Source organism: Erwinia psidii, assembly GCF_003846135.1.
In the GTDB taxonomy this organism is placed as follows: domain Bacteria; phylum Pseudomonadota; class Gammaproteobacteria; order Enterobacterales; family Enterobacteriaceae; genus Erwinia; species Erwinia psidii.
On record NZ_RHHM01000020.1, the window covers coordinates 1 to 57671 of the forward strand.

The following is a 57671-nucleotide window of genomic DNA, read 5'->3' on the forward strand; positions in this document are numbered from 1 at the left end:
AGTGCATTAACCTCCTGGTTCACTGAGCAAACTGGTAGTGACGCGATTGAATCCGCTGGGGAATAACAGGGGGGATCTAAAAAAGTGGCTGTTTGTGGTCACCATCTTTATGGCTGCCATTGGATGTTATGGGCATATCCGTTATCTTGCCGGCTGGTATGCGCATTCTGACAAAGTGAATGATGATGCTGAAAAGAAAAGGGCGCGTGCTGCAGCGACCGTGCATGTTACAGAACAAACCGCCGCAGCCGCAAACACAGAAAGCCGGATTGTTTACCGGACTGTATACAGAGACGTGGTGAAATATGTCAACAATCCGTTGCGCACTGGGTGTAAGTTCGATTCTGATGCTGTGCAGTTGCGCCAGCACGCCATTGATGCGGCCAACCATATCCCCGGATTTGATGCAGCCACCGTGCCGGATAAGTGATGCTGGCACAGACAGCGACGCAGATTTACAGGCCGATACGGCCACGGCAGAGTGTGTCCGGTAGCTGCGTACGAATATATACAGGTGGCTGTAAGCCAGTCGTTCAGTTTTTTCGTCAAGTCCTAATAGTTTAGCGGTATAAATATAGCCATTTTCTAAAAAACCAACAAAATTATCGTTCCCTGATTTTAAATTTTCCATACTTTCCTGAAAGGCATTCATTCTGTGAAGAGTTAGCATTCCAGAAAAGGCAATACCGATAACATTTCCAGATGCAATTGAAGCTGCAAGCAGACTGCCACCTACTACAACCTGAAGTCCATAGATGGCAACCCCAACACCATTAATAATATATCCCCAGACGCCATTCTCTTGACTGGTTTCGCGTCATAACCAACCTGGAGCGCGCCGGATTCACACACCAGCGCATAGCACGTCACCTTGTCGCTGCTAAATCGACGGTCATGTACGGGAAAAACGCTAGCGAGCCACGATACAGCGACGGGGAGCGACTGATTCGGCTATAGGAACTGTTCACCAAAAAAATCAGGATAAATTGCCGTTTACCCGGTGGGAGGTGGTCCGATACCGCAGGAGATGAAAAGGGAATTCGCCGGACAGGCGTCTTGTCCCAGTCTGGCCCGGTTGAGGAGAAACATGCAGATTGCTACTATGTTTCCCGTGCCAGTGATGGGCGGAAAAAACAGGGAAGGAGTTTTTATCATGTTGGAACCCAAAGAAGGACTACTGACGTTCAGGGCCGAAGGGAATAACATCACCGGGAGTGGTTATTACTCAAGAAAACTGCACTGGCCCGGAGCGGTATCGAAGTGTAATGCATATGGATCGGGAGTTACGTTGGGACGTGGTTATGACATGAAGCACAGGAGCACAGGGGAAATAATCGCTGATTTAACCCTGGCAGGCGTTTCCCTGAATGAAGCGAAAAAATTAGCCGGAGGCGCTCATAAAAGTCATTGTGCCGCCAGTGATTTTGTCAGGAATAACAAAGGATCAACGATTGAATTAACTGAGCAACAACAGCTGAGGCTGTTCGAACATGTCTATGCTATGTATGTGAAAGATTCCATCCGGTTTTATAATAAATATAAACAACAGGGTTCGGTTTCATGGAGTGAACTACATAAAGTGCTTAAGGAAGTGCTTATTGACATGAGATTTCAGGGAGCATTGAGGCATGAAATGATTTCTGTTTTTGGTAAAAACCAAAAGCAAGACGTTATAAGGCTTATAAACGGAAATGCGTTTCTTGCGAATTATGAATCTGCGAGGGGGAGAGTCAGGTATATTCAGGAGTGCATGAGATGAAAAAAACAACTTTCTTTATTATAATGTTATTATTTCTGGCTGAAACTTCGTATGCCAGTAGTAAGGATGCAGTTAACAAAACCCCATGCATGGGGTTATCACACTCTGTTGAGATTTCAGAATGCATGATTAACCTGGCCGAAAGTAAAAAGATAAATTATAAAAAAGAATACGAAACCTATCTCAGGACAGTAACAACAGAAGAAGAAAGGCCTTTCGATAAAAAGGTTATAGCAAAACTGGTGGGGGAGGCAAAAAAAAATTGGGAGGTATATATTGAAAAAGAATGTCTTGCTGAAGCATCTGTTTATGAAGAGGGTAATTCGCCTTATATTTTCAGGTATAACTATTGCCTGATAAAACATTACGAAGAACGAATAAAATACTATAGAGAAAATAAATTTTAAAAATCATGCCCCAACAAAAAAGGTTGGTGCTGGTTTATCTGTTCGAAAAGATAAATAAAATGAAAATTATTTCGTCATTACCTGTCCTGCTGCCATTTTTGCCTGTGGGCATCATGCATCATCCCCCTTTCCCTCGCGCGCGCGTTTGTCCCGCCAGATAGTCAGGATTTCGACCACACCATAAGCCACCTTTGCGGCACATTAACCGAGAGCAACACCATGGGCAGACCCCGTAGAAGTTCCCGGGCAGGAGAAAGCAGGCTGCACGCCTGCTGCTGAACCGGCTGACACCAGCACGGAAACCACCACCGCAGAAACATCAATATTCACTGCAGCGGAGCCGGAGAGCACAATCACACCTTCAGCTGAACAAACCCTTACCGGCTTTGGTATGTCCGTTGCCGGCGCTGACGAGATTTGCGTCCGATTCCAGCAATATGGTTTTACCACTCCATCCGTTGTGAAATCCGATCCGGTTGCTGAAGCTGATGCGGCAGCGGACAGCGCGGCAAAAGCGGCGAATGCTGATGTGGCGGCGCGGAAGAAACGTAAAGCACAGTCTCTGCTTGAAACCGGCGCGGGTAATTCTCTGTTGTCGGGCGCGGGCGGTAAAACCAGCTGGGGGCATAATGGACGAAATCGCAACGCGACTTAAAAAACGTCTGGATGCCCTCAAAGGCGCACGGCAGGTGCATGAAAGCGTCTGGCGCGACTGTTACGATCATACCTATCCGCAGCGTGGTTCCGGCCTGACGTCCGATCATCTGGATGCGCAGAGTGCTAAAAGTCGCGTTGCGCTACTGCTGACCAGCACGGCGACTGACAGCGCGCGCATTCTGGCAAGTGCCTTAATGTCAGGTATGACGCCGCCGCAGGTGCAGTGGATGGACCTGGGCGAGGAGGGCATGAGCGACGACGAGCGCGCCGGATTCACACACCAGCGCATAGCACGTCACCTTGTCGCTGCTAAATCGACGGTCATGTACGGGAAAAACGCTAGCGAGCCACGATACAGCGACGGTGAACGACTGATCCGGCGGCGGTTCTGGCTCTTCAGATAATTTGTGTTCCTGGTCAAGGAATTCAAAGTGAAAAGTAATTTGATACGTTGCATATCTGTTTTTTTAGGAATACTGATTGCATCATCATTATTAAGTGGTGCGAAGGCCATTTTTCTTAACAGGTATGCATTCCCTGAAGAGTTATTTAAATTTTCTGTGATGTTACTTTTTTGTGGTGTAATAAATATAGTGGAGTTGATTTTCCTCACTTTTCATAAAAAATTCGTAGCGTAAAATATTATTTATTCTTCTGACTGAACTGGAATTGATGCCGCCATGTGCGGCCTTTTTACTGCTGTTACCTTTGCCCGCCGCCAATCGCGTTGTCGCACTGATGTTTATACCGCGAACCGCAACGACACTTTTCGCTCTGGCGTACGATCCCGACAGTTATACAGTCCGGGTCAAGGTTTATTTGTCCTTTCGGAGGATATTACCGATACAGCGTCACGAATGTAGCGTATCTGCAGTTGCCAGAATCAGTAATGCAGTGGTTCCGCTGTGACAGCCAGCTTATCGTGGTGGCCGTGGACACAGCGCAGGGTGTCGTTGCGTGGTTCAGGCAGATTAAAGGTGGTGAATTTGCGTCGGTGGCGACCATTTCAGAGGGCGCTAAAGATGCCATGTAGGTGAAATGAAAACGTATGCTTAATGGTTGCCAGCTGAAAATATCCCTAACTGCTTTGCCTGTCAACGCCGCGTATACCGCTACCAATACCGGCGGTGCGGCTACCGTATGAAAACGCGGTGGAAATGTGATGCGCTGGCAACATGGGGGCATTGAATGATGCGCACAGGCCATCTGGCACCAACGCATAACACAGAGAGGGTAGATATAATGTACCCGCAGCAGAGACTGAAACGAATGACATTTGGTCAAATGACTTCATTGTCAGTGGTAGCAATGCCTCGCTGATTTTTTGTCGCTGGTCGCTTCTTACAATTCTTCCGGTGAACAGGCAAGGGCGGTTTGAAGAAAAAAGTTTGTTATGCATTCCTCCCTCCATTACAGCACTGAATAACAAATTCCTTTCTCGGTCAGAATATTAGTTGGAATGCCACACAATTACTGTTGATTATGTTTTCATACATATATTTACAGGTTGAAAATTGCGCTTGCAATTAGTCTGTGCCTCAGCATAATCCGAATCCGAATAAAAACGATTATCAATTGTATTCTTAATCAGGGAAATGCAATGGCACATTTTTCAACATCTCAACGTCGCTTCCGGCTCACCTTGCTCGCGGCATTGATTGGTTCACTGACTGCCCCGGCAATGGCGGCAGTGAATGGCAGCACAGCAACCGTTCTGGCAGCGAAAAAAGCGGCTGCATCTGACACCGCCTCCACCCATAATCAAACCATGACCGTGGTTGCCACCCCGGAAAGTCCCTTTTCTCCGGGCGGTGATCGGCTGGTTCCCGCGTATCTTGATGGGCAAATCGCCAACGGTGGTCGCCTGGGAATGCTGGGCGAACAGAATGCCCACAATGTTCCCTTTAATGTTGTCGGCTATACCAGCAAAATGATTGAGGATCAGCAGGCCAAAACAATCAAAGATGTCGTGGCAAATGACGCATCCGTGCAGAATGTTCAGGGGTATGGCAACTTTGCTGAAACCTATCGCATTCGTGGCTTCGACCTTTACGGCGATGATATGACGCTGGGCGGTTTACCTGGCGTCATGCCTCGCCAGGTGGTTTCCACGCAGATGATTGACCGGGTAGAGGTATTTAAAGGTGCGAATGCGCTGATCAACGGTGCGGCTTCAAGTGGGGTTGGTGGCATGATCAACCTGGAGCCAAAACATGCTGACGATGTTCCACTAACCCGTGTTGGCGTTGATTACAGCTCTTCTTCGCAGATTGGTACCTCGCTGGATGTAGGCCGCCGTTTTGGTGATAACAATCAGTGGGGCATACGTGCTAACGTTTTGCATCGTGAAGGCAATACCGCCGTGGATAACGAGAAACGCCGGACGACGCTGGCCTCTGTTGGCCTGGACTATCGTGGTGATAAGCTGCGTACCTCGCTGGATCTGGGCTATCAGAAACAGGCTTATGACGGCAGTCGCACGGGCGTTAACATCGGCAGCGTGGATTTTATTCCAACGGTGCCACGCACCACCAGTAACTACAGTCAGAAGTGGGTTTACAGCGATCTGGAAAGCAAGTTTGGTATGGCGCGGGCTGAATATGACTTTATTCCTGGCTGGACAGCCTATGGTGCCGTGGGTGGACAGCATTCCCACGAAACCGGTGTCTATGCCGCGCCTAAGCTGATTGACGAGGATGGTTCAGCCACTATCAGCCGCATGGACACTAATAAATATGTAGATGCGTTCAGCGGGATGGCAGGTGTTCGCGGCAAGTTTGATACAGGCGTGGTTAGCCACAATGTCAACGTTGGCTACGCTGCACAAACTAAACGTGATAAAACCGCGTACGGCATGGCGCTGACGTCAGAGGCGACCAATATCTATGATACCGTCGCCGTCGCGGAACCGGTTAATACCTATTTTGGTGGCAACCTCAGCGATCCCCGCCCAACCAGTCGTGTACGCACGGAAGGGGTTTTACTGTCAGATACCCTGGGATTCCTCAATGACAGGGTATTATTTACCGTTGGTGCGCGTCATCAGAAAGTGACGGTGCGTAATTATGCCTACGGCACGGCGGTTGAGGATACGGCTTCCCGCTTTGATCGGTCCCGCTGGACACCGGGCTATGGCCTGGTGGTGAAAGCGACGGATACGCTTTCACTGTATGCCAATCATATTGAGGCGTTGCAGCCAGGTTCAACCGCTTCCAGTACTGCTCTTAATGCGGGCCGGGTGACAGGAATTTCACTGTCAAAACAAAGTGAAGTGGGTATGAAGTTGGATTATGGCCGTCTGGGTGGAACGCTGGCCCTGTTTGAAATTAAGAAACCAATCGGGATTATCGATCCACAAACGAATATTTATGGTTTGTACGGTGAGCAGCGTAACCGTGGCGTGGAGCTGAACGTCTTTGGTGAACCTGTCTGGGGCGTGCGTCTGAACGGCAGCGCGACCTGGCTCGACCCGACGATGACCAAAACGCAGAATGGAGCGTATGACGGTAAACAGGCTATCGGCGTGGCGAATTTCTATACCGTACTCAGCGCGGAATACGATATTAAACCGATCGAGGGGCTGACTGCGTTGGCACGAATGACCCATTCTGGTTCGCAATATGCCGATCTGGCCAACAGCAAAAAGCTCGACAGCTACAGCGTCTTTGACATTGGTATGCGTTACCGGATGAAAGTGCAGCAGAGCGATGTGACCTGGCGTCTTGGTCTGGAAAACGTGACCAACAGGAAATACTGGGCCGGGGTTGAGAGTTATGGCACCTACATCACCCAGGGCGATCCGCGTCAGCTGAAATTATCAATGAATTATGATTTTTAACCTTTCAGGCTGCTACGGCAGCCTTTTCTTACTAACGTAAAATCACATCCTGTGGCCGTAATGCCGATTGTGTAAGTGAACCTGAACAGGTCTGCCGCTTTAAAATAATCCGCAAAGGCTTTCTCTTCCTGGATTGATGTTGTGTTGCAGCAAAACAGAGGGTTTATTTCTTAACTTTTTATCCTGTAGGAAAACAATCTGCTGTGGATTGAAGGAGCATTACAACGTATCCACCTGGCCAGTCTTCGCCGAAAACGATTACCCGCCGAGCAAGCTGTCTCACTGAGTCTGGCGCCGACATTATGTCAGTACATTGCCTTACAGAGCTGATAAATACGCATAGCGGTATAAAAAGGCTTAACCGAACGGCATTACCTCCTGTGATAGCGGGTTTTTTACTCTTCATCATTAAAATTTTTTTAGTGTAACGGTAAGAGAATATTTACATCGCAAACCAAATGAAAGAATAAAAAAGAGCGTTTCTGCTGAAATATTACTCTCAGGTTAGTTGTGATCAGGTTTTTCAGGGGGGCGCTGTGTTACAATCATGCGTTTCTGAAATACAGTGGCATGGAGCCAGACAAAAACGGATTGGTCAATGCATTAATGATTTTTATTTATGTGCAGGGCCAGACTGGTTTCAGACTCGTTATGCTTCGTCTGGATGAGTACGAAGTGAGTTAACCGAACGAGACTGGCATTGATTACAGGATGTTTAGCCAGCAGAAGATGGCTATCATGAGTGACCTTCCTGAAAATAAGCCTCCCGAGGAAACAGGCTATCCACTGGACGATGCACATTTTGCCATCGTGGTGCTTGCAATCACCTCTTTTACACTAATAATTTTCGTCCTGATCATTACGTTACTGATTACGTAACATGCTCTTGGGGTTTTTCAGAGCCAAATGGAGAGGAAAAAGTATGGATACTAAAGATGATCGCCTGCTGGCGCTTATTGGGCTATTAACCGGTGGGTTAATCACTATCGTGGTGCTGTTTTCCCTGACCTGGCTGTCTGATGTCCGACGGCTTCCGTCCGATTACACCAGCCCGCAGAGCTGTATGTCAGTGAGATTGCCAACTTCCTGAAACCCGTTTTTCAGCCTGATGCCCGACCTGAGGATTTCCGCCGATCGTAAGGTGCCGACCTGTCGCTGGCGTCGGGAACGCCGGAGAGGTCCTGGGGGCATCATCAGCTGGCGTAGAATAATATACTCAAACAACGAGTGGTTTTTACCGTATTACTGCAAACGTCAGGCTAATCTGTTCCACTTCGTTTCTGGCCGTCTGAAACGAGGTGGGTTTCAGAGGCGGGTTTCTGCTATCAGAACCGGCCGTTGATAAGGTGGCCACACCTCTCTTAACAGGCTTTGGGCCAAACACACTGGTGCCTGTCGCCACGGTCAGCATTGTCACAAGGGAGCTGGTTAATTTCAGATCCGCAAAGCAGCGTTGCCGTTGCGCCTTTTCAGATTCAGAGCCGCACTACTTCAGGGCGCGATAATCAGAATGTTCTGAGGAATCAAGAGCGGCAGTTGGATCGATAATCTATTCTTCAAAGACTGCCGCTCCGTGGCTCCGTTGACGGGGCAACATCAGGGTTGTACGGTGTGGCGAACGATCAAAGGAGCACGCGTGGCTGAAGCCTTTATCCCGGAAAAAGACGGAGCAGAATTTATCTCAGGACGACTGAAACGTGCCGTTTCTTCTCTGATGGCAGAGCGCGCAGCAGATCACAGCGGTATTCACTCTCTTGAGGAAGGACTGGATGCTTTTTCCGCCCGTTATCTGCTGCTCTCAATGGCGGAGTATAAACTCGATATTCAGTATTACATCTGGCAGAACGATATGTCTGGTCGTTTACTGTTCAGTGCTGTACTGGATGCAGCCGAACGAGGGGTAAAAGTCCGACTGTTGCTGGATGATAATAATACCACCGGGCTTGATCAAACGCTGAGTGCGCTTAACAGTCATCGCAATATTGAGGTCCGGCTGTTTAATCCTTTCTCTTTCCGTACTCTACGGGCGATTGGATATCTTACTGATTTTGCACGTCTTAATCGCCGTATGCACAATAAAAGTTTCACCGTGGACGGTCAGGTCACCATCGTAGGCGGCCGCAATATCGGTGATGAATATTTTGGTGCCGGCGATGAACCGCTGTTTTCCGATCTGGACGTGCTGGCAATCGGGCCGGTGGTGAAGGATGTCACCAATGATTTCGTACGCTACTGGCACAGCAAGGCGGTACAGCCGCTCAGTACTGTGGTGGATTCGGAGCCGAAGCGGGCTGCGATAACCCTGCCGGAAGCCTGGCGTCACGATCCCAAAACGGAGCGCTATCTGCATCGCGTTCAGGATTCGGTTTTTGTCAGTCAGCTTGAAAATGGAGAGCTACCGCTGGTCTGGGCTGATACCCGCCTGCTGAGTGACGATCCCCGTAAAGGTCTGGGGTTGGCGAAGGCTGGCTCGCTGCTGCCGCAACGTATGCTGGACGTCATCGGTCAACCCCGGCATCAGCTCGACATTATTTCAGCCTATTTTGTGCCTACCCGCGCGGGGGTGGCGCAGTTGCTGGCGCTGGTGAGGAAAGGTGTAAGAATAGCTATTCTGACCAACTCGCTGGCGGCAAATGACGTATCTGTGGTACATGCCGGCTATGCTAAATGGCGAAAAAAGCTGCTGCGTCACGGCATCACATTATATGAGCTGAAACCCCATTCCGATCCGCGCCAGACACCGCATGACCGGGGGCTGACGGGCAATTCCGGCGCCAGCCTGCATGCGAAAACGTTTAGCGTCGACAATGAAAAGGTGTTTATAGGGTCGTTTAACTTCGATCCACGTTCAGCCATGCTCAACACTGAAATGGGCTTTGTTATTGAGAGCGCCTCACTGGCGAGCCTTATCCATCAGCGTTTTATCAATCAGGTACGCGAGCGTGCCTGGACACTGCGGCTGGATAAGTGGGGGAGAGTCAACTGGGTGGAGTATCCGGGAGAAGAAGGCGAGAAAATACACAGGCATGAACCGCAAACCCGCTTGGTACAACGTCTGCTGGTCCGGCTGGTCTGGCGTTTGCCGATTGAATGGTTGCTGTGATGCAACAGCGCCAGTGATGCCCTGATATGGCATCACTGGCGCTGTGGAGCCAGGTTTAACGCTGCGGCTTGCCTGAAAAAAGAAAGCGCAGTAGCGGAATACGCAGGTGGATTTCATAGAGAATAAAGGCGATACCGAAGACAAACAGCAGCCCTGCCAGGAACCCCAGACTGTTGTTGCTGATAACCGGCACCACAAAAATGCCGAAGAGAATGGTCAGAGGGTGATGTACCAGATAGATAAACAGGGACGCGTTGACCAGGTAACTGACACGCGGTGAGTGGGTGTTAAGCAGGCGGTGGCCAAGGGAGAACACCACGTTGACCATCCACAACCCCATCATCATTGACACCACGCCATCAATTTCATACAGCCAGCCCTCTCCTTTATTCCAGGTCTGATTGGCGACATAAGCGACAAAAGCCACTGCCGAACCAATGAATGTCCAGGGAACGGGTTTAATAAACAACGCTTTTATGGCCGGATATTTCCATGCCATTGCGCCAAGGACAAAGAACGGCAGAAAAAAGAGTGACTGCATGACCGCATAATTGAACAGGCCGTTGCCCAAAAGCGTGGGTTCCACGACAAACAGCAGACGACGAAGCGCGCCCCAGATCAGGCTGCACAGCAGAATAATCAGGCTGAGTTTTATCCAGCCCAGGTTGGCAAAGTCATTCTCCGTGCTTTTTCGGGCGTTCAGCCACCTGAAGATCCACACCCCGTAAACGGTCAGCACGACCAGAACCAGCAAAAACCATAGATGAGAAATCAGGTCCCAGCTAAGTGCGTTTACTTTGTCGTAGAGAGATAAGTTGTGCCAGTCACCGATCTTTGTCGTCCAGGCTTTAATCATAAAAAACTGCGGTACTGTCAACAGAGGAACCGCAGCCAGCATTGGAATGCCGACCCGCTCCAGACGCACTTTTAGCCACTTCGGACGGCTGTAGCGTTGAAACAGCATATAGGAAAAATAGCCGGAAATGACAAAGAACACCTGCATACGAAAAGCATGAATAAAATCGTTTAAAATGGTAAGCCATTCGGAAGGCGCGGGGCTGTTAACCGTCCATGATTGTGTGGAATAAATCAGCGAGACGTGAAAAGGGACGCCTAAAAGCATCAGGTAAGCTCTTATCGAATCGAAAAAATACTCTCTTTGCTGTGTTTTTTTAGTCATATACATCCAATAATTAACACGTTGCAGCATTGGCTCACCCTGAGCCACGCTAAAGCTTAACGCTCACTGTAGTGGAGAAAGGATACTTATACCATCAGGGGAATCTGTATCCGCTAAACACGTGAGAACAGGGTGCTGAAAGCATTCATTATGCGGAACAAAAGTGTTCTTAAGCTGTCCGAATGCTGATTTATCCATTAAGATGAGTGGATTCAATTCAGGCACTTGAAAGGGGGGGATGTGCTGATTAAAACCAAAAATAAGCCACAACTGAAGAAATTAAGCTGGCTGGGTGTTTCCGTTATGTTATCTATGTATGCCAGTTCAGTTTGGGCTTTCGGTATTGATGACGTTGCAAAACAGGCAAAAGAGTTAGCTGCAAAAGGTTACGAAGCGCCGAAAAGCAATCTGCCTGCCCAGCTGCGAGAGATGAAGTATGCAGATTATCAGCAAATCCAGTTTAATCACGATAAAGCCTGGTGGAGTAAGCTGAAGACCCCGTTCAAGCTGGAGTTTTATCATCAGGGCATGTATTTCGACCTGCCAGTGAAAATAAACGAAGTTACCGCATCAACGTCCCGCGAGATCAAGTACTCGCCGGATTATTTTAACTTTGGCAATGTCAGGCACGACCCGGAAACGGTTAAAAACCTGGGCTTCGCCGGGTTTAAGGTGCTGTATCCGCTGAACAACAAAAACAAGAAAGACGATGAAATCACCAGCTTCCTTGGCGCAAGCTATTTCCGCGTAATCGGTGCAGGTCAGGTGTACGGTCTTTCTGCCCGTGGCCTTGCTATTGATACGGCGTTGCCTTCCGGTGAAGAGTTCCCGCGCTTTAAAGAGTTCTGGGTTGAGCGACCAAAACCGGCGGATAAACATCTGGTGATTTATGCATTGCTGGATTCACCGCGCGCATCGGGTGCCTACCGCTTCCTGATAACGCCCGGCAAAGAAACCACCGTCGACGTCCAGTCTAAAGTCTATCTGCGTGATAAAGTCGGCAAACTGGGGGTTTCCCCACTGACCAGCATGTTCCTGTTTGGTGCAAACCAACCCTCATCACAGGTTAACTTCCGCCCGGCGCTCCATGATTCCAGCGGCCTGTCAATCCATGCCGGTAATGGTGAGTGGATCTGGCGCCCGTTGAACAATCCAAAACATCTGGCGGTCAGTACGTTTACCGTTGAGAGTCCAAAAGGGTTTGGCTTGCTGCAACGTGGCAGGGATTTTGAACAATATCAGGATATTGACGATCGCTACGATCTGCGTCCAAGTGCCTGGATTGAGCCACAGGGCGACTGGGGTAAAGGCCGTGTCGAGCTGGTTGAGATCCCAACCACTGATGAAACCAATGACAATATTGTCGCCTTCTGGACGCCGGAAAGTCTGCCTGATGTGGGCAAAGAGATGAATTTCAACTATCGTCTGCATTTCACCCGTGATGAAAACCAGCTGCACTCGCCAGAAACGGCCTTTGTAAAGGATACGCTGCGTTCCACGGGGGATGTGAAACAGTCCAACCTGGTACGCCAGGCCGATGGTACCGTTGCTTTCGTTGTTGATTTCACCGGTCAGGAAATGAGTCAGCTACCTGATAATACCCCGATCACGCCACAGGTCAGCATCGGTAATAACGGTGAGCTGGTTGAAACCAGCGTACGCTACAATCCGGTCACCAAAGGCTGGCGTTTGATTATGCGTCTGCGTGTCAAGGACAGCAAACAGCCGACGGAAATGCGTGCTGCACTGCTTAGCGGTGATAAAACGCTGACAGAAACCTGGAGCTATCAGTTGCCTGCCAATGAATAAGTCTACTGCGATACCTACAGAATATATTGATGCGTTGCCGCTTTCCTCCGAGCGTAAAGAGGCGTTGAATAATGCGCTGCCAGCTGCATCGGAAAACATGTTCAGTCAGCTGCATCAGTCAATGAGTGGTGAGGAGGCGTCATTGCCACATCGTCCTGATGATGCGCCACTGTCATCAGTGAAAACACGTATTGGCATGACATGGCCAGACTCCACAGGCAAGGGCAAACAGTTTGGCGAAGATGCACTGGAACGCACCACGCTGAAAGCGATGCCACGTCATACCCGTTCATCTATGTACCCGGAGGCCTGGCGTACCAATCCGGTATCACGCGCCTGGGATTCCCTGCGTGGGCGTAAAACAAAGCCCCGCTACAGCAGCAATGCTGAAGTACAGCGTTCAGAAGAGAAGTGGCGTCATGTCGGATCCATTCGCCGCTACATTCTGTTGCTCCTGACGATTGCTCAGACCGTGGTGGCGACCTGGTATATGAAAACCATCCTGCCCTACCAGGGGTGGGCGCTAATCGATCCGGCTGAAATGATCAATCAGAACTGGCAGCAGTCGCTGATGCAGATCCTCCCTTATGTGCTGCAAACCGGCATATTGTTCCTGTTTGCGGTGCTGTTTTGCTGGGTGTCGGCGGGTTTCTGGACCGCGCTAATGGGGTTCCTGCAACTGTTGATAGGCAAGGATAAATACAGCATTTCCTACGCCTCAAATGGTGACGAGCCAATTAATCCAGCGCACCGTACCGCGTTGATTATGCCGATTTGTAACGAAGACGTGGAAAGGGTGTTTGCTGGCCTGCGGGCGACATGGGAATCGGTGGTCAGAACCGGTGAGCAGCAGCACTTCGATGTCTACATTCTCAGCGACAGCTATAATCCTGACATCGCGGTGGCAGAGCAGAAAGCCTGGATGGAGCTGGTTCGTGATGTCGGCGGAGAAGGACGGATCTTCTATCGCCGTCGCCGTCGCCGTGTGAAGCGTAAAAGCGGTAATATTGATGACTTTTGCCGCCGCTGGGGAAGCCAGTACAGCTATATGGTGGTGCTGGATGCCGACAGCGTGATGAGCGGGGAGTGTCTCACCGGCCTGGTACGGATGATGGAGGCAAATCCCAAAGCCGGGATTATCCAGTCTTCACCAAAAGCGTCCGGCATGGACACGCTCTATGCGCGCTGCCAGCAGTTTGCTACCCGCGTCTATGGTCCGCTGTTCACCGCCGGCCTGCATTTCTGGCAGTTGGGCGAATCCCATTACTGGGGGCACAATGCGATTATTCGCGTGAAGCCCTTTATTGAGCACTGTGCGCTGGCTCCTTTGCCGGGAGAAGGCTCCTTTGCCGGGTCAATTCTTTCCCATGACTTTGTGGAAGCCGCGCTGATGCGCCGTGCGGGCTGGGGAGTATGGATAGCCTACGATCTACCCGGTTCCTATGAGGAACTGCCACCAAACCTGTTGGACGAACTGAAGCGTGACCGCCGTTGGTGCCATGGTAACCTGATGAACTTCCGTCTGTTCCTGGTAAAAGGAATGCATCCGGTTCACCGTGCGGTATTTCTGACCGGCGTGATGTCCTATCTCTCCGCACCGCTGTGGTTTATGTTTCTCGCCTTGTCCACTGCGTTGCAGGTTGTGCATACGCTGATGGAACCGTCTTACTTCCTGCAACCACGGCAGCTGTTCCCCGTCTGGCCTCAGTGGCGTCCTGAACTGGCTATCGCCCTGTTCTCGACGACTCTGGTACTGCTGTTCCTGCCCAAGTTGCTCAGTGTGGTACTGGTCTGGTGCAAAGGTGCGAAACCTTACGGTGGCGCTGTCAGGGTCTTTATTTCGCTGTTTCTGGAGATGCTCTTTTCGGTGCTGCTGGCTCCGGTAAGAATGCTGTTTCACACCGTATTTGTGGTCAGTGCGTTTCTTGGCTGGGAAGTGGTCTGGAACTCCCCGCAGCGTGATGATGATGCCACCCCCTGGAGCGAGGCGTTTAAACGTCATGGCTCACAAATGCTGTTAGGCATCGTTTGGGCTGTCGGCATGGGGATGCTTGATCTGAACTTCCTGTGGTGGCTGGCACCTATCGTCTTCTCGCTGATCCTGTCACCTTTCGTGTCGGTATTCTCCAGCCGTTCCACCACGGGGACGTGCTCAAAACGGGCTAAGTTGTTCCTGATCCCCGAAGAGTATGATCCGCCAAAAGAGTTGCTGGATACAGAACGATACAATGAACTGAATCGGTCCCGTGCGTTGAAAGATGGCTTTATGCATGCGGTATTTAATCCGTCATTCAATGCGTTGGCCAGCGCGATGGCAACGTCCCGTCATCTTAACAGTGATATTCTGGAATTTGCCCGCGATCGTCGTGTCGAACAGGCCCTGAGCGAGTCACCGGCTAAACTGGATCGCGATCGCCGCCTGGCACTGATCAGCGACCCGGTCACGCTGTCACGGATGCACTATCAGCTCTGGCAACATGCGGATAAATACCATGACTGGTTTGACCATTATCAGTCACTGAAAATCAACCCTGAGGCGATTCAGACTGCGAAGTCTTAATTTTCAGGCGCTAAAAAACCGGGAATAACTTCCCGGTTTTTTTATGCAACGCGGTAATGACTTTACAGAAACTTTGCTTTTTAACATCTTGCTGTTGCAGTACAATAGCGCGTTTTTTATTCAGCTGAATGAGAAAAAATGACCACAATATTAATGCGGGGAATGCTGCTTGGCCTGTGCGTGATAACGCTGAGCGGCTGTGGCAGCATTATCAGCCGGACAATGCCTGGCCAGGGGCACGGGAATCAGTTTTATCCCGGTGTGCAGTGGGATGTCCGCGATACGCCCTGGCGCTTTCTGACAATTATTGACCTGCCGCTGTCGCTGGTGGTGGATACTCTGCTGCTGCCAGTGGACGCGCATCACGGCCCCTACAAGTAATTAATTCTCAGGCGTAGTTATCAGAGTCGGTATTGTCGTCTTCCCACTCTGATGATGCTGCTTCTCCCTCTTCACTGTCGGCAGGTGGCTCCAGCTGATATTCGCCTTCATCCCATTCGTGCAGGGTATTTTCCGGCAGCCACTGCTGGCGTAACTCTGTCTCATCAAAATCACCGTCAAAAATAGCCTGCGCTGCTTCTCCGCTGAGTAATGAGAGACATTCGCCTTCGTCACCTTCCTCAGAAAAGAATTCAGCCTGCCACATGCTGTCACCATCCTGCATGATATATTTTTGCAGGTTGAACTGGTTGACTGAACTTTCGTCTTCTTCCATTTCAGGATTGGCGGCCAGAAATTCCTCTCTGGCTGCATCAATAGCTTCTTCCAGCGTTGCGTAAAGGTTCATCAGGTTTCTCCATCACAAATGTTGCAGGTTCAGGAAAGGATAGTCGAAGAATGGCAGGAGGAAAGGCAATGGCAGAAAAAACAAAAAAGGGATTAGCATGAACTATCAACTGCTTAGCTGAAAGTGTGCTCTGAAGCAGGAGAAATTGCCCTGAAACAGCCTCAGAGCGTAATGGCAGCGCCGTGCCGCCAGAGGGAAGAGCGAATTGTCAGGGGTTTTCAGACTGGCCGATCTGCTTCATTGGTGATGCAAAGCGGGGCAGTCCGGCTGTCTGGAAACAAAACAAATGGCCGATAATTTCAGGTAAATGTTCATTGAACGGTTGATCCCAGAGGCGGTGATGGCAGCAGAACAGGATGAAAAATAAACCGGATGGCATCCTGCCATAAAGTAATAACCAGCCTGAACTCCGCGACAATGCGCCAGGGAAGCGAGCATGTTACTGAAGACCCAAAGTGGATAACAAAGCTGATGATGGAGGGGGGAAGACCGCTGTAAAGATAAGTCAGGTGGGAAAATGATACGGGAAGCCAGGCTGCTGTGAGGTTTGCTGTCGGGGATTGCTCAGCTCTGTCAGTTGAGTTGGTGCTGGAAAAGGAACTTTCCCGTCTCAGTGACCGCGCAAATAACGCCTGCAATCATATCAACAATACAGCGGGCATGATTTCATAATATTTCTTCTGTATGGCACCGCCTTCCACGTAAGCTCCCCCTCAGCTTTCGACGCTCTTTTACTGACTTCGCAAACCCAGCGTGACAATTGCGTATGGCCGCCGGGCGGGGGGAGCGTGCGGGCAGAGACAGATAACGCTGAACCTCATTGCCCGTCGCAACAAATGTACCTTTAAACGGGCCGCCGACGTTTCCGGGAGTACGAAGGACTGGCTGCAAATCAGAAAATCACCAGTAACAGGGTTACCGCCTGAAGGAAAGCGGCAGGCAAAATTTTACCTGCTGTCGGGGGACTAATAGAAAGAGGGCTCGCCGGGTGGGCGGGTTTTAAAGCGACGATGCAGCCACATATATTGTTCCGGGGCCATTAATACCCCGTGCTCAACTATTTTGTTCATCCGGGTCGCGGTGGCGGTTTCATCGGTAAGCGGCATCGACAGTTCCTCTGGCATGATAACCATCTCATAACCTCTGCCGTGCGGCAGCCGCCGGGGTACAAAGGGGATTACCGCTGGATTACCGCTGCGGATCAACAGATAGCTTCCTTTGGTTGATGCGGCTTCGTTCACGGCAAAGAAGGGAGCGAAGACGCTACTTTTCGGACCATAATCGTGATCGGGCGCATACCAGATAATATCGCCGTTTTTCAGGGCGCGGATCATCCCTTTCAGGTCCTTACGATCCAGCATACTTTTGTTGGAACGCATGCGTCCCCAGGTCTGTAGCCAGTCCAGCAGGGCGTTGTCGTTTGGACGGTAGACGCCAATCCCCGGATTGTGGATGCCAAAAATACGGGCTCCCAATTCAAGGGTCAGAAAATGCATACCGATTAGCAACACGCCTTTATTATCCTGATGTGCTTTGCTGATGTGTTCCAGCCCGCTAACCTGAAACCATTTGGTTATTCGCCAGTCTGGCCAGAACCACGCCATGCCGGTTTCCAACAGCCCCATACCGACAGATTCAAAGTTGCGCGTTACCATTGCTTCGCGTTCAGCTTCTGGCATGTCAGGGAAGCAGAGTTGAAGATTGCGGCGTGCGACCTCTACACGACGTTTCAGAAAATGCATGGAAAGACGGCCAAGGCCACAGCCCAGGTGATACAGTACCGGATAGGGCAGTAATACCAGCAGATAAAGAAAGCCAATACCCAGCCATGTGAACCAGTAACAGGGATGTAGCAATGCACGTCTGAATTGAGGCAACTGAGTCATGAGCTTCCGAATCGTAACAAAGGGGCACCATTATGCTGCCCGTGATGAATTGTTCTTATAACCTATTGTGCCATTTATTCACTGTGAACTGAAATAACACGCTGACTTTTAGCATTTTTACCACGCCTGAACAGAGAAATTGCGGCGTATTCCTCGGATTTTGTCATCGAGCGGGGCTCGTCGTCCAGGGTATTCCGCGGTTTACGCATTAACATTTTGACAAATTCGTCTTTACCTTTAGCCGCAGCTGCTTCGTCGGCGCGACCGATAACGTTCCGCGTCAACGGAGACCGGATAAGCAATTTTCAGGGCAATGGCTTTGCATCGGATAACATTCAGGTATGATAACGTCCGCAAAATTCTCTTATGAACCCAGGAAAGTACACCATGCCAGTGTTACATAACCTTGTTTCCAATGAAGAGCTGAAAGCGCGGATGCTCGCTGAAACTGAACCGCGCACGACTGTCTCTTTCTACAAATATTTCACCATCGATGATGCCAAAGCCTTCCGCGATGCACTGTATGTGCAGTTTACCCGGCTGAATGTTTTCGGCCGTGTTTACGTCGCAGGCGAAGGAATTAATGCCCAGATCAGTGTGCCTGCCAGTCACTATGAGGCGCTGAAAGAGATGCTGTACGGCTTTGATCCGGCGCTGAATAATTTGCGTATGAACATCGCGCTGGATGATGATGGCAAATCCTTCTGGGTACTGCGGCTGAAAGTACGTGAACGTATTGTGGCTGATGGCATAACCGATGAAACCTTCGATGCCAGCAATGTTGGCGGCTATCTGCAGGCTGCGGAGGTCAATACATTACTTGACGATCCTGATGCGGTGTTTGTTGATATGCGTAATCATTATGAATATGAAGTGGGACATTTTGACAACGCGCTGGAGATCCCGGCTGATACTTTCCGCGATCAGCTGCCGATGGCCGTCGATATGCTACAGGACAATAAAGACAAAAAAATTGTGATGTACTGCACCGGCGGTATCCGCTGTGAAAAAGCCAGTGCGTGGATGCGGCACAACGGTTTTGAACAGGTTTATCACATTGAGGGCGGCATCATCGAGTATGCCCGCCGTGCGCGAGAGCAGGGGCTACCCGTGCGCTTTAAAGGCAAAAATTTTGTCTTTGACGAAAGGATGGGGGAACGTATTTCAGACGATGTGATCGCACAGTGCCATCAGTGCGGTGCGACTTGCGATACGCATGTTAACTGCAAAAATGACGGCTGCCATTTACTGTTTATTCAGTGTGAGGAATGTGCCGAAAAATATCACCATTGCTGTAGCCCGGTTTGTATGGAAGAACTGGCGCTTTCCCCGGAAGAACAGCGCGCCCGTAGGGCGGGTCGTGAAAATGGCAACAAAATCTTCAATAAGTCGCGCGGGCTGCTTAACATGACGCTAAAAATCCCGACACCGGATAAGTAAGAGGGGCTGTTTTAATCATCCCCGCCAGCAGGTGGGGATGATCTTACTTGTCGCAGTCCTGCAACAGACGTTATCAACTCAGCCTTTCGCGATGGCGGATCGCAGGCGGTGATCGCATATAACCTCTCCAGCTTCCGGGCCATTTCGATGGTAAAGTCGTCCCACAGGATTGCCTGACGAACGGCTTTCGCATATCACCGCGCCGGTGAACGCTATCCCGTCACCCACCCCATAATGGCTGCCGTTCCTGGCGTTGTCTTCGCGCAATGTTTTCACCGTTTATCGTTTGTATTTGTCTGGCGTGGTGTTAAAAATATATACATTGCATCATTGTGACATGTCGTCGGAACAGGGTTTTGCTGCCCTGGCGCCTTACTTCCCCATTATCCCGAATGCCCCGGTTTCCGGGTGGTCGGTCTGGGCGTGGTGAAATAAACAGTCTGCTGATTCAGGTGATGATGTCGCTGGCATTGTCTGTGGGACCAAAACAGATCTACAGCCCGTTGCAGAAAACGGTATTCGCGTCAGCAAAGGAAAATCTTAATCAGCGGAATACGACGAAATAAGGCTCAACAGCGGCGCGCAACCGTGCTTCACTTTGCCAACCTCTGCGGCGCAAGAGGTGGTGCTCTTCAGGTAAAAAACCAGTCACCATGCGGTCTTGCGGAGCATCACTTCAGACTGCACCGCTATTGTCGAAAATCGGTAACTGTGACGGTATCAGACGCAGCTATCAAGTGTCAGATTAATTGGTAATATAAAAAAACGGATTAAATAATCTGTTAATACGGCGCAGATATGGCCGTATTTATTCAGTTAAAAACGAGACAGAGAAAAAGGTGATAAATCAAATTCCGCTGCTTTACCCTGAGCAAAATTAGCGGCAATTTCACCCAACACCGTGGCAAATTTAAAACCATGACCACTGAGTCCACTAATTAACAGACGGTTTGGTGAGTCGGGTATGGTATCAATAATAAAATCTTTGTCACCGGTATTATCATAGGTGCATGACTCTCCGTGCAGGCAAACGCCTACGCCCGGTAGAAAGTGGCGCAGGAAAGAAAAAAGTTCATTGCCATCAGCCGCCACGGTCCCAAAAGCGGTGCGTTGTTGCGGTGTCTCAACAGGCTGTCCCCCGTCATGTTTACCAATTTTAATGGCGTTATTGTCTGCCGGGAATCCGTAATAATGCCCGTCCGCTGCTTCGACGGTAAAGGCCGGGAAACGGTTATTTTCACTGTAACGGCCATCAGCCTGATGCCAGGCAAATACTTTTCGCACCGGTGTGATGGGCAACTGCGGTAACAACGTTTTCACCCAGGTTCCACAGCTCAGCAGCAGTTTACGTCCGTAAAAAGTACCCTCAGCGGTATGTACCCGTTGAAGCCCGTCCTGTTCCTCCAGAGCGTCCACCGCACAGTTAAACAGCTGGGCCGCACCGGCTTCTCTGGCAAGGCGGATCAGATGACGTACAGCCACATCAGACTTCAGATAACCAGCACGGGCTTCAAAAACCCCAATATAATCATCAGGAACCGCAAGCTGTGGCCACCGTGCGCCAATGTTTGCACTGTCCAGTATGTCAACCTGCAGGGAGAAGGTTGCTGCACTCTGACGGACACCGGCAATAAATTCAGAGGTTGCGGGTGCCAGGTTAAGTACGCCGCTCCGCTGCATAATACGTTCACCGCATTGTGCTTCCAGTTCATCCCACAGCTGTTGCGCCCTCAGCACCATCGGCACGTAGCGTGATCCTTCACCGTAAGCATGACGGATCAGACGGGATTCTCCATGGTGACTGCCCTCACGATGCGGAGGATGCGCGCGATCGATCATCAGTACCTTCAGACCAGCCCGGCTGGCATACCATCCGGCGGCAGCACCGACAGAACCACTGCCTGCCACTATTAAGTCATACACCATCTCAGCAAGGTTCCTTTCCGGTTAGGCAAAGCATGCAGAATAGCAAAATGCAGCACCATTGAAAAAGGCACTCTTCTGGAGTGCCTTGCGGGTGCTGATAACTGAATAAAATCAGTGCTTACGGTAATCACGGTCCTGGTAATCTGTTGCTTCGATCTTGGCAATGCCAGCTTCAAGGATGGAGATAAACTGTCGGGCGACATCGGTGGTTAACCAGTAGGTCTGACCAACCTCTGCTTCGTCAGTCTGCTTCTGATTAGCGGAAAGTGAATGCAAACGGATCATCATAGCATCATAGCTGTCGACGGTACTGATATCCCACCCAATGAGGGGATGTGTCTGGATAACATCTTTGTTTCTGTCCATTATAACCCCCTTTATAACTCGTATTAGTAATGACAACGAAGTGATTTATCGAGGTTCAATGCGGTCTTTTTTTACAGAGCAAAGTAATTATAACAGGGTTTTTTAGATTCGTGCAGAATGAAATTTTTATCGCGGGGAATGAACTTTTAATTGCTGCTTATTTCACTCGCTGCCGATAATTATCGCCCGGAGAAAAACAGCCGTGGGACATTTGCGGAAATATTATCTCTGCCGTGACAATTTAGCGTCTTATCATCCGGCAGCGGACCGGGCCTGGCAAAAAATAAAAAAGCCGGATGGCGAAATCCGGCAAACAACGGAAAAGAAAAGGGATGCGGAGTCAGTCGGTGATAAACCAGTCGTCGGCACTTTCCCAGGTTTCCTGTAAAATTTCAGTCACGCGATCTTTCGCTGCATGATTACCACCCATCACCGTCAGGTTGTTGGCAGCCGCATAGCGAACGGAAACGCTGTGAGCCGTTTCAGGAAACTGCTGATTAATTCGCTTGTCCAGTTCTGCGGTCAGTGCATCGATGGCACCAGCCGGTAGGGATGTGGTTTTTGCTACAGTGACTTCGATACGCATGGAAAGCCTCCGAATAAGATACTGTAAATATATACAGTTAAATGTCCGAAGGCAATCTTTTTGTTACAGGTTATGGTGCCACTTGCCAGTTAAGCGTTTCACCGGCAAGGAAAGGGACCAGCGTATCATCACCGAGTTTGACGCTCTCCGGCACGGTCCACGGCTGTCGCACCAGCCTGATGCTGCCCTCATTCAGTGGCAGATCGTAAAAGCGAGGACCGTTTTCTGAGCAGAACGCCTCAAAATGTTGCAGCGCATCCATTTCCTCAAACACCGTGGCGTAGGCTGGCAGTGACGTGGGCGCATTGAAGACCCCCGCACACCCACAGCTGGCCTCTTTCCGCTGACGCAGATGCGGCGCAGTATCGGTGCCAAGGAAGAAACGCGTATTACCGCTGGCCACGACCTTGCGCAGCGCTTGCTGGTGAACATTCCGCTTGAGAACAGGCAGGCAATACAAATGCGGACGTATCCCTCCCACCAGCATGTGATTGCGGTTAAACATTAAATGTTGTGGCGTGATGGTGGCGGCGAGGAAACGGTTGCCCTCCTGCACGTATGCGGCAGCGTCCTGTGTTGTGATGTGCTCGAATACCACTTTCAGCTCCGGGTACTGTATGCGCAGTGGTTCCATCACGGTGTCGATAAAGCGCGCTTCACGATCAAATATATCAATATGCGCATCGGTGACTTCACCGTGGACCAACAACGGCATGCCGATTTTTTGCATCCGTTCCAGCACCGGGGCAATGGCGGCGATATTAGTTACGCCATGGCTGGAATTGGTGGTGGCGTGTGCCGGATAGAGCTTGGCAGCGGTAAATACGCCGGCACTGAAGCCTTTTTCCACTTCATCTGCATCCAGTGAATCTGTCAGATAACAGGTCATTAGCGGCGTGAAGCTGTGCCCGGCAGGCAGTGCTGCCATAATACGTTCACGGTAGGCAATGGCCGCAGCCACGCTGGTGACGGGCGGAACCAGGTTTGGCATCACGATTGCCCGCCCGGAAACCTCGCTGGTAAAAGGCAGCACGGTCTGTAACATTTCATCGTCACGCAGATGAATATGCCAGTCGTCAGGGCGGCGGATCATAAGTTCCTGGGGTTTTGCAGTCATAAACAGGCTCCGGCAGAAGTGAAGGCGTTGTGGCTGATTTGGCCGGGTTCCAAGCATAAGCACAAAGCGGCGGCTTTGCACCTGGTTTGTGATTCAGTCACGGAGTAAAAATGAAAATGCCGGGAGGCGTTCTCTGTCCGGGACGAACAGAGAACGGGGAAGGGATTAGTCAGTGAACGGGATAACCAGCTTACCAGGTTGTACTTCAAGGCCCTTGGCGAATCGTTTTGCCAGCGACTCTGCTTTGCTACGGTCGGCGCTCAACAGGTAGGCGGGCTTCTGGTTGAAATAGTCTTTCAGTGACTGGTTAAGGTATGGCGTCAGGGTTTTCAGCACACCCTGCATCTTCTCAGGCTGCACCTGCACATCCACCAGCTCCAGATCATGCAAATAAATAGCCCCCTGTTCTTTATTAAACACCGGCTGTGCCTTCATGGTCAGCTTCATATCGGCGTTTTGCGGGCCAAACAGGGAACTGATATTGACTTTAGCGTTACCCGTCAACGTGACTTTGTTGGGTTCTTCGCGTCCTATCTGGCTGTTAAGGTTACTCAGAACAATATGCGCATCAACCAGTCCGGCCACGCCAATTTGTTTCTCATAATTATTGTGCTTTTCCAGCGCCTGGTTTATTTCCTGTTCGCTGATGGTGTATTGCGTCAGCTGGTTACAGCCGCTGAGTAATACTGCCAACAGCAGGGCGCTTAGCCCGGCGAAAAACGTTTTCATCATGATCCTCGTCATATTATGCCGTCTGTTACCCTCCAGACCGAAGAGAATAGCTTGCACGACATTGTGCTCAGAGTCACCAGGATTAACACGCAGAGTGGGGGTGCGCTTAATGTCGGAGACATTTTGTGGCCCTGTGGATCATTCAGCGATAAATGACGACCGCATTGCTATGCTGTTGACGCCGCTTTGCGTTGAGCGGGCGGATTATTTTACGCCCGAGAGTGGGGGTGATTATAATTTTCTGATGAAATCACAGAGTACGGCGCACGTTGCGCCGGTTTTTTTCCGAGGATGCAGGAGAGAGAATGTTTGGCTATCGTTCCGCTGTGCCGAAAGCCCGCCTGACCACTGACCGACTGGTGGTTCGTCTGGTCTGTGAACGCGACGCCTGGCGTTTAGCCGATTACTACGCTGAAAATCGTGCATTTCTGAAACCCTGGGAGCCAGTTCGCGACGACAGTCATGGTTATCCCTCTGGCTGGCAGGCCCGTCTTGGGCTGATTGGTGAAATGCACAAGCAAGGCAATGCCTACTATTTCGCGGTGCTGGACCCGAATGAAACGGAGATACGCGGCGTGGCGAATTTCAGCAATGTGGTGCGGGGATCGTTCCATGCCTGCTACCTGGGCTATTCGCTGGCTGAAAAATGGCAGGGGCAGGGGATTATGTATGAAGCATTGCAGTCAGCGATACGTTATATGCAGCGCCAGCAACGTATGCACAGAATTATGGCGAATTACATGCCACACAATCATCGCAGTGGCAATTTGCTGGCACGGCTTGGTTTTGAGAAGGAGGGCTATGCCAAAAATTACCTGATGATTGACGGACTCTGGCAGGATCATGTGCTGACCGCCCTCACCACCAACGCGTGGCAACCCGAACGACGTGGACCATTATGATGAAAACAGTGCTTTCTGCCCTTGAGGCGCGGGTGGTGGGGTGCCTGCTGGAAAAGCAGGTAACCACCCCTGAACAATATCCCATGTCGCTCAACGGAGTGCTTATCGCCTGCAATCAGAAGTCAAACCGTGAACCGGTGATGACGCTGAGCGAATCTGACGTGCAGGACACACTGGACATGTTGGTAAAAAAACATCTGGCTACCGTCCTGAGTCGTGCAGGGGATCGGGTGGTGAAATATAAACACCGGTTCTGCAATACTGAGTTTGGTCCGTTGAGGTTGACGCAGGGCGAGCTGGCGTTGGTGAGCACCTTGCTGTTACGGGGGGCGCAGACCCCCGGCGAGCTGAGGACCCGCAGTATGCGGCTGCATGAGTTTGCTGACACGACGGAAGTGGAGCAGACGCTGGAAAGCCTGACCTCGCGCGAAGATGGTCCTTTGGTGATGCGACTTTCACGCGAGCCGGGAAAACGTGAAAGCCGCTATATGCATCTGTTCAGTGGCAACGTGGAAGATGCTGGCCCGGCCGAAAACGCACAGGCGACGACAGAAAACGATCTTGTGGCCAGAGTAACCGAGCTGGAACGTGAGATGGCCGAACTGAAACAGCAGTTCGCCGGGTTGTTAGACCGGACGGACTGAGGTTGTCGCCCTGGTTCAGCAGGCTGTTGAAAAAAAGAGAACAACATGATCAGACTTAAAGTGGGCATTATTGGTCTGGGAAGTATTGCGCAGAAAGCGTGGTTGCCCGTAGTGACAAGAACTGAAGGCTGGCAGATTGTCGGTGCATTCTCGCCAAACCAGCATCGCGCTGGCAAAATCTGTGAAAGTTATCGTATCCCTCTTTTTTCTTCTGCCGCAGAGCTGGCCGCTGCCAGTGATGCAGTATTTGTTCATACCACCACCGCCAGTCATTTCAGCATCGTCAAAGCGTTGTTGATGGCGGGTGTCGATGTCTGCGTCGATAAACCCCTGGCGGGCAGCCTCGATGAAGCGGAACAGCTGGTGGATTTAGCCCATCGTAAAGGGCGCAAGCTGATGGTGGCTTTCAACCGCCGCTTCGCGCCACGTTACCTGCAACTGAAAGCCGAATTATCGTCGCTGGCCTCGTTACGGATGGATAAACACCGTTGCGACAGCGTTGGCCCGCACGATCTGTTCCATACCCTGCTGGATGATTATCTGCATGTGGTGGATACGGCGCTTTGGCTGGGCGGCGGTCAGGCAGTGCTGCAAAACGGGACTCTGCAAACCAACGGTGTGGGGGAGATGATGTATGCCGAACACCATTTTCGTCAGGGCAACCGTCTGATCACCACCAGTATGCATCGTCGGGCAGGCACGCAGCGTGAAACGGTCAGGGCGCTGACTGACGGCAGCGTCTGGCAGATTGACGACATGTGTCATTTACAGCGGGAAATGGCGGGGCAGCTGATTATCGACCCAACTCCCGCGTGGCAGAGTACCCTGGAACAGCGAGGGTTTGTGGGTGCCGTCAGGCATTTTATCGACTGTGTGCAAAATCAGACTCTGCCGCAAACCTCTGGCGAACAGGCGCTGATGGCGCAACGGGTGGTGGAAAAACTGTGGCGCGACACCGACCAGGAATAACGCTGTAACAATCCGCTATGGTTATTTGATTCATTATCAGTAGACTATAGCGCTTGCCGATCGGAACCCTGCGTCGGGCGAAAACCTGACCTGCAATCCCGTTCCCGTAATAATCAGGAAACGCATGAACCTGTTGAAATCACTGGCAGCGGTCAGCTCAATGACCCTGTTTTCTCGCGTGCTGGGATTTGCGCGCGATGCCATTGTGGCAAGAGTTTTTGGTGCCGGGATGGCGACGGATGCCTTTTTTGTGGCGTTCAAATTACCCAACTTACTGCGTCGGATCTTCGCTGAAGGGGCGTTTTCTCAGGCGTTTGTCCCCATCCTGGCCGAATACAAAAGCAAACAGGGAGAAGAAGCCACCAGAGTCTTCGTTTCCTGTGTTTCTGGTTTACTGACGCTGGTACTGGCGGTGGTGACCCTTGCAGGTATTGTCACCGCGCCCTGGGTTATCCTGGCAACCGCCCCGGGTTTTGCCGATACGGCAGACAAATTTGCGCTTACCTCATCGCTGTTGCGCGTGACTTTTCCCTATATTTTGCTGATCTCGTTGGCTTCGCTGGCCGGGGCTATCCTCAACACCTGGAACCGTTTCTCGGTCCCGGCCTTTGCCCCTACGTTACTGAATATCAGCATGATCGGTTTTGCGCTTTTTGCCGCGCCGTACTTTCATCCTCCGGTGATGGCGCTGGCATGGGCCGTGGTGGTTGGCGGCGTGCTGCAACTGCTTTATCAGTTACCGCATCTTAAGAAGATTGGCATGCTGGTGCTGCCGCGCATCAACCTGAAGGATGCCGGGGTGTGGCGGGTGATGCGGCAGATGGGACCGGCGATCCTTGGCGTATCGGTCAGCCAGATTTCACTGATCATCAACACCATTTTCGCGTCGTTTCTGGTTTCAGGCTCGGTGTCGTGGATGTACTATGCCGACCGCCTGATGGAGTTCCCTTCCGGCGTGCTGGGCGTGGCGCTGGGAACCATACTGCTTCCCGCGCTGGCCAGAAGCTTTGCCACCGGAAATCACGCGGAGTATAACCGCCTGATGGACTGGGGTCTGCGTCTCAGTTTTCTGTTGGCGTTACCCTGTGCGGTGGCGCTGGGGATCCTGTCAGGACCGCTGGTGGTGTCACTGTTTCAGTACGGCAAATTTACCGCTTTTCACGCTGCCATGACGCAGCAGGCTCTGGTGGCCTATTCGGTCGGGCTGGTGGGGCTGATTGTGGTGAAAATCCTCGCGCCGGGATTCTATTCCCGCCAGAACATTAAAACGCCGGTGAAGATCGCCCTCTTTACACTACTGATGACACAGCTGATGAACCTGGCGTTTATTGGCCCGCTGAAACACGCCGGTCTGTCGTTATCCATCGGGCTGGCAGCCTGTATCAATGCCCTGATGCTGTACTGGCAGCTGCGGAAACAGGCTATTTTCCAGCCTCAGCCCGGCTGGTTCAGTTTTCTTCTGCGTCTGACCATCGCGGTGGTGGTGATGGCGGCGGTGTTGCTGGGACTGTTATGGATAATGCCGGACTGGTCACAGGGCAATATGGTATGGCGATTGATGCGTCTGGTGGGGGTGTGTGCCGTCGGTGCGGCTACTTATTTTGGCGTGCTGGCCTTGCTGGGTTTTCGCCTGCGTGACTTCGCCCGAAGCACCACGGCGTAGTGCCTTTGCCGGGGCAGGCTGGCAGAGGGGCCATGTCCCTTTGCCGAGCGTAGCGGGAAAAACGGCGCCCGGCGGCTTACAGACAATGCATTGCGATCGGCCATCGTAGTGCGCGTGTCGGCTTTCGTTCCCGCAAACAATTTCAGGGCTGAACATTCCGGGTAGCGAGGCGTAGCTCATAACGAAAGTATGACGGTCGAATCCTGACCCGCGCTGAGCGAAAGGCCCCTGTTAACATCAGGCGCTGGCGTGTTTTTCCGGCGGCAGAAAATAGCAGCCAGACGCCGAAAAGCGGACCTGCACAGAGAATGCCACCTACCGGATAGTGTGGTTTTTCGGCTGCGATCTGTCTGATCATATCCGGGGTTAAAACCGCAACCGATATGTACCGGTTAACTGCCCGGCGTGCGGCAGGACCGAACAGAAGGTTCACTGGCACGCTCAGTGTTGCGGGCAGTGGGAGAAGCTGAACCGCAAAGACTCGCTTTCATATGCCGGAAGGCGAAAAGGCGGTTCAGACTTTGCGGTTGATAAACACGTTTGACGTCGCCTGGCCATCCGGGCCATAAAATTTCTGCGAGTGATGCGGACGAAGCACGTCCAGCGCCTTTTCGGTAAAACCAATCTGGTGATTCAGCAGCAAACCATTATGCAGATTAGTATCACGCAGCTTCATGGTCTTTTCCTGAATGTCTGACCAGCGACGCGACAGTTCAGAGTGGCGGCTGTAGGGGGCATGAATGCCGCTGTCCTGCTCGGCATCACGGCGCATTTGCTCAAGAAAGTTGAGCGTCGCCAGCAGGGAGCTTTTATCTTCAGTAATACGCTGCAGTAAGCTGCTGTTGATCTGCCCGCCTGACAGCTGTTGTTGCTCTGATGTCATCACATCGGCCAGACTTGCCAGCACTTCCAGCATCTTATCAAGCGTCGTCAGCAGCTTATTCATTTACTCAATTACCTTCTAAAGCGTCTTTTGCCTGCTGAATCAGGGCATCAGCGATTTTGCCGGTGTCCATTTTCAGTTCGCCATTACGAATGGCGGTTTTTAACTGCTCCACGCGGGCGGTGTTAATATCCTGCGAGCTGGATTTAGTCAGTTGTGACTGTGCGCCGCTCAGGACAACCTGCGAAGCGGTGGTGGTGCCGGTTGTTTTTGCCTCAGCCTGACGAGCCTTTGGTGCAGCCGTATCGGATGTATCGCGTGTCTGGACGGTGCTGGCTGAATTCAACGGTTGAGTTCTGTCAATGCTCATATCTGACTCCTGTAAGCTCAGGCAAACTGTCAGCCTGTAAAATAAGTATATTGCGTCTGTTATTTATTCTATCGGCAGAACTGAGCCCATCTTTAGTCCTTTATAGCGTTATAAGAATATTCCCATCCGCAGCCACTTTCCCGCTGACAATCTGACCTGAACTCATGCGCACACGCACCGGTTGTGTCGCTGTGGCATTGTTCATCGCCCGTCCTTCGCTTGAGACGTTGAAGCCATCACCGCTGGCGACCACCGTCACATTCTGTCCCGCCTTCACCCGCCACGGCTGGCGAACCATCATCATGGTCAGAGGCTGGCCGGGAATAATATCTCGCAGTGCCACCGCATCGGTTATCTCTGGTGCGCTCATTACCGTGCGTGCAGGCAGGGTATCCAGACGGCCGCGTACCGTTTTGATATCGGCTGCGGTGATAGCCGTGCCCCGTGGTACCACGCGCGTTGCCACGATATAGCTGCCGGTTACCTGAACTTCCACCTGGAGATAACGGCGGTTCTGGTCACAGTTTGCCGCGACACTCATGTTACCCCAGATGCGACTGTTGCCAGGCAGGGAGAAGCGCGGTGTGTCACAGGCAGGCCACTGTGACTGAGGCGTTTTTACCACCACAACCAGGGTATCGGCATTCTGGCCGGATTCCCCATAGCGCGCTTTAAAAAATTGATTGAGTTGAACCGTCAGTGAGGCGGCACCGGCTGGCAGAGTGGCCAGGCCCAGCAACCCGGCAATCAGCAAAGTAAACCCACGCATCTTCTCGTTACCCTGTTTTTCACATGGCAGCAATTCTACTCGCGGGCGCGCACGGTCAAGGCGCAAATTAGCGACGCTTTTGAGCGTTATTCCTCCGATAGCAATTTGCCTTACGCGATTATGCTGTCAGCTCTGAATACTCACCATGCGGAGGAAGCATGCTCGACAAACTCGACGCCGCACTGCGGTTCAACACCGAAGCGTTGAACCTGCGGGCCCAGCGCCAGGAGATCCTTGCGTCCAATATTGCCAACGCGGATACCCCCGGCTACCAGGCACGCGATATCGATTTCGCCAGCCAGTTAAACAAGGTAATGGAGCAGGGTCGGGCGCAGGGTTCGGGCCTGCAACTGGCGGTCACCTCCGATCGCCATATTCCTGCGGAATCTACACAGGCGGCTTCCATGGACCTGATGTACCGGGTGCCAGACCAGCCTTCTGCCGACGGTAATACCGTCGATATGGATCGCGAACGTACTCAGTTTGCGGATAACAGTTTGAAATACCAGACCGATCTGACCGTTATCACCGGACAGATCAAAAGCATGATGTCCGTGCTACAGGGGCAATAAGTTATGGCACTTATGAGTATTTTTGATATTGCCGGTTCAGCGATGACTGCCCAGTCACAGCGACTGAACGTTGCGGCCAGTAACCTGGCCAACGCCGACAGCGTGACCGGACCGGATGGTCAGCCTTACGTGGCGAAGCAGGTGGTTTTCCAGACGGCAGCGGAGTCTGGATCGGCCACCGGTGGTGTAAGGGTATCGCAGGTGGTGGACGATCCAACACCGGCAAAACTGGTTTATGAGCCGGGCAATCCGATGGCAGATGCAAAAGGCTACGTAAAAATGCCCAACGTCGATGTGGTAAGCGAAACGGTGAACACCATGTCCGCCTCGCGCAGCTACCAGGCCAACGTCGAGGTGTTGAACACCGTTAAACAAATGATGATGAAAACCCTGACGATGGGTCAATAAGGAGCAGCCACATGAGCATTGCAGTAGGCGTCAACGAATCCACAGACAACACGGCCATTACCACCACGTCGTCGACCAGCGATACCACGGCGGCCGACCTGCAAAGTAACTTCCTGACGCTGTTGGTCACGCAGTTACAAAACCAGGATCCGACCAACCCAATGGATAACAGCCAGTTAACTACCCAGTTGGCACAGATCAACACCCTTAGCGGTATTGAAAAGCTGAACACCACGCTGGGCTCGATCTCCGGTCAGATCAACAGTAGCCAGTCGTTGCAGGCGTCGGCACTGGTCGGCAAAGGCGTGATGGTTGATGGCTCACAGATTCTGGTGGGTACCAGCGGTGACACCACCTCAACAACTCCATTTGGCGTGAGTCTGGAACAGGCATCCACCGCCACTACCGCCACCATCAGCGACTCTTCTGGCAAGGTGGTACAGACTATCAATCTTGGTGCCCTCAGCGCCGGTGTTCATACCTTTTCATGGGATGGTTCTGAATCGGATGGCACCACCGCCCCGGACGGAAAATACACCCTGTCGCTCAGTGCCAGCAATGCCAGTGGCCAGCTGACGGCACAACCTCTGAATTATGCGCTGGTCAACGGCGTCACCACCGATACCGACGGTGCCATCCTGGATCTGGGCACTATGGGTACATCCACTGTCGCTAACGTTCGTCAGATTCTTTAAATAACAAAAACTTTTTCAGGAGACTACACATGGCATTCTCTCAGGCAGTCAGTGGCTTAAACGCCGCCGCCAGCAACCTTGACGTTATCGGCAACAACATCGCTAACTCCGCAACCGTAGGCTTTAAATCGGCCACCGTTTCTTTCGCGGACATGTTCGCAGACTCTAAAGTCGGTCTGGGTACCAAGGTTGCCGCGGTCACGCAGGATTTCACTGACGGTACCACCACCTCAACCAGCCGTGGTCTCGACGTGGCTATCAGCCAGTCCGGTTTCTTCCGTCTGACGGATACCAGCGGTGCGGTGTACTACAGCCGTAACGGCCAGTTCACGCTGGATTCAGACCGCAATATCGTTAACTCCGATGGCCTGAAACTGACCGGTTATCCGGCAACGGGTACACCGCCGACAGTGCAGACCGGTGCCAGCCCGGTTGCGTTGAGCATTCCAACCACGGCAATGCCGGCGAAAGCCACCACCACGGCGGCGATTACCGCCAACCTGAACTCGACTGACACCGTGCCAACCACCACGACATTCGATTCAACCAATACCGATACCTACAACAGCAAAGCGTCAATGACCACCTATGACTCGCTGGGTAACGCGCACACCATTAACCTGTATTTCATTAAAGGTGCCACCGACAGCACCACCGACGCGACTAACCCGACCACCACCTGGAACGTACAGGCAGTGGATTCGAGTACCGGTGCCAGTGCCGGAAGCTGGGATATGACCTTTAACAGCAGCGGTGAGCTGACCTCTACCGCGACGCAGACCGTCAGCATGGCGTCGTTGAACGGTTCGGCACCGAGCACCTTCTCGCTGGATCTCACCGGCAGCCAGCAGCAGAACACCGGTACTGACACCTTCGGTAACCCAACGCAGAACGGTTATAAGCCTGGCGACCTGACCAGCTATCAGATCAATGACGATGGCACCGTGGTGGGGAACTACTCCAACGAGCAGACCCAGACGCTGGGACAGATTGCGCTGGCTAACTTCGCTAACCCGGAAGGGCTGAAGTCTGAAGGTAACAACGTCTGGTCCGCGACGGCCTCTTCAGGTCAGGCGCTGGTTGGTCTGGCGGGAACCGGTAACCTCGGTACGCTGACCGCAGGCGCGGTGGAATCTTCCAACGTCGATCTGAGTAAAGAGCTGGTGAATATGATCGTGGCACAGCGCAACTATCAGTCCAACGCCCAGACCATTAAAACACAGGACCAGATCCTCAATACGCTGGTCAACCTGCGTTAACCTGGCTAACAGGGGAGTCCAATGGATCACGCGATATATACCGCAATGGGGGCTGCCAGTCAGACCCTCGATCAGCAGGCAGTGACGGCAAGCAACCTTGCCAATGCCTCAACGCCCGGCTTCCGTGCGCAGCTTAACGCGCTGCGTGCGGTGCCAGTGGAAGGGCAGTCCATGCCAACCCGCACGCTGGTGACGGCGTCCACGCCTGGGGCAGATATGACGCCCGGAGCAATGGACTACACCGAGCGCCCGCTGGATGTCGCCGTTCGTCAGGACGGCTGGCTGGCGGTGCAGGCAGCCGATGGTACTGAAGCCTATACCCGCAACGGTAACATGGAGATCAACCCGGCCGGACAGCTCACCATTCAGGGCAACCTGGTGGTAGGTGACGGCGGGCCAATCGCGGTGCCGCAAGGGGCGGAAGTGACCATCGCGGCTGACGGTTCTATTACCGCGTTGAATCCGGGTGATGCTCCCAATGCCACAGTTCAGCTGGGCCGTCTGAAACTGGTCAAAGCCACCAGTACAGAAGTAACGCGCGGTGATGACGGTCTGTTCCGTCTCACCGCCAGCGCACAGGCACAGCGCGGAGCTGTTCTGCAAAGCGATCCAACCATTCAGGTCATGCCTGGCGTGCTGGAAGGCAGCAACGTCAATTCCACACAAACCATGGTTGACATGATCGCGAACGCACGCCGCTTTGAGATGCAGATGAAAGTGATCTCCAGCGTAGATGACAATGAACAACGCGCTAACCAGCTGCTGTCGATGAGCTGAGTGCAGAGGAAAACCTTATGATCCGCTCTCTATGGATTGCCAAAACCGGTCTTGACGCCCAGCAGACCAACATGGATGTCATTTCCAACAACCTGGCAAACGTCAGCACCAACGGCTTTAAACGCCAGCGTGCGGTGTTTGAGGATCTGATGTACCAGACTATCCGCCAGCCTGGTGCGCAGTCGTCTGAGCAAACCACGCTACCTTCCGGGATGCAGCTGGGTACCGGTACACGTCCGGTCGCCACCGAACGCCTGCACACTCAGGGTAATCTTAACAAAACGGATTCGTCGAAAGACGTGGCGATCAGCGGACAGGGTTACTTTCAGGTGCAGCTGCCTGACGGCACCACCGCCTATACCCGTGACGGTTCGTTTCAGACTGACCAGAACGGCCAGCTGGTAACCAACGCCGGTTTCCCGGTACAGCCAGCTATCACCGTTCCGGCTAACGCCCTGAGCATGACCATTGGTCGTGACGGTGTGGTCAGCGTGACACAGCAGGGCCAGACGGCGGCGGTTCAGGTTGGTCAGCTGACGCTGAGCACCTTTATTAACGACGCCGGCCTTGAAAGTATGGGTGAAAACCTCTACCAGGAAACCCAGGCTTCCGGTGCACCCACCGACAGCACGCCGGGCAACAACGGCGCGGGCCTGTTGTACCAGGGCTATGTGGAAACCTCCAACGTGAACGTGGCTGAGGAACTGGTCAGCATGATCCAGACCCAGCGTGCTTACGAGATCAACAGTAAAGCGATCAGCACTTCCGATCAGATGTTGGCCAAACTGACCCAGCTGTAACAGTAAAAGCCGGGTTTACCCGGCGCTAATTACAAGAACTTTAATTAAGGTCGTGATTCCATGGCGAAGCAAATCTCCATGCCTGGACGTTTGTTGGTAGCTACATTGCTCCTGACGCTTAACGGTTGTGCTTTGGTTCCCCGTAAGCCACTGGTCGAAGGTTCGACAACGGCCGAGCCGTTGCCCGCTTCGCCCCAGGTGGTAAACGGCTCTATTTTTCAGGGCATTATGCCAATGAACTACGGCTATCAACCGTTGTTTGAGGATCGTCGCCCACGCAATATTGGCGATACGCTAACGATCACCTTGCAGGAAAACGTCAGCGCCAGTAAAAGCTCCACCGCCTCTGCCGGACGTGATGCCAGCGCGACGGCTGCTCTGGCGGCGGTTCCCAGCGCGATGGCGGGACTTTTGGGTGGTGACAAGGCTGCCGTGGATGGCAGTGGTAAGAATACCTTTGCAGGTAAAGGTGGTGCGACGGCCAATAATACCTTTACTGGCACCATTACCGTCACCGTCAATCAGGTGCTGCCTAACGGTAACCTGAAGGTCGTGGGTGAAAAACAGATTGAGATTAACCAGGGGACAGAATTTATCCGCTTCTCGGGCGTGGTTAACCCACGCACCATCAGCGGCAGCAACACCGTGGTTTCGACCCAGGTGGCAGACGCGCGCATTGAATATATCGGCAACGGTTATATCAATGAGGCACAGACGATGGGCTGGCTGCAACGGTTCTTCCTGAACCTGTCACCATTCTGAGAGGTTATCATGCACAGAATTCTTCGACTCACCCTGCTGTTACTGGCGATGGTCAGCACCTGCTCCTTTGCCGACCGTATCCGCGATCTGACCACGGTGGGCGGCGTACGGGATAACTCCCTGATTGGCTACGGTCTGGTGGTGGGGCTGGATGGTTCGGGAGACCAGACCACCCAGACGCCGTTTACCACCCAAAGTTTAAACAACATGCTGTCACAGTTGGGCATCACCGTGCCCAGCGGCACCAACATGCAGCTGAAAAACGTCGCGGCAGTTATGGTCACGGCCAAACTGCCGGCCTTTGGACGCCAGGGACAGGTGATTGACGTGGTGGTGTCTTCAATGGGTAATGCCAAGAGCCTGCGCGGCGGCACGCTGTTGATGACCCCGCTAAAAGGGGTGGATAACCAGGTCTATGCGCTGGCCCAGGGCAATATTCTGGTGGGCGGTGCGGGAGCGTCCTCCGGGGGAAGCAGCGTGACCGTTAACCAGGTGAACGGCGGACGGATCACCGGTGGGGCAACCATTGAACGTGAACTGCCGAATAATTTTGGTACGACCAATGTCATCAACCTGTTGCTGAATGAAGAAGATTTCAGCATGGCGCAACGCATTGCTGATGCGGTTAATGCCCGCTATGGCTCCGCTCAGGCGCTGGATGGCCGGACGGTGCAGGTACGTGTTTCGGCCAGCGGCACGTCGCAGGTTCGCCTGCTGGCAGATATCCAGAACATCGACGTTTCAGTTCCGCTTCAGGATGCCAAAGTGATCATCAATTCGCGCACCGGATCGGTGGTGATGAACCGCGAGGTGATGCTCAGTAGCTGTGCCATCGCCCAGGGCAATCTCTCTGTCACCGTCAATCAGTCGCAGAACGTCAGTCAGCCTGACACGCCATTTGCCGGTGGTCAGACGGTGGTAACGCCACAAACGCAGATCGATATGCGTCAGAGCGGTGGTTCGCTGAAAAGCGTCAACGCCAGTGCCAATCTGAACAGCGTGGTGCGCGCGCTTAACGCGCTGGGGGCTTCCCCTATCGATCTGATGTCCATTTTGCAGGCCATGCAGAGTGCCGGCTGCCTGCACGCCAAACTGGAAATAATCTGATGGGTGATTCTCAATCTCTGATGAGTGCGGCTTATGACAGCCGTTCACTGAACAACCTCAAACGTATGGCCAGCAGCGACCCGAAAGCACACGCAAGGGAAGTGGCAAAGCAGGTGGAGGGGATGTTTGTACAGATGATGTTGAAAAGCATGCGTGATGCGCTGCCGCAGGATGGCCTGCTCAGTACGGAGCAAACACGGATGTACACCTCAATGTACGATCAGCAGATTGGGCAGCAGATTGCGGCTAAGGGACTGGGGCTGGCGGATATGATGGTCAAACAGATGGAGCAGGCCGCCACGCCCGATGAAAAAGCGGGTACCGTGCCGATGTTGCTGGATAAAAACTTTATCAGTACCCTGCCGCCGCTGGCGATGGAGCAGCTGGTGCGCAAGGCGGTACCGCGGCTACCGTCTTCCGATATGCCGCTCAGCGGTGACAGCAGCGATTTTATTGCTCAGCTGTCGCAACCCGCTCAGCAGGCCAGTGCGGAAAGCGGCATTCCCCACCATCTGATCCTGGCGCAGGCGGCGCTGGAATCAGGCTGGGGACAGCGTCAGATCCGCACGGCAGACGGCAGGCCCAGCTACAACATTTTTGGCATTAAGGCATCTGGTGACTGGCAGGGTAAAACCACCGAGATCACCACCACCGAATATGACAACGGCGTGGCGAAAAAAGTGAAGGCGAAGTTTCGCGTCTACGACTCCTATTTCGAGGCACTGAATGACTACGTAAAACTGATCGGTAGTAATCCACGCTACGCGGCGGTCACTACGGCAGCGACGCCGGAGCAGGGGGCGAAAGCGTTGCAGGCCGCGGGCTATGCTACCGATCCCAACTATGCGCACAAGCTGGTGGGGATGATCCAACAGTTCAAATCCATGGGGGAGAAAGTGATGAAAGCCTACACCCAGGATATGGGTGATTTGTTCTGATTTTCCTTTTATCCCGACGTTTACAGCGCCGTTAGCGAAGTGCATTTACCTGAGTAAGCGCGCCTGAGGAGCTATCCGCTTTGTCTTGCTGAAACGCTAATTTATTTGGGATTTATCGCTCAAGTTTGTCCCGTATGAACCGATAACAGCTAAAGGCCGGATTTGTGTTAGTGCAGACCGGCACCGATTGTAAATGCCGGCCCGTGTTGCCAGGGTTAAAAAGGAACCGACATGTCTAACTTAATCAATACCGCGTTAAGCGGGATAAACGCCGCTTCCGCAGCGTTGAATACCACCAGTAACAACATCAGTAATTACAGCGTTGCGGGATATTCACGTCAGACCACGGTCCTTGCCCAGTCCAGCAGCACGCTGAGTGGATCCAATTACTATGGTAACGGGGTATCGGTAGCCAGCGTTAATCGCGAGTATGACGCCTTCATTACTAACCAGCTGCGTGCGGCAAGTACCAGCTCCAGCGCACTGAGCACGCAATATTCGCAGTTATCAAATATTGACGATATGTTCTCCAGCACCACCAATACGCTGTCCACCAACATGCAGGATTTCTTCTCCTCGCTACAGACGCTGGTCAGCAACGCCGATGATTCATCCTCACGTGAGGCGGTTCTGGGCAAGGCCGAAGGGTTGGTCAACCAGTTTCAGGTGACGGATACCTATCTGAAAAACCTCGACAGCAGTCTGAATACCTCAATCAGCTCGACGGTAGAACAGGTTAATGGCTATGCCAAACAGATCGCCAACATTAACCAGCAAATCACTAAACTGACCGGAGCAGGCGGCGGTACTGCGCCAAATGACCTGCTGGATCAACGCGACCAACTGGTCAGTAAACTGAACGATTTGGTGGGTGTGACCGTCAGCCAACAAGACGGCGGTAGCTACAACATCAGCATTGGTAACGGTATCAGCCTGGTACAGGGTGACAGCTATAACCAGCTGGCGGCGGTTGCTTCCAGCGCGGACTCAAGCCGTACTACCATTGCCACGGTTGATCCCTCTACCGGTGCTAAAACGGAAATTCCTGAAAAATTGATCACCACCGGATCGCTCGGTGGCCTGCTGGCTTTCCGCACCGATCTGGACAATACCCGCAACCAGCTGGGTCAGCTGGCACTGGGGCTGGCCAGCAGCTTTAATACCCAGCACGAAGCGGGCTACGACAGTAACGGCGATGCAGGTGAAGCCTTCTTTAATTACGGCAGCCCGTCGGTGACGACCAACACCAGTAATAAAGGCACTGCTTCGATGACCGCCACGATAAGCGATGCCAGTGCCGTTCAGGCTTCCAACTACAAGGTGAGTTATGACGGCACCAACTGGAATGTGACCCGTCTGTCGGATAACACCTCGGTTACCGCCACATCTGGCACCGACAGTTCCGGTAACTCAACGCTCAGTTTCGATGGATTGCAGGTCACGCTTGGCGGCACGCCAGCTGCCAAGGACAGCTTCCTTGTTAAGCCGGTTGCCGATGTGATTGGCAATATGAGCGTCAATATAACCGATGAGGCTAAAATTGCCGCCGCGGGCTCTGATGATGGCGTAAGCGATAACACCAATGCCCAGTCATTGCTGGATTTGCAGACCAAAAAGGTTATCAGCGGTGCCAGCACCCTTACCCAAGCTTATGCCAGTATGGTGGCGGATATCGGTAACAAGACTACTACGCTTGAAACCACCAGTACCACGCAGACTAACGTGGTAACGCAGCTGACCAATCAGCAGCAGTCTGTTTCCGGCGTCAACCTTGATGAAGAATATGGCAATCTGACGCGTTATCAGCAGTATTACACTGCCAACGCGCAGGTGATCCAGACCGCCAGCGCGATTTTTGATGCGTTGATCAGTGCGGTTAGCTAAAGGATAAGGAGTTAACTATGCGTCTCAGTACCGCAATGATTTACGATCAGCAGATGCGGGGTATTTCAACCTCGCAGGCCAGCTGGCTGAAAGTCGGTGAGCAACTTTCATCAGGCAAGCGTGTGGTCAACCCGTCGGACGACCCGGTTGCTGCCGCGCAGGCGGTGGTGTTGTCACAGGCCCAGGCGCAGACCAGCCAGTACAAAACTGCACGCAGCTTTGCCACTACCACCATTTCGGAAGAAGAGACCAACCTTCAGCAGGTTACCAGCGTCATTCAAAGTGCGCAGACGGTGGTGGTGGCGGCGGCCAACGGCACATTGTCCGATGATGACCGCGCTTCCTATGCTCAGCAGCTTACCGGGTTGCGTGACCAGTTGCTTAATCTCGCCAACGCGACTGATGGCAATGGACGTTATCTGTTTGCCGGCTATAAAACCGACTCCGCACCTTTTACCCAGGATTCCAGCGGTAATGTCACTTACAGCGGTGGCACGACGGCTATCAGTCAGAAGGTTGATTCCAGCCGTACAATGGTCACCAGCCACACCGGCGATCAGGTATTTATGGCGCTGACCAGCAATGCCAAAGCAGAGCCGGACGGTAGCACCAGCGAAGCGAATATCTTTACTACGCTCAATACGGCAATTAATGCTCTGAACACGCCTATCGCCAGCGCTGATGATACTGCCATACAGGCGTCCGAGGATGCACTGGACAAGACCAATCGCGGCCTGAGCAACTCGTTAAATAACGTGCTTGCGGTGCGTTCCGTGCTGGGTACGCAGTTGAGCGAGCTGAGTAATCTGGATGCGAAAGGGGATGATACGACGGTTAATCAGACCACGCAGATGAGCAACCTGGTGGATGTGGATTACACCAGTGCGATCTCTTCCTACACCATGCAGCAAACTGCACTACAGGCGTCATACAAGGTTTTCACTGACATGTCTTCCATGTCACTGTTCAAACTTAATGGCTAATCTGTTTACATTTTAGAGCGTGCTTAAACCGGGCACGTTCATTTTTTCCCGTTTTCAGCTTAACTGCTGTTGACGGGTTTTTTTTGTTTGCAATGCAGGCATTGGTTTCTGCGCTTTGAAGAGCTGATCACATTTTGTTTAGGGTGACATTTTCGGTCTGCGGCAGGGCTTGCCAGTCTCTGCCCGGCGGACTGCACTCTGTTTTAATCGGGAGGTAATGTGAACAGGTTGTCAGCATCCAGACGGTATTCAACGCGGCTGCCCGGAACTCAGGGCGCATTAAATATCAGCAGCTGTGCCGCAGGTTGAGCTGACAATGCACAGAGCGAACGGTCTTTTTTTCTGATTATTTATTGATATTTAACACCACTCTTTTTTTGTGAAAAAATCAGACAGCATTACAACTGGCATGAATAAAGATTTTTTTGCTGCCAGAGTAAAATATAATTTTATGGGTTAGGTTAATAAATTGCTGGTGGGGTTAAGTTTTTAGTTGCCATATAAAGGGTGCTGAATCTTTAATGAGAATATTTTTATTTTTGTTATTGAATGAAAAATGGACCTGTTGATAATATTTCTTTATTTATATGGGGCTTTTTATTTTATTAAAGTCTGGTATTGAATTTGTTAACTATATGGATTTGTTTGCGGGTATTAATTTCAGATTTTTGAATTCACCTTATGCAGTCAATGTCGTTGTTCTCATACTCACTCAAAATGCTACCCATTGCGGTCTTAAGATTTTTTTCACACTCTTTCAGGCAATAAATATAGGTTTTCAATTCGGGGAATGAGCGATCTATGCTGTAGTTGAGGTCTGTGTCAAAGCAGTGTTTATTTTTATAAAACAGAACCATGGATTCGCTCATCAGACCCACTGCATCACCACTTTTGATCAGAAAAAGATAGTTATCTATATCATCCACGATAATGACCTGAGCATTGGGGCAGGTGTTCAGAATCTTCATATGGGCCGTTTTGATGTAGTGCTCGTGAAAGCCATTTCTGGGAATAATGATGGGGATTTTTTTCATATCACTGACCTGGTAACGCTCAATTCCCTTTGCCAGTAAGTAACAGATCGGCTCGCTATAGAATTCCATCGTGCTGATCCCGTTCTCAGCGATCTCCCGGTGGGAAATCACTGCCTGAACCTCACCGGAGAGCAGTGATTCCAGAGACTTTGCGGCATCACTGGAACAGTATGAAACCGACTCTGTTTTCTTTCTTTTCTTTACTAATATGTTGAACAGAAAGTGATTGAGGTTTTCAACACCGATCATCAGACTCCTTTTGATATTGAGGCTGTGCGTTTTCTGTGAAAAGCTGGCTTCAATTTCTGATATCTTCATGTAGTAAGGCATTATCTTTTCATACAGTTCGAGCCCCTTTTTGGTGAGGGTGAAATCATGATCTGTGCGCGAAAAAAGCTTATATCCCAGTTCATCTTCGAAGAGCTTTATTCTTCTCGATATTGGAGATGAAGTAACAAAAAGAATTTCGGACGCTTTTTTGAGCGATTTTTCTCTCGCCAGAACAATAAAGCATTTCAAGTTAGATGAAACAAACATACTGCCTCCTGGTGGGGGTATATAGCGTCAACTTAAATCAGATGAAATATAACACACTCCAGAATCGTCTGAACTGGATTTGTCCTAAGATTTTCTGATATTTATCAGTGTTTTCATTATGATGCTATTTTTTAAATAGTATTATTAATTTTTAAACTTGCGATATTCAGGTCATCTGCATATGCTTCGCGGAGTGTTAACAGGCATGAGTGTGAGCAAGTAGTACCAACTATTAAAATAGTTTTAAATTAAAAATAAAAGTCATGGATAAATACCTTTCTTCTGCTTTTATATGGTTTTTGTATTTTTTTACGTCAATCTGCTTTAATAAAAATCTATATTACTGCACTGTGATATAAACTGAATTCATGGAAAAATTCGGCTGATGATTTAACATTTTTTTAATACAGCCAGCCTCAGATAAAATTTCGTCCCAAACAAAATAAATAGCCTTTACGCCAGTTCGATAACAACGGCCGGGGTCTGATGGCAATGATGATTATTTTTTAACAAAAAAAAGCATAAAAACGAACCACTCAAGAATACAGCGTAATGCTGTTTTACACCTTTATTGAAGACCTTATCTGATAAGGCCCTTCATCCTTCTCCGCTACAAAAAATCGGTAATTTCATCTTATGGACAGACGGGCTGTAACAATTCTGTTAATGCTTACTTAATTTTTTTGTGCCGACACTGTAAATTTTTGTCAGTACGTCCACTCTTTAATCTTCCCCATCTTTAATGGCACAATTTCAATAGTCATAAAAAATGAAGTCTAAACGGCTTTTTTTTTGTATCTGATTTTTTAAGTAATCATCGGTCAGACCATTCAGTCCTTTCAGTTTGTTAAATTTGTTAAATCATCCATTGCTATCGTAAAAAACTTCGACGCTGATTATATGTTTCTTATTGCCTTTATTATTTTTATTTAATGGTCAATCAATTCAGTCAGTTGCCAAAAAATCCGCTCATCATTTTAATTATTGAAATTGAAAGTTTTTTTGCTGTGGTTAACATTTATTGCAGTAATAAAGTGATGCAGAAAGAAATTTTCACTATACCGAGTTCGATTGATGTAAAGATCATTTGATAGTCTGCTTTAGAATTAATCCAATAAAACCTGGGGTGATTATGTCCGAGAAAAATATGTCGTTAAGAAATAGCGAAAATAAAATGGTAGTGGGATTTTGGCATAACTGGCCATCCACTGAGGGGCAGGGTTACAGAAGAGGTAAATTTGTTGAAGTAGAGTTGCCTGATATTCCTGTGCAATATAATGTGATCGCTGTGTCTTTTATGAAAGTGCTGGATCTCGCGGATCGTATTCCTGACTTCAGGCCTTATAAAGGCACCGAAGCCGAATTTCGTCAGCAGATTGACAGGGTACATGCGCAAGGCCGCAAAGTGCTGATTTCTCTTGGAGGAGCAGATGCACATATTGAACTGAAAAGCGGAGATGAAGAAGCACTGGCAAACCGTATTATTGCACTGACCAATCAATACGATTTTGACGGTCTGGATATTGACCTGGAGCAGGCTGCAATCACCGCTGCGGATAATCAGACGGTCATTCCTGCGGCACTTAAAATGGTGAAAGATCATTTTAAATCATCAGGTAAATATTTCACCATCAGTATGGCTCCTGAATTTCCATACCTGACCCAGGGAGGGAGTTACAGCCCATATATTAGCCGCCTTGAAGGCTATTACGATTATATTATGCCGCAGTTTTATAATCAGGGCGGTGATGGCCTGTGGATTGATAATGTGGGTTGGCTGGCTCAGAATAACGATGCGCAAAAAGCAGACTTTCTTTATTATCTGACCGAAAGTCTGGTAACCGGAACGCGTAATTATATCAAAATACCTCATGATAAATTTATCATCGGCTTGCCTACCAACAATGACGCGGCGGCAACTGGTTATGTCATCAATCCCGACGATGTTTATAATGCGCTGGACCGTCTGGAAGCGGCAGGTTTACCCATTCTGGGCTTGATGACCTGGTCGGTTAACTGGGATGCGGGTTCTACTGCCGACGGCGTGCCTTACAACTGGGAATTTATCAAGCGTTACGGCTATCTTGCGGGCGATGGCACCGTACCGGAACCACAGCCCGATCCCCAGCCACAGCCCGATCCTCAGCCACAGCCCGATCCCCAGCCACAGCCCGATCCTCAACCACAGCCTGATGAGTTGCCATCATGGCGAAGTGGTGTGAGATACAGTGATAATGACATGGTCAGCCTGCAGTCACAGCATTACCGCTGTGTGATGGAGCATGACTCCAATACCTTCTGGACGCCAGACTTAGCTAACTCCCTCTGGCAGGCGACTGGTGCTGCTTCCCGGACATCGCTCTTTTCTACGGATACTGCCGGACAACTCACGACACCAGCGTTACGCCACGGGCATATTGCCACGCCGGCATCACGCGCTTATTTCGCCTGGCAGAATGGTCAGCTGAATGCTGGTCAGCTTAACCAGCGTGAAGCGGGTAAATTCTTCCCACAAACCGACCGTGGATTGCAGGATCCCGTTGCACCTACCGACTCGGCTAACGCACTGCCACCGCCTGACGGCAGGATCGCCAGTGCCAATCAGGGTGATGGCCTGTTTCTGGATGAGCCTGGTTCACACTGGCAAAAACACACGGTCTCATCAGCCTCAGTACTGCAATTTATCTGGACCTACACGGCACCGCATTCGACGCGTCGTTACAACTATTTCATTACTCGCGAGGGATGGAATCCAGAGCTGCCGCTCAGCCGTGCGCAATTTGAAACTGAACCCTTCTTCAAAGTGGAGTTTACTGAACAGCCATTCTGGAGCCATGGGGCGGCCCTGCGGCCTACCAGCCCAACGGTGCATGAAGTGCCACTGCCGGTACGCAGCGGCTACCACGTACTGTTGGCGGTGTGGGAAGTTGCAGATACCGGTAATGCGTTCTATCAGGTTATTGACCTCGATTTCGTCGGCGGTGGCAATCCTGATACTGATCTGCCAGTTTCACCAGCGGGTCTGCATGCAGGTGAGGTAACCAGTACCTCGGCGACACTGAGCTGGAATGCCTCGGCGACGGCGGGAGCATCTTACCGCCTCTATCGCGACGGTCACTTGATCCACAGTGGCTCAGCGCTGTCGTTCACTGATAGCGGGCTACAGGAAAATACCCTTTATAGTTATGCAGTCAGTGCGGTTAACTCTGCTGGGGTGGAATCGTCTCAAAGTCAACCGCTGACCATCACCACCAGTACCACTGCTGAACCAGGTACTACGCCACCTACAGCACCGTATAACCTGCATTCAATGGGAGAAACTGCGAACAGCGTCAATCTGATGTGGGGCGCATCCAGCGGCAGTAACCCTCTGCAAAGTTATATTGTCTATCGTGACGGGTATGAAATCGATCGTGTGCCTGCTTCGCAGCTCAGCTACCTGGACAGCGGTCTGAAGGCTGACAGTTTCCATCGTTACTTTGTCGCGGCAGTGGATTCATCCAATCTGCTTTCCGTACCCAGTAATGTGCTGTCTGTGACCACCACCAGCGCCAGCGATGACAGCGGCGGCGGCGATGACAGCGGCGATCTCTATCCACAATGGACGCTGGGTACGTTTTACGCCACTGGCGCGCCAGTGAGCTATGTTGGCAGGAACTGGATCTGTCTGCAGGCACATACCGCTCTGGTTCAGGATTGGGCACCGGGAGAGGCACCTGCACTGTGGGCTGAAGTTCGCTAAAAACGGCAACAATAGATTGAGGGCCAAAAGGAATTGGCCATCACTGAGTCAGCCGCTGAAGGAGATTGATTGACAGGACGTGGGCGAAATATCGGGTAACAAAGCAATCCAAAGTACTTTTTCCGCAGAATTTAACCTGCTTCTTTTTATTAAAGATAATTTTGCGCGTTATTTTTAATAAAGAAGAATTGAGTGCTCGGGTGTCTCATTGTTATTTTTTGTATTTAACAGCGTGAAGTTGGTTGTTTTTTAATAAAATATTTAAAGCTTAATATAACAGAGGTACCAATGGTTTCCCTGTTTAATAACGTTGTGGAACAATGTGGGGTGTGGGTTGTAAATTATTTACCTACAATATTTTCGGCTTTATCTGCTCTGGTAATTTCCTTCTTTATGGGAATTTATGACAAAAAAAATCTGAGTGAAATTGTTGCAGGCCCTTTTGTCTGTGCCATTTTTACTCTGGCGATTTCAGGCTCACTGGAACATCTCGGTTTTCCTGATAATGCGGTCAATCTGGTTGGCGGTGTTATCGGTTTTATTGGTGTGGATAAATTACGTTATTTGGTTGAAGGGAAATTATTTAGCCGCTTTGGAGTAAAAGAAAATGAAAATCAGTGATGACGGCATTGTGTTCATTAAAAAAGAAGAGGGTGAACGGTTACATGCTTATCTCGATGTTGCCGGTATTCCTACTATTGGGGTGGGTCACACTGGTGAAGTGAATGGTATGCCGATTGCTAAAAATACCTGTATTACCGCAGAAAAATCGACGGAGCTTCTGAAGAAAGATTTAGCATCAGCAGAAAAAGCGATTGCAAAAAATATCACCGCACCGCTTTCTCAGAATCAATATGATGCCCTGTGCAGCCTTATCTTTAATATCGGTTCAGGGGCATTCGCCGGTTCATCGGTGAAACGAAAGCTTAATGCCTGGGATTATAAGGGGGCAGCAGATGCCTTCCTGATGTGGAAGCGGGCCGGCAAAGCTCTGGATATATTACTTCCCCGTCGGGAAAGAGAACGCCAGCTGTTTCTCTCCTGAACCAGGCCCGGTTAAAAAAACAAGCAGAAGAAAAAAGAAGAAGAAGAAGAAGAAGACAGTTCAGGAGCTTCAGCGCTTCTGTTGCCAGCCCCGTCACTGACGGGTTTTTTTTACCTGGTCACCGGAAAGTATAGCGTTACGGCGCAGGCTACGGCATCCTTGCCGGCAGGGATAAAATTACCTCAGCCTAATGCAATCTCCCACCACAACTTACTCAGCGGATAGCTGCGATTATTCGGGTCGGGTGCCTTCTCCCATGGCTTATTAAGAATATAGTGAATATTCTTCACCTGCGACATGTCCCAGATATTCGTATGCTGGAAGGGCAAGGTCTTCAGCGCGTTATAGATATATGGCAGCGGTTGCCAGCGCTGATGATAAAAGTCGTTGAGGAAATCCTGTTCTGCAAACAGATAGCGTGACAGGTCATCCAGCGCGGAGAGCTGATGCACCATATCGTCAAACACCTGCCGATCCGGCTTCAGTACCAGCAGTCCACCATTGAGGTAGTCCTCTACCTCGTCCGGCTGTACGGTATGTTCAACCCCCTTGCAGTAGCTGTAGAAGCAGTTTTCAGGTCGCCAGCTTTTAGGATAACTGGCAATTTTTCCCGGATTGCAGCGGCAGGCATGGCAGGCGGCAATCCAGCCATTGGGTAGTTGCAGATCAAAAAGTTCGTCCATGTTCCGGGTCACCAACATATCGGCATCCAGAAAAACCACGCGTTCAAATTCCGTCAGCTGCCAGACGGCGAGCTTGCTCCATACCTCAGCAAAACGTTCGTTGGCATAGCGGGTCTGCTTGTTAGTGTCCTTAAGCAGTGGTGTTACCTCACGCAGCAGGCAACCAGCACGCTCCAGCAAATGGCGGGCTGCTGCATCAATGTTGCTGGTCACCATAACGACCAGCGGCCAGGCTGTTTTAGCTCGCAGCAGGGACTTGTGTAACGCTTTCACCCCAACCAGATAATCCGGTTGGGTAAGCAGGGTAACCCATGCCTTCATTGGCATTCTCCTTACGTTCAGTCGAGTAATTTTGCGGTAAATACATTGGCAAACTTATGCTGTGGGTCCAGCGTTTCACGCACCCTACGAAAGGCTTGCCACTGGGGGTAAAGCGCAGGCCAGTCGTAGAGGGTGTCATCAAAATATTTTCCCCAGTGTGGCCTGCCACCTGCGGCGGCCAGTATTTTCTCCACCGACTTGAGAAAGTCCACGCCTTCCTCAGACAGCGAACCATCCTCAGCGTAATAAACCACGAAGCCAAAGAAACAGGTATCCTGTTGATAAGCAGGACTGAGCCAGCTCCTGGAGGGGCCGGTACAACGCAGAATGACAGGGTAATGCATATGGGGCTGCGTCCGGGTGTGCCACTGCCTGATCTGATCAATCACCGGTGGGACACGTTCCAGTGGAATGCCGATTTCCACATTAATTTGTGGCGTGGCAATGCCGCGACAGAACACCTGATAAACATCGCCGGTGACATCCGAAAAATCCCTGAAGCGCGTCACGGTGCGAAAAGGCTTGCCGTTATCATCGACGATTTGCGTATCGTTGCGCATGTTGTTGAGGGTTTTATCAACGGTCTCGTTCATCGCATCGCTGGTCTGCTCCTGTTTTAGCAGCCTGCCGTGATTCTGATAGTAGTCGCTGGTTTCCTGTCGGTCAGCCATGCGGGCATTCCAGACGTGTACCTGATTTTCATTGGGAAACCACCATGCTTTACTCAGCGCATAATCCTGATTCCATGCCAGCAGATCGTTGCCCAGGTTATCGGCGCTCACTGCATTTTTGAAGCAGGTATAGACCATCAAAGGCTGGATACGCAGGGTAACCTGGGTTACCACACCCAGGCAGCCCAGCCCCAGCATAACAGCGGCAAACGCCGGGTGCTGACGATCGAACAGCTCGGCGCTGCCGTCGGCCAGTACCATTCGCAGGCTGAGAACGTCGTCAGCGATTGAGCTTTGCTGTAAGCCCTGGCCGTGAGTACCGGTTGCCAGCGCGCCCGCCAGCGTCTGAACGGCAATCACCCCAGGAGACGCGGCCAGCATTCTGTCCATGTCGGTCAGCGTGTCATAGACCTCCTGCAACGGCGTACCTCCGGCAAAAGTGGCCGTGTTTTCAGTGAGGGCGATCAGGCCACGAAGATGACAGAGATCGACAAGAATGCCATCCTCAGCCGCCAGCGTAAGCATTCTGCCAGAGGACATCCGGTTACCAATTACGCGTATTTTACCCGGGCTGCCGGCGATAAGCGCCTGTAATTCATCTTCCGTGGTGGGCGTGTGTATCCTGCTTTTATCCGCCAGTAGGGTATTCTGCGCCCAGTTCCACAGGCCGGACTCATTGCCGTCCAGCCTGCATTCACGCAGGGGATAACCGTCTTTGTCGGATGTCATTGAATGCTCCTGATTCAGGGTTGGGCAGCAGTGAACTGACAGGTCAACAGGCAGAATTTTCTGAATATGACGCTTCAAGCGTAGCTGAATTGCCCTAAAAGGACAGGCATAAGGAGGTGATACTGGAAAGGGGGGAGATCCGATGATGTAAAAAAAACGCCAAGAGGATACTTCATTGTTTAAACTGGAATTTAATGGCCTCAGGTCTCCTTTCAGAATATCCTCTGGTAGTGTGAACGTATAATGCCCCAGCATATCAATATGACCGGGCATCAGTGACGAGAGTCGGGAAATATGCTCATCATCCGGCGTTCTCCCGTTGTGCGAAGGTGTGAAAGCGCCTCCCGCAGATAAAGTGAGTGCCACAGCACCACTGCGTTAGTAACCAGCCCGGTGCACCCAGTTGGTCCTCCAGGCCCTCCCGGTAAATGGTTAGTCGGATACTGCCCGCAGTGGCGCAAGCCGGGCGACAGCGTATTCCTGAGCGAACAAATGATGGCAGGATCGCGGGTGTAAAATGGGGTCGGAAAGTTCATCCCCGAACGCCGATGGTCCTGACGCTTGTCCTGCAGGGAGAAACGTTGATCACTGAGACAGACAAGTATCTTATTAGCAACATACGTTCGTTTAAAAAGTAGAACAAAAAAGCGATGTTAAAAACAGACATCTTTCTTATTTAAAAATCATGTGATATTCACAAGTGGTGGGAATTTTGGAGGGGGTGTACCGGCCCCCTATTTATCAGGAATGGATATTGAATATGTGTTAATTGTTTAATTTTGATTGTTATCAAACATGGCTTGAATATTTACCCTTTCATTTTCATCGAATGTAAATTAACCATTTACTTTTTTATTTAAGGTAATTTATCCCACCTGACAGGAAAGGCAGTATGGGGTTTATTCAATACCAGCCTCATTAACTCAGGCTCTCTGGCGAACCTTTTCTAAAATTTATAACACAGGTATAAAAATGAAGGGAAAAATCACTTCAGCTTTGGTATTGTTATTTCTGTCATTTGCCTCTCACTCTCAGGGGAATGTTAATAGTGGCAATTACACTGGCGATATTTCAGCAGTTTCACTTCGGACTAATGAATATTGGACGAAAGCAAGGATGCTCTCGGCGAAACCGATGCCAACAGTTCAAATATCGGCTGGGGAGATAGCGCTTCAGAAATTAAAAATAAGCTCAGGGAATTCGCTTGAAAAGGTCATTACTGTCGAACTATCAGTAGTAAGCCGCACAAAGCAGAGCGGTAGTCATACCAGGAAAATTAAGCATGCAAACCAGTGCGACAGGTAACCCGGGAGAAGCAAATGTACGCCAGCGCCCTTTCTGGAATGCCGGAGCGTTATTTTTTACAGATGCAAAAGGCAACAATTACAGATGTTCCGCACAATTTGTTGGGTCAAATAAGACATTATTAACAGCCGCTCATTGTCTGAGAGACAGTAAAACAGGGGAGTGGTACAAAAATTTTAAGTTTGTTCAGGCATATAAAAATGGTGGTGGCAGCACTTCTTTCACCACAACTTGCCAAACTGTTAAAAGTAATTGGGTAACGGGCAGAGAACGTATAAACTTTAGTAAAGATTATGGTTTCCTTGTCACAAAAGGCAAGAGTGACGCAGGATGGATGGGATTTAAAACAAAAATACCTTATTCAGTATTAACCGCTATTGGGTATCCAATAAACTACGGAAGCGGTCGGGTTTTGCAAAGGGTTTCAGGCACAGTAGGGGAAGTCACTTCAACGCTAGTCAGACTGGATAATAACCCTATGACGTCGGGAAGCAGTGGCGGGGCATGGATAGCAGAATCAAATCATAATAATACCAGCGGAAACTATGTGGTTGGTCTTAATTCATTTGGGCTAACAGAAACCCCGACAAAAGTGTACAGTCCTTATTTTGATTCCCATTTCTATTCTCTTTTTATTCATGCAAGAGACACATGTGGTAAATATAATTGATAAATGTACATGAGATGGTTCATGTGTATTAGTTATGACTTGATCTGAACCGGACCGGACCTTGAAAGGTTGAGAGTTATCCGTTTTGATATGGGTGTCGAATCCTTATACAAAACATAAGGTAACCCTGATTGATTGTCGTCAAAAATCCACGTCTCGGCCTCATCGACGCATGAACCAGTCTCACTGTGGAATGCAGCTAACTACCGGATGCGCATTCTGTATGCAGGAGAAGGGGATTTATAAGCCACAAGCTTCCCCCTTCTTTACCCATTTTCTGAATGAAGATATTCGGCGTAAACGATAATTAAAACAATAGACTAAGTTAATAACGTTGTTTTTTACACGATTGGACCTCACCCTCCCCGGAACGGTTTTTTCCCCGTTTTTATGACCGGGGCGGACGGAGATAACGCAAAGTTGCTTCCACCACCAGTCGGCGATTGCGATCGATGCTTTGCTGCTCGGTTTCGTTGCCACCGAACAGCGTGTTGAAGGTATAGCGATTGGCGACGTTGTGAGTGCAAATGCTGCTGATCAGACGATGGACGTCCACCGTGTCCGTTTGCGGGTTAAATACCCCTGAGGCTTTTCCGCGTGTCAGTATCCCATCCAGCACATCAAGTGCGCTCTGATTAAGCGTTTTAATTCGTGCTGAATGGCTGATATAACGGCCACGCATCAGGTTTTCACTGCACACCAGGCGCAGAAAGTCAGGGTGGGAAATATGATAATCAAAACTTGCCTCAGCGAGCCGGATCACTGCCTCTTCCGGGGGCAATTGCTCAAGGTTCAGTCCTGCCTCATGCTGTCGGATAGCCAGATAAACCTGTTCAAGAACGGCAATATAAAGGTTTTCTTTATCGCTGAAGTGGTATACCACCATACGTTTAGTTGTACTGGCCTGTTCAGCAATCTTTTCCATCCGTGCACCTTGCAGGCCAAATTCGGCAAAGTTGGACAGTGCAGCGTCGAGGATCCGACGCTTTAACCCTTGTGGGTCATTTTTCCTTTTTTCGGTCACAGGCATAGCGGGTCAGATAATCCGTGGTTTACAACGGTCAGGCAATAATAAGGCAGGTAAGAATAGCATATAAAATAATGGACATCCGCGAGTCAGCGATCAAAAAAGGGATGCGTGCCATCAATCACGCTGTCGTAATGCCGTTTGATTCGCTCATTGAGCCGTGCCCGATCCGGCAATGGTTGGCCGCGCAGTACGGCTTCACTGGCCAGGCAAAACAGCAAAATGCCCCGGCTGCACAGGTTTGCTGCTTCGCTGTAGCTCTCCAGCAAGGTGAACCAGACGGGTTCTCTGGCTGAACGCTGCCGACAGGCGTCGAGCAGGTCCATCAGCGCCCGCCAGACCTCCGTTGCTTCGCCCAGCAAAGGTATTTTGCTGATGGAAAACGCCACAATTTTCTCTGCCCGTTTAAACTGCGGACGCTGATCAGACGAGGTAAACAGCGCTTCCAACGCCTCCTGCCAGAGGGTGACAGTGATAGCGAACAGCTCATTCTGCATTAGCGCCGGGCTGGCGTGTTGCCAGGGAAACGAGGCAATCAACGCTGAAAAACCCTTCTGCCAGGCGATAAAGGCGCTTTCATCGTGTTCCTCAGCCAGCGTCAGATGCTCAGCCTGCCGCTCAAATTGTCGCAATTCGCGCTGATGTTTTCGTTCATGTCCATCGGCGTGTCGGGTTTTTCGTTGTTGCAGACCGTGCAGCACGTCCAGATCGTAGCAGGCCGCCATCGCAACTTCACTGGCCAGCAGCGCTTTATTAATGGTCTGGATAACCTCTGCCGACGTTACCGCAGAACGTTCAGCCAGCAATTCGTTTCGGCGGCTCAGGTAAGCCGCAGCAGGGCGGAGGAATTGGCTCATGCGCGTTCTCATCATCAGGAGGGAAACACCGGCGGCTGCCTGTGCGTTGAACAGGCAGTATGACATAAGATGATTGGCTGAGAGGGGGCATCCTGTGTTTTCAGCAGAATGCCTGGGCTACCCTATGCCGACCGGTCAGTCAGGTGTGCGGTACACACACAACATCGCATAGCCGTCAGCCGCCACAGCGACCGGAAGGCGCTGTCCCCACCGATGAAACAGCCCATTAACCAAAGCATTGAATGGTTTTTCGGCGGTTCAACTGGCTGAAGTGTACCAATGGGTGTTAGCCAAACCGTCCACCACCAGACGTCGCTGTTCCTGTTGCGGCAAGGTGATGCACAATTTCTGCCAGCCAGGCTGATAGTTCCCCTTACGGGTGAAAACCACGTTGATTTGCCTGGCATCGCATCGCATCTCCCAATGTAGCCACAGCGCGTTCCCCTGCCGGTAACCCCATGATTCGCCATCATCTTCAAACAACAGTCCCTGTGCCGTTCCTGTGCCTTTGAGAGGGTAGAGCTTCAGTTCGCGCTGGTTATCCTCGCCGGTATTGAGGGGACACGGATGTTGACGTAGCGGAATACCGGCCCCGGCGCGGACCAGTAACGGCAGTTTTTCCAGTGGCGCAGCCAGCGTTACCCACTGACCGCCGCCGTACCATTGTTCGCTGTAAAAGTCATACCAGCCCGTCTGGTTATCCGGTAGCCACAGGCGACGTTCGCGCTGGCCCGGTTCGACAACACTGGCTACCAGCAGGTCGCGTCCAAGCATAAAGTCATCACATTCAGCGAAGGTTTGTGCATCCTGTTCATGGTCAAGGAAGGTCGGGCGCAGCATGGGTTCATCGTCCGCATGTGCCTGCCACAACAGCGTGTATAGATACGGCATCAGATGGTAGCGTAGCGCAATCGCCTCGCGGATTGCCGGGGTGGCGGCAGGATACATCCAGGGTTCGTTTACCGTATGGTCGTCATTCCACGAATGGATGGTAAAGCGCGGATGCATCACGCCATTCTGCACCCAGCGCATAAACAGTTCTGCATCGGGTTTGTCGCCGGAGAAACCACCGACATCGTGGCCGATATTGTACAGGCCCGACAGGCTCATGCCTAAACCCATGCGTATGTTATAGCGTAGTGTCTGCCAGCTGGTGCGGTTATCGCCACTCCATGTCTGCACATAGCGCTGCATACCCGCACTGCCGGAACGGGAAATCAGGAAAGGGCGTTTATCCGGCGCAAAACGCTGCTGTGCTTCCATCGAGGCACGCATCATCAACAGGGGCATCACCGGACGAATATCCCGGATAGCCAGAGGGCGACCAAAGCCGTGGCAACGGGCTTCCCCGTCCCACACTTCATACTCGTTATTGTCATTCCAGGTGGCATCAATGCCCATCTCCAGTAGCTGGCGGGTGACGCCATCCTGCCACCAGGCGATGGTCTCCGGGTTGGTAAAATCCAGGTGAGAACCTTCGTCATCCCAGAATGAGGAGCGTTCCGGCAGGTCGCTTTCTGAGTCGCGAATAAATAATCCCCGTGCCGCCACGGCCTGATACTGTAGATGATCCTGTAGCAGGCACGGTTTGACGTTGGCCGCCAGATGCAGCCCGGCATGATGAAAGGCGGCGCTCAGCAGCGTTGGCTGCGGGACTTTGTCGTAATTCCAGTTGAATACGTAGCGCTTGTTGCCGATCGACGTGTAGCCTGAAGAAAGCTGAAACGAATCGCAGGGAATGGCATGTTTGCTGCACAGCCTGATGAAGTTCATCAGCTGATGCTGGGCATCCGGCGCATCGGTGTAATGCATGGTCGAACCGCTGTAGCCCAGGCTCCATTTGGGCGCGAACAGGGTTTTGCCGGTCAGGCGCACAAAGGCTTTGGTGATGTCCAGCACCCGGCAGCCAACAAAAAGGTAGTAATCGATATCACCACTTTCCGCCTGCCAGCGGCGATAAGGGCGATGATAGTTATCCAGCTCGTTGCCCAGGTCCAGCTGCGTATTGCTCAGATTGTCATAGTACAGTCCAAAGCTGACGCTGTTGCGGCGGGTTATGGTGAAAGAAATATGCTTATAGAGCGGGTCGGTGGAGGCCGCGTTATAGCCCATCGCGTCCAGATTCCGCATCTCAAATCGCCTGCCGTTGCGTTGCAAATCGCCGGATTTTTCACCCAGGCCGTAGTAGCGATCATCAGGCTGGCGGCACTGGTAATGGGCCACGCTCCTGCCGTGAGCATCCAGCAGATAAGCACTGGTCGGGCGGTCACTGGCAAGAAACTGCCAGTGACCGCAGCTGTCGCGGTAATGCCATTCCAGAAATAGCGGTTGATGAACCGTGACCCGCAATTTTTCCGTGGTCAGTTGCAGACATTCTTCCTGTTCGCTCAGGGTAAAGGTGGGCAGACTGAAACCCGCCATGCTCTCCCGTTGTCGCCCCTCCCACGGCACATCCTCCCCTGGTGCAATGCTCCAGCTGCGATCCAGTGCAAACTGTCCCTGACGTTTTACCGCCACGCGGATCAGATCCTGTTCCAGCACCCAGAGACAAAAAAGATGTTTACCGTCCACCGTCAGTTCAACGTGATGGTCATCGGTTTTTGTTAAAGTCCAGTGCGTTAGCGTTTTCATTATCAACCTCGATCTCAGGCGCGTTTGACGCGACGTTCAGCAATAAAGGAAATCAGGAACAGGGCACCAATCAGGTCGAAGAAGCCCATCGCGATAAACAGCGGATTAAAGCCGATGGTGTCGGCGGTGACGCCGATAATCAGTGAGAACAAAAAGCTGGAAATCCACGCGAAAGAGCCACGCATACCGTTTACGGTCGCCATCTGGCCTTTTTCAAAGGACTCCACCACCAGGGCGCTCAACATGCATGAGATGATTTGGTGACCAAAGCCGCCGACAGAAATCAGCGCGATCGCCACGTAAGGATTATGAGTGGCGGCAACCAGTGCCAGCGAGAGCATCAGGAATGCGCCAGTGACTGAACTGGCGATAATGGCGTTAATCCGGGTGCAGGCAAAAAAGCGCAGATAAATTTTCGTCAGGTAACCACTGGCGACGCTGCCCAAATCCGCTGCCAGAAACGGCAGCCAGGCAAACATGGCAATCTGTTTCAGATCCATCCCCATTTCACTGGCGAGATAGAGCGGCACCCAAAAACTCAGTACGCCCCAGGCCGGTTCGGCCATAAATGCCGGAATGGCGATGCCATAAAATCGCTTATTTTTTGCCACGACCCTGAGCGCCCTGAAAAAAGGCAGTGTGACCGGCGGCGGCTCGTTATCCTGCTTAATGTACGCCAGTTCTTCCGTACTCAGGTTTGGGTGTTTTTCCGGCGAGTGATAGAACAGCATCCATGCCGCGACCCAGCACAGTCCGATCATCCCGGTAAACAGAAAGGCGCCCTGCCAGCCGAACGAGCCGTGAGCAAAATAGATAATCGGTGGCGCAAGCATTGCCCCCATCGAGAAACCGACCCCGGCCCAGCCAGCGGAAACGGGGCGCTCTTTTTTCGGGAACCATTCTCCCAACGTTTTGGCGTTGGCGGGCGTGGCGGCTGCCTCCGCGCCGCCCATAACAAACCGCAGCAACAGTAAATGCACCCAGCTTCCCGCTCCCGCATGGCACAGGCAGGCCAGTGCCCAGACAGAGGCGCAGATCAGAAAGCCCACCTTGAGGCCCACCACATCGATCAGCCAGCCAGTAAGCGGCTGGAAAAAGGTATACGCCAGCTGGAAAGCACCAACAATCCATGAGTATTGCTCGGTGGTTATCCCCAGACTGATTTTCAGTTCCGGCGCGAGTATTCCCAGTGAGTTGCGGGTGATGTAGTTAACGGTAACCCCTGTCAGAAACAGCACCAGCATCCACCAGCGAAGATGACGGATGATACGTTGGCTTTTCACCGCACTCCCTGTCATTACACTGCGGTTCATATTGTGTTCCTCCGTTGACATAACGAAGAGGAGTGAAGCACAGCTTATTTACCGGGTCGTCATTTTGGTGGCGTATTTGTGATTTGGTTAACCAATTTAATTATTATTGGTTGATAAGTGCCAGGGTAACCGCGAGATTGTTATTTGTCGGGAACATAATATCACGAGTCGATCTGCGGTCTTATGTTGGTTAACCAATTTAAGTTTCCGGCAACAGGCTGGACTTCTCTTTGATTATGGAGGCAAAAAATGGAACAAACCTGGCGCTGGTATGGCCCTGATGATCCGGTGACGCTGGCGGACGCGAGACAGGCGGGGGCAACCGGCATTGTCACCGCGCTGCATCATATTCCTAATGGCGAGGTGTGGAGCCTGGCGGAAATCCGGCAAAGGAAGGCCATTGTCGAAGCGGCCGGTATGGTATGGTCTGTCGTCGAAAGCGTGCCCGTGCACGAAGAGATCAAAACCCGCAGCGGAGAGGTTGAACACTGGATTGCCAACTACTGTCAGACGCTGCGTAATCTTGCAGAGTGTGGCATTGGTACGGTGTGCTACAACTTTATGCCGG

Annotated in this window: 54 protein-coding genes and 2 pseudogenes (1 of these 56 running past the window's edge); 35 read left to right on the forward strand and 21 right to left on the reverse strand. The window is 51.3% G+C overall.

Features of this window, described 5'->3' with window-relative positions:
- Nucleotides 1-37 precede the first annotated feature (37 nt).
- On the forward strand, nt 38-430 hold the full coding sequence (locus EB241_RS21670) for a hypothetical protein (protein ID WP_233592654.1): 393 nt from the start codon (nt 38-40) through the stop codon (nt 428-430).
- Nucleotides 431-520: 90 nt separating this feature from the next.
- Here the strand turns inward: EB241_RS21670 and EB241_RS22025 are convergent.
- Nucleotides 521-796: pseudogene (locus EB241_RS22025) on the reverse strand (DUF4225 domain-containing protein); the annotation flags it as partial.
- Nucleotides 797-1087: 291 nt separating this feature from the next.
- Here EB241_RS22025 and EB241_RS19180 point away from each other — a divergent pair.
- The 5 genes from EB241_RS19180 to EB241_RS20975 all read left to right on the forward strand — a co-directional run bounded on the left by EB241_RS19180 (nt 1088) and on the right by EB241_RS20975 (nt 3856).
- The gene (locus tag EB241_RS19180) at nt 1088-1759 is read left to right on the forward strand and encodes a pesticin C-terminus-like muramidase (protein ID WP_233592655.1); all 672 of its coding nucleotides are present in this window, start codon (nt 1088-1090) and stop codon (nt 1757-1759) included.
- Complete coding sequence (locus tag EB241_RS19185; protein ID WP_124234688.1) at nt 1756-2166, forward strand: lysozyme inhibitor LprI family protein; 411 nt, start codon at nt 1756-1758, stop codon at nt 2164-2166. Before EB241_RS19180 ends, EB241_RS19185 begins: the two co-directional genes overlap by 4 nt.
- A gap of 391 nt (nt 2167-2557) precedes the next feature.
- The gene (locus EB241_RS19190; RefSeq protein WP_124234689.1) at nt 2558-2821 is read left to right on the forward strand and encodes a hypothetical protein; all 264 of its coding nucleotides are present in this window, start codon (nt 2558-2560) and stop codon (nt 2819-2821) included.
- Nucleotides 2796-3227, forward strand: coding sequence for a portal protein (locus EB241_RS19195; protein WP_124234690.1), 432 nt, complete (start codon nt 2796-2798; stop codon nt 3225-3227). The genes EB241_RS19190 and EB241_RS19195 overlap by 26 nt, the downstream gene beginning before the upstream one ends.
- Before the next feature lie 485 nt (nt 3228-3712).
- The gene (locus EB241_RS20975; RefSeq protein ID WP_158612427.1) at nt 3713-3856 is read left to right on the forward strand and encodes a hypothetical protein; all 144 of its coding nucleotides are present in this window, start codon (nt 3713-3715) and stop codon (nt 3854-3856) included.
- Nucleotides 3857-3901: 45 nt separating this feature from the next.
- Here the strand turns inward: EB241_RS20975 and EB241_RS19200 are convergent, their stop codons facing one another.
- A complete protein-coding gene (locus EB241_RS19200) occupies nt 3902-4222 on the reverse strand; it encodes a hypothetical protein (RefSeq protein ID WP_124234691.1) in 321 nt (106 codons plus the stop codon).
- 282 nt (nt 4223-4504) lie between these two features.
- On the opposite strand from EB241_RS19200, the gene EB241_RS19205 reads away from it, so the two are divergent.
- The 4 genes from EB241_RS19205 (at nt 4505) to EB241_RS19210 (ending at nt 9764) form a co-directional block, all read left to right on the forward strand.
- Nucleotides 4505-6661 (forward strand): TonB-dependent receptor, encoded by a 2157-nt coding sequence (locus tag EB241_RS19205; protein ID WP_407644287.1) that lies wholly within the window; start codon nt 4505-4507, stop codon nt 6659-6661.
- A gap of 738 nt (nt 6662-7399) precedes the next feature.
- On the forward strand, nt 7400-7540 hold the full coding sequence (locus EB241_RS21195; protein ID WP_199737394.1) for a hypothetical protein: 141 nt from the start codon (nt 7400-7402) through the stop codon (nt 7538-7540).
- A gap of 43 nt (nt 7541-7583) precedes the next feature.
- Entirely contained in the window at nt 7584-7751 is a 168-nt protein-coding gene (locus tag EB241_RS21200) for a hypothetical protein (protein WP_199737395.1), read from the forward strand.
- Between the two features lie 624 nt (nt 7752-8375).
- Nucleotides 8376-9764: a phospholipase D family protein gene (locus EB241_RS19210; RefSeq protein ID WP_124234736.1), complete on the forward strand. Its 1389-nt coding sequence runs from the start codon at nt 8376-8378 to the stop codon at nt 9762-9764.
- Between the two features lie 55 nt (nt 9765-9819).
- Here the strand turns inward: EB241_RS19210 and mdoC are convergent, their stop codons facing one another.
- A complete protein-coding gene (mdoC, locus tag EB241_RS19215) occupies nt 9820-10944 on the reverse strand; it encodes a glucans biosynthesis protein MdoC (RefSeq protein ID WP_124234693.1) in 1125 nt (374 codons plus the stop codon).
- Between the two features lie 270 nt (nt 10945-11214).
- Here mdoC and EB241_RS19220 point away from each other — a divergent pair, with 270 nt between their 5' ends.
- The 3 genes from EB241_RS19220 to EB241_RS19230 all read left to right on the forward strand — a co-directional run bounded on the left by EB241_RS19220 (nt 11215) and on the right by EB241_RS19230 (nt 15694).
- Nucleotides 11215-12753 carry a glucan biosynthesis protein G gene (locus tag EB241_RS19220; protein WP_124234737.1) on the forward strand — a complete coding sequence of 513 codons (1539 nt, stop codon included), beginning with the start codon at nt 11215-11217 and terminating at the stop codon, nt 12751-12753.
- A complete protein-coding gene (gene mdoH / locus EB241_RS19225; protein WP_124234694.1) occupies nt 12746-15313 on the forward strand; it encodes a glucans biosynthesis glucosyltransferase MdoH in 2568 nt (855 codons plus the stop codon). Before EB241_RS19220 ends, mdoH begins: the two co-directional genes overlap by 8 nt.
- A gap of 138 nt (nt 15314-15451) precedes the next feature.
- Nucleotides 15452-15694, forward strand: coding sequence for a YceK/YidQ family lipoprotein (locus tag EB241_RS19230; RefSeq protein ID WP_124234695.1), 243 nt, complete (start codon nt 15452-15454; stop codon nt 15692-15694).
- A gap of 7 nt (nt 15695-15701) precedes the next feature.
- Here EB241_RS19230 and EB241_RS19235 read toward each other — a convergent pair whose 3' ends face one another.
- Nucleotides 15702-16100: a MysB family protein gene (locus EB241_RS19235; protein ID WP_124234696.1), complete on the reverse strand. Its 399-nt coding sequence runs from the start codon at nt 16098-16100 to the stop codon at nt 15702-15704.
- Nucleotides 16101-17065: 965 nt separating this feature from the next.
- Nucleotides 17066-17986 (reverse strand): Kdo(2)-lipid IV(A) acyltransferase, encoded by a 921-nt coding sequence (locus EB241_RS19240; RefSeq protein WP_124234697.1) that lies wholly within the window; start codon nt 17984-17986, stop codon nt 17066-17068.
- Nucleotides 17987-18373: 387 nt separating this feature from the next.
- On the opposite strand from EB241_RS19240, the gene trhO reads away from it, so the two are divergent.
- A complete protein-coding gene (trhO, locus tag EB241_RS19245) occupies nt 18374-19426 on the forward strand; it encodes an oxygen-dependent tRNA uridine(34) hydroxylase TrhO (RefSeq protein ID WP_124234698.1) in 1053 nt (350 codons plus the stop codon).
- A gap of 816 nt (nt 19427-20242) precedes the next feature.
- Here trhO and solA read toward each other — a convergent pair.
- From solA to EB241_RS19270, 5 genes are all read right to left on the reverse strand, one after another.
- Nucleotides 20243-21352: an N-methyl-L-tryptophan oxidase gene (gene solA / locus EB241_RS19250; RefSeq protein WP_124234699.1), complete on the reverse strand. Its 1110-nt coding sequence runs from the start codon at nt 21350-21352 to the stop codon at nt 20243-20245.
- A 111-nt stretch (nt 21353-21463) separates the two neighbouring features.
- A complete protein-coding gene (gene bssS / locus EB241_RS19255; protein ID WP_124234700.1) occupies nt 21464-21718 on the reverse strand; it encodes a biofilm formation regulator BssS in 255 nt (84 codons plus the stop codon).
- 340 nt (nt 21719-22058) lie between these two features.
- The gene (gene dinI / locus EB241_RS19260) at nt 22059-22304 is read right to left on the reverse strand and encodes a DNA damage-inducible protein I (RefSeq protein WP_124234701.1); all 246 of its coding nucleotides are present in this window, start codon (nt 22302-22304) and stop codon (nt 22059-22061) included.
- A gap of 70 nt (nt 22305-22374) precedes the next feature.
- Entirely contained in the window at nt 22375-23421 is a 1047-nt protein-coding gene (pyrC, locus tag EB241_RS19265; protein ID WP_124234702.1) for a dihydroorotase, read from the reverse strand.
- A gap of 165 nt (nt 23422-23586) precedes the next feature.
- Nucleotides 23587-24150, reverse strand: a complete 564-nt coding sequence (locus EB241_RS19270) for a lipoprotein (RefSeq protein WP_124234738.1) — start codon at nt 24148-24150, stop codon at nt 23587-23589.
- A 308-nt stretch (nt 24151-24458) separates the two neighbouring features.
- On the opposite strand from EB241_RS19270, the gene rimJ reads away from it, so the two are divergent.
- The 4 genes from rimJ to murJ all read left to right on the forward strand — a co-directional run bounded on the left by rimJ (nt 24459) and on the right by murJ (nt 28331).
- The gene (rimJ, locus tag EB241_RS19275) at nt 24459-25055 is read left to right on the forward strand and encodes a ribosomal protein S5-alanine N-acetyltransferase (RefSeq protein ID WP_124234703.1); all 597 of its coding nucleotides are present in this window, start codon (nt 24459-24461) and stop codon (nt 25053-25055) included.
- Nucleotides 25055-25699 (forward strand): DUF480 domain-containing protein, encoded by a 645-nt coding sequence (locus EB241_RS19280; protein ID WP_199737398.1) that lies wholly within the window; start codon nt 25055-25057, stop codon nt 25697-25699. The genes rimJ and EB241_RS19280 overlap by 1 nt, the downstream gene beginning before the upstream one ends.
- 45 nt (nt 25700-25744) lie before the next feature.
- Nucleotides 25745-26668: a Gfo/Idh/MocA family protein gene (locus tag EB241_RS19285; protein ID WP_124234705.1), complete on the forward strand. Its 924-nt coding sequence runs from the start codon at nt 25745-25747 to the stop codon at nt 26666-26668.
- 124 nt (nt 26669-26792) lie between these two features.
- A complete protein-coding gene (gene murJ, locus EB241_RS19290; RefSeq protein WP_124234706.1) occupies nt 26793-28331 on the forward strand; it encodes a murein biosynthesis integral membrane protein MurJ in 1539 nt (512 codons plus the stop codon).
- Between the two features lie 514 nt (nt 28332-28845).
- Here murJ and flgN read toward each other — a convergent pair.
- The 3 genes from flgN to flgA all read right to left on the reverse strand — a co-directional run bounded on the left by flgN (nt 28846) and on the right by flgA (nt 30353).
- On the reverse strand, nt 28846-29277 hold the full coding sequence (gene flgN, locus EB241_RS19295; protein WP_124234707.1) for a flagellar export chaperone FlgN: 432 nt from the start codon (nt 29275-29277) through the stop codon (nt 28846-28848).
- 4 nt (nt 29278-29281) lie between these two features.
- Entirely contained in the window at nt 29282-29584 is a 303-nt protein-coding gene (flgM, locus tag EB241_RS19300; RefSeq protein ID WP_124234708.1) for a flagellar biosynthesis anti-sigma factor FlgM, read from the reverse strand.
- A gap of 100 nt (nt 29585-29684) precedes the next feature.
- Nucleotides 29685-30353: a flagellar basal body P-ring formation chaperone FlgA gene (gene flgA / locus EB241_RS19305; RefSeq protein ID WP_124234709.1), complete on the reverse strand. Its 669-nt coding sequence runs from the start codon at nt 30351-30353 to the stop codon at nt 29685-29687.
- Nucleotides 30354-30511: 158 nt separating this feature from the next.
- Here flgA and flgB point away from each other — a divergent pair, with 158 nt between their 5' ends.
- From flgB to flgL, 11 genes are all read left to right on the forward strand, one after another.
- A complete protein-coding gene (flgB, locus tag EB241_RS19310; protein ID WP_124234710.1) occupies nt 30512-30925 on the forward strand; it encodes a flagellar basal body rod protein FlgB in 414 nt (137 codons plus the stop codon).
- A 3-nt stretch (nt 30926-30928) separates the two neighbouring features.
- Nucleotides 30929-31333, forward strand: a complete 405-nt coding sequence (gene flgC, locus EB241_RS19315; protein WP_124234711.1) for a flagellar basal body rod protein FlgC — start codon at nt 30929-30931, stop codon at nt 31331-31333.
- A gap of 11 nt (nt 31334-31344) precedes the next feature.
- Nucleotides 31345-32028 (forward strand): flagellar hook assembly protein FlgD, encoded by a 684-nt coding sequence (flgD, locus tag EB241_RS19320; protein ID WP_124234712.1) that lies wholly within the window; start codon nt 31345-31347, stop codon nt 32026-32028.
- Nucleotides 32029-32057: 29 nt separating this feature from the next.
- A complete protein-coding gene (gene flgE, locus EB241_RS19325) occupies nt 32058-33287 on the forward strand; it encodes a flagellar hook protein FlgE (RefSeq protein ID WP_124234713.1) in 1230 nt (409 codons plus the stop codon).
- Between the two features lie 21 nt (nt 33288-33308).
- Nucleotides 33309-34064 carry a flagellar basal body rod protein FlgF gene (locus tag EB241_RS19330; RefSeq protein ID WP_124234714.1) on the forward strand — a complete coding sequence of 252 codons (756 nt, stop codon included), beginning with the start codon at nt 33309-33311 and terminating at the stop codon, nt 34062-34064.
- Between the two features lie 17 nt (nt 34065-34081).
- Nucleotides 34082-34864 (forward strand): flagellar basal-body rod protein FlgG, encoded by a 783-nt coding sequence (flgG, locus tag EB241_RS19335; RefSeq protein ID WP_124234715.1) that lies wholly within the window; start codon nt 34082-34084, stop codon nt 34862-34864.
- Between the two features lie 60 nt (nt 34865-34924).
- Entirely contained in the window at nt 34925-35626 is a 702-nt protein-coding gene (locus EB241_RS19340; RefSeq protein WP_124234716.1) for a flagellar basal body L-ring protein FlgH, read from the forward strand.
- 9 nt (nt 35627-35635) lie between these two features.
- A complete protein-coding gene (locus tag EB241_RS19345; protein WP_199737396.1) occupies nt 35636-36733 on the forward strand; it encodes a flagellar basal body P-ring protein FlgI in 1098 nt (365 codons plus the stop codon).
- Nucleotides 36733-37671, forward strand: coding sequence for a flagellar assembly peptidoglycan hydrolase FlgJ (gene flgJ, locus EB241_RS19350; RefSeq protein WP_124234718.1), 939 nt, complete (start codon nt 36733-36735; stop codon nt 37669-37671). Before EB241_RS19345 ends, flgJ begins: the two co-directional genes overlap by 1 nt.
- Nucleotides 37672-37902: 231 nt before the next feature.
- Complete coding sequence (gene flgK / locus EB241_RS19355; protein ID WP_124234719.1) at nt 37903-39555, forward strand: flagellar hook-associated protein FlgK; 1653 nt, start codon at nt 37903-37905, stop codon at nt 39553-39555.
- A 17-nt stretch (nt 39556-39572) separates the two neighbouring features.
- Nucleotides 39573-40538: a flagellar hook-associated protein FlgL gene (gene flgL / locus EB241_RS19360; RefSeq protein ID WP_124234720.1), complete on the forward strand. Its 966-nt coding sequence runs from the start codon at nt 39573-39575 to the stop codon at nt 40536-40538.
- A gap of 674 nt (nt 40539-41212) precedes the next feature.
- On the opposite strand, the gene EB241_RS19365 is transcribed toward flgL, so the two are convergent.
- Nucleotides 41213-42109, reverse strand: coding sequence for a LysR family transcriptional regulator (locus tag EB241_RS19365; protein ID WP_124234721.1), 897 nt, complete (start codon nt 42107-42109; stop codon nt 41213-41215).
- A 1132-nt stretch (nt 42110-43241) separates the two neighbouring features.
- Between EB241_RS19365 and EB241_RS21675 the strand changes: the two genes are divergently transcribed.
- The 3 genes from EB241_RS21675 to EB241_RS19385 all read left to right on the forward strand — a co-directional run bounded on the left by EB241_RS21675 (nt 43242) and on the right by EB241_RS19385 (nt 46896).
- Entirely contained in the window at nt 43242-45851 is a 2610-nt protein-coding gene (locus EB241_RS21675; RefSeq protein ID WP_233592656.1) for a lytic polysaccharide monooxygenase, read from the forward strand.
- Nucleotides 45852-46139: 288 nt separating this feature from the next.
- Nucleotides 46140-46472: a phage holin, lambda family gene (locus EB241_RS19380; protein ID WP_124234722.1), complete on the forward strand. Its 333-nt coding sequence runs from the start codon at nt 46140-46142 to the stop codon at nt 46470-46472.
- On the forward strand, nt 46459-46896 hold the full coding sequence (locus tag EB241_RS19385; protein ID WP_124234723.1) for a lysozyme: 438 nt from the start codon (nt 46459-46461) through the stop codon (nt 46894-46896). Before EB241_RS19380 ends, EB241_RS19385 begins: the two co-directional genes overlap by 14 nt.
- Nucleotides 46897-47078: 182 nt before the next feature.
- On the opposite strand, the gene EB241_RS19390 is transcribed toward EB241_RS19385, so the two are convergent.
- The 3 genes and pseudogenes from EB241_RS19390 to EB241_RS19400 all read right to left on the reverse strand — a co-directional run.
- Nucleotides 47079-47900 (reverse strand): glycosyltransferase family 8 protein, encoded by an 822-nt coding sequence (locus EB241_RS19390; protein WP_124234724.1) that lies wholly within the window; start codon nt 47898-47900, stop codon nt 47079-47081.
- A 17-nt stretch (nt 47901-47917) separates the two neighbouring features.
- On the reverse strand, nt 47918-49300 hold the full coding sequence (locus EB241_RS19395; protein WP_124234725.1) for a D-arabinono-1,4-lactone oxidase: 1383 nt from the start codon (nt 49298-49300) through the stop codon (nt 47918-47920).
- A gap of 165 nt (nt 49301-49465) precedes the next feature.
- Nucleotides 49466-49727: pseudogene (locus tag EB241_RS19400) on the reverse strand (Tn3 family transposase); the annotation flags it as partial.
- Between the two features lie 545 nt (nt 49728-50272).
- On the opposite strand from EB241_RS19400, the gene EB241_RS19405 reads away from it, so the two are divergent.
- Nucleotides 50273-50605 carry a hypothetical protein gene (locus EB241_RS19405; RefSeq protein ID WP_124234726.1) on the forward strand — a complete coding sequence of 111 codons (333 nt, stop codon included), beginning with the start codon at nt 50273-50275 and terminating at the stop codon, nt 50603-50605.
- The gene (locus EB241_RS19410; RefSeq protein ID WP_124234727.1) at nt 50583-51275 is read left to right on the forward strand and encodes a trypsin-like serine peptidase; all 693 of its coding nucleotides are present in this window, start codon (nt 50583-50585) and stop codon (nt 51273-51275) included. The genes EB241_RS19405 and EB241_RS19410 overlap by 23 nt, the downstream gene beginning before the upstream one ends.
- Before the next feature lie 388 nt (nt 51276-51663).
- Here the strand turns inward: EB241_RS19410 and EB241_RS19415 are convergent, their stop codons facing one another.
- The 4 genes from EB241_RS19415 to EB241_RS19430 form a co-directional block, all read right to left on the reverse strand.
- Entirely contained in the window at nt 51664-52305 is a 642-nt protein-coding gene (locus EB241_RS19415) for a TetR family transcriptional regulator (RefSeq protein WP_124234728.1), read from the reverse strand.
- A gap of 86 nt (nt 52306-52391) precedes the next feature.
- Nucleotides 52392-53159 carry a hypothetical protein gene (locus EB241_RS19420; protein WP_124234729.1) on the reverse strand — a complete coding sequence of 256 codons (768 nt, stop codon included), beginning with the start codon at nt 53157-53159 and terminating at the stop codon, nt 52392-52394.
- 258 nt (nt 53160-53417) lie between these two features.
- Nucleotides 53418-55790: a glycoside hydrolase family 31 protein gene (locus EB241_RS19425; RefSeq protein ID WP_124234730.1), complete on the reverse strand. Its 2373-nt coding sequence runs from the start codon at nt 55788-55790 to the stop codon at nt 53418-53420.
- Nucleotides 55791-55804: 14 nt separating this feature from the next.
- Nucleotides 55805-57103 carry an MFS transporter gene (locus EB241_RS19430; RefSeq protein WP_124234731.1) on the reverse strand — a complete coding sequence of 433 codons (1299 nt, stop codon included), beginning with the start codon at nt 57101-57103 and terminating at the stop codon, nt 55805-55807.
- Nucleotides 57104-57352: 249 nt separating this feature from the next.
- Here EB241_RS19430 and uxuA point away from each other — a divergent pair, with 249 nt between their 5' ends.
- Nucleotides 57353-57671: the beginning of a mannonate dehydratase gene (uxuA, locus tag EB241_RS19435; RefSeq protein ID WP_124234732.1), read on the forward strand. It continues 875 nt past the right edge of the window; the window shows 319 of its 1194 coding nt (coding positions 1-319); it begins with the start codon at nt 57353-57355; the stop codon falls past the right edge of the window.

Coding starts and splice junctions, on each gene's coding strand:
- flgC (WP_124234711.1), top strand. CDS start 30,929: ATGGCACTTATGAGTATTTTTGATATTGCCGGTTCAGCGATGACTGCC.
- murJ (WP_124234706.1), top strand. CDS start 26,793: ATGAACCTGTTGAAATCACTGGCAGCGGTCAGCTCAATGACCCTGTTT.
- EB241_RS19270 (WP_124234738.1), bottom strand. CDS start 24,150: ATGAAAACGTTTTTCGCCGGGCTAAGCGCCCTGCTGTTGGCAGTATTA.
- EB241_RS19235 (WP_124234696.1), bottom strand. CDS start 16,100: ATGAACCTTTACGCAACGCTGGAAGAAGCTATTGATGCAGCCAGAGAG.
- EB241_RS19240 (WP_124234697.1), bottom strand. CDS start 17,986: ATGACTCAGTTGCCTCAATTCAGACGTGCATTGCTACATCCCTGTTAC.
- EB241_RS19380 (WP_124234722.1), top strand. CDS start 46,140: ATGGTTTCCCTGTTTAATAACGTTGTGGAACAATGTGGGGTGTGGGTT.
- EB241_RS19340 (WP_124234716.1), top strand. CDS start 34,925: ATGGCGAAGCAAATCTCCATGCCTGGACGTTTGTTGGTAGCTACATTG.
- solA (WP_124234699.1), bottom strand. CDS start 21,352: ATGGTGTATGACTTAATAGTGGCAGGCAGTGGTTCTGTCGGTGCTGCC.
- EB241_RS19385 (WP_124234723.1), top strand. CDS start 46,459: ATGAAAATCAGTGATGACGGCATTGTGTTCATTAAAAAAGAAGAGGGT.
- flgM (WP_124234708.1), bottom strand. CDS start 29,584: ATGAGCATTGACAGAACTCAACCGTTGAATTCAGCCAGCACCGTCCAG.
- EB241_RS20975 (WP_158612427.1), top strand. CDS start 3,713: ATGCAGTGGTTCCGCTGTGACAGCCAGCTTATCGTGGTGGCCGTGGAC.
- EB241_RS21195 (WP_199737394.1), top strand. CDS start 7,400: ATGAGTGACCTTCCTGAAAATAAGCCTCCCGAGGAAACAGGCTATCCA.
- EB241_RS19345 (WP_199737396.1), top strand. CDS start 35,636: ATGCACAGAATTCTTCGACTCACCCTGCTGTTACTGGCGATGGTCAGC.
- EB241_RS19190 (WP_124234689.1), top strand. CDS start 2,558: ATGTCCGTTGCCGGCGCTGACGAGATTTGCGTCCGATTCCAGCAATAT.
- EB241_RS19420 (WP_124234729.1), bottom strand. CDS start 53,159: ATGAGCCAATTCCTCCGCCCTGCTGCGGCTTACCTGAGCCGCCGAAAC.
- EB241_RS19285 (WP_124234705.1), top strand. CDS start 25,745: ATGATCAGACTTAAAGTGGGCATTATTGGTCTGGGAAGTATTGCGCAG.
- EB241_RS19410 (WP_124234727.1), top strand. CDS start 50,583: ATGCAAACCAGTGCGACAGGTAACCCGGGAGAAGCAAATGTACGCCAG.
- mdoC (WP_124234693.1), bottom strand. CDS start 10,944: ATGACTAAAAAAACACAGCAAAGAGAGTATTTTTTCGATTCGATAAGA.
- EB241_RS19430 (WP_124234731.1), bottom strand. CDS start 57,103: ATGAACCGCAGTGTAATGACAGGGAGTGCGGTGAAAAGCCAACGTATC.
- EB241_RS19200 (WP_124234691.1), bottom strand. CDS start 4,222: ATGCATAACAAACTTTTTTCTTCAAACCGCCCTTGCCTGTTCACCGGA.
- EB241_RS19195 (WP_124234690.1), top strand. CDS start 2,796: ATGGACGAAATCGCAACGCGACTTAAAAAACGTCTGGATGCCCTCAAA.
- pyrC (WP_124234702.1), bottom strand. CDS start 23,421: ATGACTGCAAAACCCCAGGAACTTATGATCCGCCGCCCTGACGACTGG.
- flgJ (WP_124234718.1), top strand. CDS start 36,733: ATGGGTGATTCTCAATCTCTGATGAGTGCGGCTTATGACAGCCGTTCA.
- flgL (WP_124234720.1), top strand. CDS start 39,573: ATGCGTCTCAGTACCGCAATGATTTACGATCAGCAGATGCGGGGTATT.
- EB241_RS19395 (WP_124234725.1), bottom strand. CDS start 49,300: ATGACATCCGACAAAGACGGTTATCCCCTGCGTGAATGCAGGCTGGAC.
- EB241_RS19390 (WP_124234724.1), bottom strand. CDS start 47,900: ATGAAGGCATGGGTTACCCTGCTTACCCAACCGGATTATCTGGTTGGG.
- EB241_RS19415 (WP_124234728.1), bottom strand. CDS start 52,305: ATGCCTGTGACCGAAAAAAGGAAAAATGACCCACAAGGGTTAAAGCGT.
- rimJ (WP_124234703.1), top strand. CDS start 24,459: ATGTTTGGCTATCGTTCCGCTGTGCCGAAAGCCCGCCTGACCACTGAC.
- EB241_RS21675 (WP_233592656.1), top strand. CDS start 43,242: ATGTCCGAGAAAAATATGTCGTTAAGAAATAGCGAAAATAAAATGGTA.
- flgN (WP_124234707.1), bottom strand. CDS start 29,277: ATGAATAAGCTGCTGACGACGCTTGATAAGATGCTGGAAGTGCTGGCA.
- EB241_RS19230 (WP_124234695.1), top strand. CDS start 15,452: ATGACCACAATATTAATGCGGGGAATGCTGCTTGGCCTGTGCGTGATA.
- dinI (WP_124234701.1), bottom strand. CDS start 22,304: ATGCGTATCGAAGTCACTGTAGCAAAAACCACATCCCTACCGGCTGGT.
- bssS (WP_124234700.1), bottom strand. CDS start 21,718: ATGGACAGAAACAAAGATGTTATCCAGACACATCCCCTCATTGGGTGG.
- flgB (WP_124234710.1), top strand. CDS start 30,512: ATGCTCGACAAACTCGACGCCGCACTGCGGTTCAACACCGAAGCGTTG.
- EB241_RS19185 (WP_124234688.1), top strand. CDS start 1,756: ATGAAAAAAACAACTTTCTTTATTATAATGTTATTATTTCTGGCTGAA.
- flgG (WP_124234715.1), top strand. CDS start 34,082: ATGATCCGCTCTCTATGGATTGCCAAAACCGGTCTTGACGCCCAGCAG.
- flgD (WP_124234712.1), top strand. CDS start 31,345: ATGAGCATTGCAGTAGGCGTCAACGAATCCACAGACAACACGGCCATT.
- EB241_RS19205 (WP_407644287.1), top strand. CDS start 4,505: ATGGCGGCAGTGAATGGCAGCACAGCAACCGTTCTGGCAGCGAAAAAA.
- flgK (WP_124234719.1), top strand. CDS start 37,903: ATGTCTAACTTAATCAATACCGCGTTAAGCGGGATAAACGCCGCTTCC.
- EB241_RS19280 (WP_199737398.1), top strand. CDS start 25,055: ATGAAAACAGTGCTTTCTGCCCTTGAGGCGCGGGTGGTGGGGTGCCTG.
- flgE (WP_124234713.1), top strand. CDS start 32,058: ATGGCATTCTCTCAGGCAGTCAGTGGCTTAAACGCCGCCGCCAGCAAC.
- EB241_RS19425 (WP_124234730.1), bottom strand. CDS start 55,790: ATGAAAACGCTAACGCACTGGACTTTAACAAAAACCGATGACCATCAC.
- trhO (WP_124234698.1), top strand. CDS start 18,374: ATGCCAGTGTTACATAACCTTGTTTCCAATGAAGAGCTGAAAGCGCGG.
- EB241_RS19405 (WP_124234726.1), top strand. CDS start 50,273: ATGAAGGGAAAAATCACTTCAGCTTTGGTATTGTTATTTCTGTCATTT.
- flgA (WP_124234709.1), bottom strand. CDS start 30,353: ATGCGTGGGTTTACTTTGCTGATTGCCGGGTTGCTGGGCCTGGCCACT.
- EB241_RS19330 (WP_124234714.1), top strand. CDS start 33,309: ATGGATCACGCGATATATACCGCAATGGGGGCTGCCAGTCAGACCCTC.
- EB241_RS19365 (WP_124234721.1), bottom strand. CDS start 42,109: ATGTTTGTTTCATCTAACTTGAAATGCTTTATTGTTCTGGCGAGAGAA.
- EB241_RS21200 (WP_199737395.1), top strand. CDS start 7,584: ATGGATACTAAAGATGATCGCCTGCTGGCGCTTATTGGGCTATTAACC.
- mdoH (WP_124234694.1), top strand. CDS start 12,746: ATGAATAAGTCTACTGCGATACCTACAGAATATATTGATGCGTTGCCG.
- EB241_RS19210 (WP_124234736.1), top strand. CDS start 8,376: ATGGCAGAGCGCGCAGCAGATCACAGCGGTATTCACTCTCTTGAGGAA.
- EB241_RS19180 (WP_233592655.1), top strand. CDS start 1,088: ATGCAGATTGCTACTATGTTTCCCGTGCCAGTGATGGGCGGAAAAAAC.